The sequence below is a fragment of the Pseudomonas sp. MYb118 genome (genome assembly GCF_040947875.1).
In the GTDB taxonomy this organism is placed as follows: domain Bacteria; phylum Pseudomonadota; class Gammaproteobacteria; order Pseudomonadales; family Pseudomonadaceae; genus Aquipseudomonas.
The window spans coordinates 1081596-1137754 of the sequence record NZ_JBFRXN010000002.1 but is presented as its reverse complement, the minus strand read 5'-3'; the positions used below and the strand labels follow the sequence as shown (position 1 = coordinate 1137754).

Here is a 56159-nt window from a genome sequence, read left to right as displayed (position 1 = left end):
GTGCCCTGCCGCTGGCCGAAGCGCCGGCGTCCTATAAAGATGCACTGGAAGGCCTCGACGAACGCTGGGGCGACCCGGCCTACTGGCAAGCGGTGCGCCGCAACACCAGCAGCATCACCCCGTATTACCTGCTGGCCGCGGTCGATCACCGTATCGATGACCTCGGTGAGCTGGCGCCCGCCACGCCCGACCAGGCGATCTACCTCGACATCTTCGCCCGCACGTTCTGGATGGGGGTGATCATTACCGCATTCTGCCTGGTGCTGGCCTATCCATTGGCCTACCTGCTGGCGAACCTGCCGGCGCGGCAAAGCAACCTGTTGATGATTCTGGTGCTGCTGCCGTTCTGGACGTCGATCCTGGTGCGGGTGGCCGCCTGGATCGTGCTGCTGCAATCGGGTGGCCTGATCAACAGCGCCCTGATGGCCATGGGCATCATTGATAAACCGCTGGAGCTGGTGTTCAACCGCACCGGGGTCTACATCTCCATGGTGCACATCCTGCTGCCGTTCATGATCCTGCCGATCTACAGCGTGATGAAAGGCATCTCGCCGACTTACATGCGCGCCGCGATTTCCCTCGGCTGCCACCCGTTCGCCAGTTTCTGGCGGGTGTATTTCCCGCAGACCTATGCCGGTGTCGGCGCCGGGTGCCTGCTGGTGTTCATCCTCGCCATTGGCTACTACATCACCCCGGCCTTGCTGGGCAGCCCGAACGACCAGATGGTCAGCTACTTCGTCGCCTTCTACACCAACACCAGCATCAACTGGGGTATGGCGACCGCTCTCGGTGGGCTGCTGCTGCTGGCGACCGTCGTGCTTTATCTGATTTACAGCTGGCTGGTGGGCGCCAGTCGCCTGCGCCTGAGCTAAGGGGAGAATGAAATGCTGAGTCCTTATATGTCCCCCGTCGAGCGGGTGTGGTTCTACAGCTTGCGGATTCTCTGCGGCCTGATCCTGTTGTTCCTGGTGTTGCCGGTACTGGTGATCATCCCGTTGTCGTTCAACTCCGGCAGCTTCCTGGTGTACCCGCTGCAAGGTTTCTCGTTGCAGTGGTATCACGACTTCTTCGCCTCGGCGGAGTGGATGCGCGCCTTGAAGAACAGCATCATCGTCGCCCCGGCGGCTACGGTGCTGGCCATGGTGTTCGGCACCCTGGCAGCGATTGGCCTGACCCGTGGCGACTTCCCGGGCAAATCCCTGGTGATGGCGCTGGTGATTTCGCCGATGGTGGTGCCGGTGGTGATCATCGGCGTGGCCAGTTACCTGTTCTTCGCGCCACTGGGCCTGGGCAACAGCTTCTTCTCGTTGATCGTGGTCCACGCGGTGCTGGGTGTGCCGTTCGTGATCATTACCGTGTCGGCGACCCTGCAGGGTTTCAACCACAACCTGGTGCGCGCGGCGGCCAGCCTCGGCGCTTCGCCGCTGACGACGTTCCGTCGGGTGACCTTGCCGTTGATTGCACCAGGGGTGATTTCCGGGGCGCTGTTCGCCTTCGCCACCTCGTTCGACGAAGTGGTGGTGACGCTGTTCCTCGCCGGCCCCGAGCAAGCGACCCTGCCTCGGCAGATGTTCAGCGGCATCCGCGAAAACCTCAGCCCGACCATCGCCGCCGCGGCGACACTGCTGATCGCCTTCTCGGTGATCCTGCTGCTGACCCTGGAGTGGTTGCGCGGGCGTAGCGAAAAACTGCGTACTGCGCAGGTTTAACGCGGCCCCCTGTAGGAGCGAGCTTGCTCGCGATGGCGTCGTGTCAGTTCCCAATGTGTGGACTGACACACCGATATCGCGAGCAAGCTCGCTCCTACAGGATTCTTTGCCTCATTGAAGCCCCTGGCCATTCACAACCTGAATGGCAGACAACCCCAATTCCCCAGCTACTATTGTGCCCAGCTCCCCTATCTATAAGAGGCTGCGCACGATGAGTCTTTCCTCGTTCAAAATCGCTCACAAGCTGATCACTGGTGCCGCTGCCATCGAGCAGCTGTCCGCCGAACTCAGCCGACTGGACATCGACAACCCGCTGATCGTTACCGACGCGGCACTGGTCAAGTCCGGCACGGTCGAGCTGGCGCTGGCGCAGCTGGGGGATCGCGGCTACGAGATTTTCGACCGTGTGCTGCCCGACCCGGAAATCGCCATAGTCGAAGATTGCATGCGCGTCTACCGCGAAGGCGGGCATGACGGCTTGATCGGCCTGGGTGGCGGCAGTGCTATCGACATCGCCAAATGTGTCGCGGCCTACGCCGGTTATCACGGTGCGCTGGAAGACCTGTTCGGCGTCGATCAGGTGCCGCGCAAGGGCCCGCCGCTGATCGCCATTCCCACCACCGCCGGCACCGGCTCGGAGGTGACCAACGTGGCGATCCTCTCCGACAAGGCCGCCCAGCTCAAGAAGGGCATCGTCAGCGACTACCTGCTGCCGGATGTGGCGCTGGTCAGCCCGCAGATGACCCTGACCTGCCCACGCAGTGTCACCGCGGCCAGTGGGGTCGATGCACTGGTGCACGCCATCGAAGCCTACCTGTCGATCAACGCCTCGGCGATCACCGACGCCCTGGCCATCGGCGCCATCAAGCTGATCGCCAGGGCGTTGCCCAAGGCCTATGCCAACCCGGCCAACCTGCAGGCGCGCGAAGACATGGCCACCGCCAGCCTGATGGCCGGCATGGCTTTCGGTAACGCCGGGGTCGGCGCGGTGCATGCCTTGGCGTACCCGCTGGGCGGGCGCTTCAACATCGCCCATGGCGTCAGTAATGCCCTGTTACTGCCGTATGTCATGACCTGGAACAAGATGGCCTGCGTCGAGCGCATGCAGGATATTGCCGAGGCCATGGGGGTGAAAACCGCGCACCGGAGTGCCAATGAGGCGGCCGATAAAGCCGTCGAGGCCATGACCGAACTGTGCGCGGCGGTGGAAATTCCAGCCGGCTTGCGCAGTTTCGGGGTTCCGGAGGACGCCATACCCGCCATGGCCGTGGAAGCCGCGGGAATCGAGCGCTTGATGCGCAACAATCCGCGCAAGTTGAGCGCGATTGATATCGAGAAGATCTATCGTTCGGCCTACTGATCATCGCGCTCACGGTGCGCGCGCCAAAGCATGAGGTATACAATGCGCGCCATCGTGATTTAGCTCAGAAAAGGTGCGTCATGCAGCCCTTCGTAATTGCTCCGTCGATTCTCTCCGCCGACTTCGCCCGCCTGGGCGAGGAAGTGGACAACGTTCTGGCCGCTGGCGCCGACTTCGTGCACTTCGATGTCATGGACAACCACTACGTGCCCAACCTGACCATCGGCCCGATGGTCTGCGCCGCACTGCGCAAGTACGGCGTGACCGCGCCAATCGACGCGCACCTGATGGTCAGCCCGGTAGACCGTATCGTCGGTGACTTCATCGAAGCCGGCGCGACCTACATCACCTTCCACCCGGAAGCCACCCAGCACATCGACCGCTCCCTGCAACTGATCCGCGAGGGCGGCTGCAAATCGGGCCTGGTGTTCAACCCGGCGACCCCGCTGGACGTGCTCAAGTACGTGATGGACAAGGTCGACATGATCCTGCTGATGAGCGTCAACCCAGGCTTTGGCGGGCAGAAGTTCATCCCCGGCACCCTCGACAAGCTGCGCGAAGCCAGTGCCTTGATCGACGCCTCGGGCCGCGATATCCGCCTGGAAATCGACGGTGGCGTGAATGTGAACAACATCCGCGAAATCGCCGCCGCTGGCGCCGACACCTTTGTGGCTGGCTCGGCGATCTTCAACGCGCCGAACTACCAGGAAGTGATCGAGAAGATGCGCGCCGAACTGGCGCTGGCTCGCCCATGAGTGGTTTTGAGCAACTGTTTCCGGGGCGCCTGCCGCGTCTGGTGATGTTCGATCTGGATGGCACGCTGATCGACTCCGTCCCAGACCTTGCGGCGGCAGTGGATAACATGCTGCTCAAACTCGGGCGCCCACCTGCGGGCATCGACTCGGTGCGCCAGTGGGTCGGCAACGGCGCACCAGTGCTGGTGCGCCGGGCGTTGGCCAACCACATCGACGCCGAGGGTGTCGATGAGGCCGAAGCCGAGCACGCCCTGGAGTTGTTCAACGGCTTTTATGAGGACGGCCACGAGCTGACGGTGGTCTACCCCGGCGTACGTGACACCCTCAAGTGGCTGAACAAACAAGGCGTGGAAATGGCCCTGATCACCAACAAGCCGGAGCGTTTCGTCGCGCCGCTGCTGGATCAGATGAAAATCGGCCGTTATTTCAAGTGGATCATCGGCGGCGATACCCTGCCGCAGAAGAAGCCTGACCCGGCCGCGCTGTTTTTCGTGATGAAAATGGCCAACGTCCCGGCGTCGCAATCGCTGTTTGTCGGCGATTCGCGCAGCGATGTACTGGCCGCCAAGGCAGCCGGGGTCAAATGCGTGGCCTTGAGCTATGGCTACAACCATGGTCGTCCGATTGCCGAAGAGTCGCCGGCGCTGGTCATTGACGATCTGCGCATGCTAATTCCCGGTTGCCTGGATCCGGCCGCTGAGATAACGTTGGGCGACGCTGTTCAATCCCCTTCTGGAAACGCCATCGTGGTGGTCACTCGCAAACTCTGGATGAAAGTTATCAAGGCTCTGGCCCGTTGGCGTTGGCGCGCCTGACTTTTACCTGGCCGGTCTATCCGGCGCGTTTGCATACCTGACTGTTCGCACCTCAAGCCACGAGGCTACACCATGATCCGCGAAGAATTCCTGCGCTTGGCCGCTGCTGGCTACAACCGCATTCCGCTTGCCTGCGAAACCCTGGCCGACTTCGACACACCGCTGTCGATCTACCTGAAACTGGCCGACGAACCCAACTCCTACCTGCTCGAATCGGTGCAGGGCGGCGAAAAGTGGGGCCGTTACTCGATCATCGGCCTGCCGTGCCGCACCGTGCTGCGGGTGCATGACCATCACGTCAGCGTGACCCATGACGGCGTCGAGATCGAAAGCCACGACGTGGAAGACCCGCTGGCCTTCGTCGAAACCTTCAAGGCGCGCTACAACGTACCGACCATTGCCGGTCTGCCGCGTTTCAACGGTGGCCTGGTGGGCTACTTCGGCTACGACTGCGTGCGTTACGTGGAAAAACGCCTGGGCAAATGCCCGAACCCCGATCCGCTGGGCGTGCCGGACATCCTGCTGATGGTTTCCGATGCCGTGGTGGTGTTCGACAACCTCGCCGGCAAGATGCACGCGATCGTCCTGGCTGACCCAGCGCAGGAAGACGCCTTCGAACAGGGCCGCGTGCGCCTCGAAGCACTGCTGGAAAAACTGCGCCAGCCGATCACGCCGCGTCGCGGCCTGGACTTCAGCCAGCAGCAAGCGGCTGATCCGGTGTTCCGCTCCAGCTTTACCCAGCATGATTACGAAAAAGCCGTCGACACCATCAAGGAGTACATCCTGGCCGGTGACTGCATGCAGGTCGTGCCGTCCCAGCGCATGTCGATCGACTTCAAGGCTGCGCCCATCGACCTCTATCGCGCGCTGCGCTGCTTCAACCCGACGCCTTACATGTACTTCTTCAACTTCGGCGATTTCCACGTTGTCGGCAGTTCGCCGGAAGTGCTGGTGCGGGTCGAAGACAACCTGATCACCGTGCGCCCGATTGCCGGCACCCGCCCACGCGGGGCCAGCGAAGAAGCGGACCTGGCCCTGGAAAAGGACCTGCTGTCCGACGACAAGGAAATCGCCGAGCACCTGATGCTGATCGACCTGGGCCGCAATGACACCGGTCGCGTGTCGGAAATCGGCTCGGTGAAACTCACCGAAAAAATGGTCATCGAGCGTTACTCCAACGTGATGCACATCGTTTCCAACGTCACCGGCCAGTTGAAGGCCGGCCTGACGGCGATGGACGCACTGCGGGCGATCCTGCCGGCGGGCACCTTGTCCGGTGCGCCGAAGATTCGCGCGATGGAAATCATCGACGAGCTGGAGCCGGTCAAGCGCGGCGTCTACGGCGGTGCAGTGGGTTACTTCGCCTGGAACGGCAACATGGACACCGCGATTGCCATTCGCACCGCGGTGATCAAGAACGGCGAACTGCATGTGCAAGCCGGGGGCGGCATCGTGGCCGACTCGGTGCCGGCGCTTGAATGGGAAGAAACCCTGAACAAGCGCCGTGCGATGTTCCGTGCCGTCGCCCTGGCTGAACAAACGCCGCAAAGCTGACCGATGAACGCCGCCCCCGCTCTGCCTGGCAGGGCGCTGGACGCTGCGGCTGATTCATTCCAGGTCTGCTTTTATAGTCAGTGAATTCAAGAGGTTCTCAAGCCATGTTGCTGATGATCGACAACTACGACTCTTTTACTTACAACGTTGTGCAATACCTGGGCGAGCTGGGTGCCGAGGTCAAGGTGGTGCGCAACGATGAGCTCACCATCGCCGAAATCGAAGCCCTGAATCCCGAGCGGATCGTGGTTTCGCCTGGCCCTTGCACGCCGACCGAAGCCGGCGTATCTATCGACGTGATCAAGCATTTTGGCGGCAAACTGCCGATTCTTGGCGTCTGCCTGGGTCACCAGTCCATCGGCCAGGCGTTCGGCGGCGATGTGGTGCGCGCCCGTCAGGTGATGCATGGCAAAACCAGCCCGGTGTTCCATGAAGACAAGGGTGTGTTCGAAGGTCTGAATCATCCCCTGACAGTTACTCGCTACCACTCCTTGATCGTCAAGCGCGAAACTCTGGCCGACTGCCTGGAGCTGACCGCATGGACTCAGCTCGAAGACGGTTCGGTTGACGAGATCATGGGCCTGCGACACAAGACCCTGAATATTGAAGGCGTGCAGTTCCACCCCGAGTCTATCCTCACGGAGCAGGGCCACGAACTGTTTGCCAACTTCCTTAAACAAACCGGCGGCACGCGCTAAGGACTTTCCATGAACATCAAGACTGCCCTGAGCCGTATCGTCGATCACCTCGACCTCAGCACCGAAGAAATGCGCGATGTGATGCGCGAGATCATGACCGGACAATGCACGGACGCGCAGATCGGCGCGTTCATGATGGCCATGCGCATGAAGAGCGAAAGCATCGACGAAATCGTCGGCGCCGTGTCGGTCATGCGCGAGCTGGCGGACAAGGTCGAGCTCAACACCCTCGACGGCGTGGTCGATGTGGTGGGTACCGGCGGTGACGGTGCCAATATTTTCAACGTGTCGACGGCGTCGGCCTTTGTGGTTTCGGCCGCTGGCTGCACCGTGGCCAAGCACGGCAACCGCGCGGTTTCGGGCAAGAGCGGCAGTGCCGACCTGCTGGAAGCGGCGGGTATCTACCTGAACCTGACGCCGGTCCAGGTGGCGCGTTGCATTGATAACGTCGGCATCGGCTTCATGTTCGCCCAGACCCACCACAGCGCCATGAAGCACGCGGCGGGGCCGCGCAAGGAGCTGGGGCTGCGCACCCTGTTCAACATGCTCGGCCCGCTTACGAATCCGGCCGGTGTGAAGCATCAGGTGGTGGGCGTGTTCACCCAGGCCCTGTGCCGGCCGTTGGCCGAAGTGTTGCAACGCCTGGGCAGCAAGCATGTGCTGGTGGTGCACTCCAAGGACGGCCTGGACGAGTTCAGTCTGGCTGCGCCGACCTTCGTGGCCGAGCTGAAAAACGGTCAGATCACCGAGTATTGGGTGGAACCTGAAGACCTGGGCATGAAAAGCCAGAGCCTGCATGGCCTGGCAGTGGAAAGCCCGGCCGCTTCCCTTGAGTTGATTCGCGATGCCCTGGGCAAGCGCAAAACGGAAAATGGTCAGAAAGCTGCCGAAATGATCATGCTCAATGCGGGTGCCGCGTTGTACGCCGCCGATCACGCCAGCAGCCTCAAAGAGGGCGTTGCCCTGGCGCATGACGCGCTGCACACCGGTCTCGCTCGGGAAAAACTGGAGGAGTTGGGTGCGTTTACGGCGGTATTCAAAGTGGAGAATGAGGGATGAGTGTACCCACGGTTCTGGAAAAAATTCTGGCGCGCAAAGTCGAGGAAGTGGCCGAGCGCAGCGCCCGCGTCAGCCTCGCTGAGCTGGAGCGTCTGGCCAGGGCGGCCGACGCACCTCGCGGTTTTGCCCAGGCGCTGATCGTCCAGGCTAAATCCAAGCAGCCGGCGGTGATCGCCGAAATCAAGAAGGCCTCGCCCAGCAAAGGTGTGATTCGCGAGCACTTCGTGCCTGACGAAATCGCCCAGAGCTACGAGAAGGGCGGGGCGACCTGCCTGTCGGTACTGACCGACGTCGATTACTTCCAGGGCGCCGACGCCTACCTGCAGCAAGCCCGTGCGGCGTGCAAGCTGCCGGTGATCCGCAAGGACTTCATGATTGATCCGTACCAGATCGTCGAAGCCCGGGCACTGGGCGCCGACTGCGTGCTGCTGATCGTCTCCGCCCTGGATGACGTGAAAATGGCCGAGCTGGCGTCGGTAGCCAAGGATGTCGGTCTCGATGTGCTGGTGGAAGTCCACGATGGCGACGAGCTGGAGCGGGCCCTGAAAACCCTCGACACGCCGCTGGTGGGCGTCAACAACCGTAACCTGCACACCTTCGAGGTCAGCCTGGAAACCACGCTGGACCTGCTGCCTCGCATCCCGCGCGACCGCCTGGTGATCACTGAAAGCGGCATCCTCAACCGGGCCGACGTGGAACTGATGGAAATCAGCGACGTATATACATTCCTGGTGGGCGAAGCATTCATGCGCGCCGAGCAGCCGGGCAATGAATTACAGCGCCTGTTCTTCCCGGAGCGAGGTGTTCCGGTGAGTGGTTCTACACTCGACTGATCAGATCAAGATCGAGTCGACCCCATCGTCGGAACGCCGCCCGGGGCAAGCCCGCTCCTACAGTGGACCTGTGTACACCGGACTACTGTAGGAGCGGGCTCGCCCGCGATGAGGCCTTCAAATCCTTTAAAGAACTGAAGCCTGCCGGAGCCACCCATGTCGCGAGCCCTGTCCCTGACCATCGAAGCCGGTCTGCAAGCCGAACAGGACCTGCTCGCCTCGGTCTGCGCCGGCGATGCCGAGTTCGGTCTGCTGTTCTGGCAACCCAGCGACCGGGCCCTGGTCATGCCGCGACGCCTGAATCGCCTGCCCGATTTCGATCATGCCTGTGAAGTCAGTGCCGCGGCCGGCTGGCCCGTGCTGCTGCGCGAAACCGGTGGTGAGCCGGTTCCGCAATCGGCGTCCACCGTCAATATCGCCCTGGTCTACGCGCCACCGCGCAGCGAAGGGGACCTCAATCGTATCGAGTCCGGTTACCGGCGCCTGTGCGATCCGATCTGCGAATTACTGGATGAACTGGGCGGCACATCGTCACTCGGGGAAATCGACGGGGCGTTCTGCGATGGTCGCTTCAACGTCAACCTCGATGGACGCAAGATGGTCGGTACCGCCCAGCGCTGGCGCCAGAGTCAGGGCGGGCAGCGGCCGGTAGGGCTGGTCCATGGGGCCATGCTGCTGGACAACGAGCGTGAGTCGATGGTGGCAGCGGTCAATCGCTTCAACCAGGCGTGCGGTCTGGAGCAACGGGTCCGCGCCGACAGTCATATCGCCCTGCATGAAAAGTTCGCGGCACCAGACGCGCTGGCACGTCTCGATGAACTCTATCGGCAAATGCTGGCGCGGATGTTCGGCGCCTGAGCCTATCGCGTACCGAACACCACCATGGTCTTGCCTTTGACGTTCACCAGGTTGCGTTCTTCCAGGTCCTTGAGCACGCGACCGACCATTTCCCGCGAGCACCCGACAATCCGCCCGATTTCCTGACGCGTCACCTTGATCTGCATGCCATCGGGGTGGGTCATGGCGTCTGGCTGCTTGCACAGTTCCAGCAGGCAGCGGGCTACCCGCCCGGTGACGTCGAAGAAGGCCAGGTCACCGACCTTGCGGGTGGTGTTACGCAAACGTTGTGCGATTTGTCCGCTCAGGGCGTAAAGAATGTCTGGATCCTGATGGGATAACTCGCGGAATTTCGTGTAGCTGATTTCTGCGACTTCACATTCGACCTTGGCACGGACCCAGGCGCTGCGCTCCTGTTCCTGGCCCGCCTGCTCGAACAGGCCCAGCTCGCCAAAGAAGTCCCCGGCGTTCAGGTAGGCGATGATCATCTCTCGACCATCATCATCTTCGATCAGGATGGTGACCGAGCCCTTGATGATGAAGGACAGCGTCTCCGAGCGGTCGCCCGCACAAATGATGTTGCTCTTGGCCGCATAGCGCCGACGCTGACAATGCATCAGCAGCTTGTCGAGGTTCTTGATCTTGGGTGTTGGGGCAATAGCAACCATGGTTGAATCCCGAAAAGACTGCACGGTGTGTTTTGGTTTTTTTATGAGTCGCTGAGGTTGCTGCGAGCTGGCGATGCGCCAGCTATTTGGCGTCAGCTTACCAGACACTTCCTGCAATTTTCGAGCATTTACCTACAAAGCCGCAGGTTTCGTCCTAGGAAGGCGGGCGCTGTCAATCCAGAGCCCTGTGCTAAGCTGGCGACCCTTTTTTTTACAGTGGAGTCTTGGCGATGAAGGCACGCATTCAATGGGCTGGCGAAGCCATGTTCCTCGGCGAATCCGGCAGCGGTCATGTCGTGGTCATGGACGGTCCGCCGGATGCCGGTGGTCGTAACCTGGGTGTGCGGCCGATGGAAATGCTCCTGCTGGGTGTCGGCGGCTGCAGCAATTTCGACGTGGTCAGCATCCTCAAGAAATCCCGCCAGGCGGTTGAAAGCTGCGAAGCCTTCCTCGACGCCGAGCGTGCCACCGAGGACCCGAAGGTCTTCACCAAGATCCATATGCACTTTGTGGTCAAGGGCCGCGGGCTGAAGGAAGCCCAGGTCAAGCGCGCCATCGAGCTGTCCGCCGAAAAATATTGCTCGGCGTCGATCATGCTGGGTGCTGCCGGTGTTGCGATTACCCACGACTACGAGATCGTCGAGCTCGGCTGAGACGACATTCAACTATCATAAATGCAGTGCAGACTCTGGTGATCCATGGCTGACGTCTGCATAATGCGCCACTTTTTTCAGGGTGGTGGCCCGTCAGCCGACAGGCCGCTCACCCGATCAGACAACCAAAATCGCCATCGCGAAGAGGTGTTAACCGTCCTACGCAGGTGCGTCGTTCGCATCTGACGGGCATGCTTGATCACGCGGCCGGGCCGCAATACATAGAGAGTTTTTAACGGTGAAAAGCAAACTCAAGCTCCACGGGTTCAACAACCTGACAAAGACCTTGAGCTTCAACATCTATGACATCTGCTACGCGGAAACCCCGCAAGACCAGCAGGCCTACGTCGAGTACATCAACCAAGAGTACAACGCGAAGCGCCTGACGCAGATCCTCACGGAAGTTGTCGATATCATTGGTGCCAACATCCTGAACATCGCCAGTCAGGACTACGAACCACAGGGCGCCAGCGTCACGATCCTGATCTCCGAAGAGCCGGTCACCCCGACCGAGAGTCAGATCGAAGAGTCCCCGGGTCCATTGCCGGAAATCATCCTGGCCCACCTCGACAAGAGCCACATTACGGTGCACACCTATCCGGAAATCCATCCGGACGACGGTATTGCCACGTTCCGTGTGGACATCGACGTGTCGACCTGCGGGGTCATTTCACCGCTCAAGGCGCTCAACTTCCTCATTCACCAGTTCGACTCGGACATCGTGACCGTGGACTATCGCGTGCGCGGCTTCACCCGTGACGTCGAAGGCAAGAAGCACTTCATCGACCACGAGATCAACTCGATCCAGAACTACCTGTCCGAAGACACCCGCGACGCGTACCAGATGACCGACGTGAACGTGTACCAGGAAAACCTGTTCCACACCAAAATGCTGCTGAAGAACTTCGAACTGGACAACTACCTGTTCGGCGACGCGACCAGCAACCTGTCCTCCGAGCAGCGCGCCCAGGTGACCGAACGTGTGAAACACGAAATGCTCGAAATCTTCTACGCACGCAACATGCCGAGCTAAGAACTTCGAGCACAAAAAAGGCGACTCCCTCACGGCAGTCGCCTTTTTATTTCTTCGAGTGCTCACCCTGTAGGAGCGAGCTTGCTCGCGATGGTCGTTAACGATGACGATGGCTGTCTGATGCCCCGCGGTGTCCTGGAAACCATCGCGAGCGTGCTCGCTCCTACAGGGGAGCCCCAATCTGCTTTTGATTTTCTGTGGGGGGCGAGCTTGTCTTCGGGCGACACTACGACGAAAGCACCTCAAATCCGATAAGTACTCTTGGTCATCACCTTGGCCAACAAACTCATCCCGAACTTCACCGGCGCCGGAAAACGGAAACCGCCCGCTTCCAGAGCACTCTCGGCATGATGCTCTTCATCAATGCGCATCTGTTCGAGAATCGCCCGGGACTTCTCATCTTCCGCCGGCAGTTGCTCAAGGTGCTCGTTCAAGTGCTTGCACACCTGATGCTCAGTGGCGGCAACAAAGCCCAGGCTGACTTTGTCGCTGATCAGGCCGGCGACGGCGCCAATGCCGAACGACATGCCATAAAACAGCGGGTTGAGAATGCTGGTATGGCTGCCCAGCTGGTGAATGCGCTGTTCGCACCACACCAGATGGTCGATTTCCTCTTCGGCGGCATGTTCCATGGCGGCACGCACCTGCGGCAGCTTGGCCGTCAGGGCCTGACCCTGATAAAGCGCCTGGGCGCAGACTTCGCCGGTATGGTTGATGCGCATCAGGCCGGCCACATGCCGGGTGTCCTCGTCGCTCATTTGCACTTCCGGCTGCACGATGGCCGGCGACGGGCGGTACGGTTGGCCGCTGAAGGGCAGCAGGGTACGCATCGCGGCATCGGCTTGCAGCAGAAGACGGTCAATGGGCGAGTAGTGACGTTGGGTAGTCATGCTGACCTCCGGGAAGAATCTCGGCGGCCAGTTTAACCCAATCGGCCGGGGAAGGTTTGCGTTGGGTCATTGCACAGCGGTTTCGTCTGTCTCTGTAGGAGCCAGCTTGCTGGCGATGGTGGTTCAGACGACGCGGGGTTGTCTGATTTCCCATCGCCAGCAAGCTGGCTCCTACAGAGACGCGAAGGGCGATCAGCCCGGCGGCCAGTTCATCTGGCGTTGGCCGAGCACGTGCATATGAATGTGGTAGACGGTTTGTCCACCCTTTTCATTGCAGTTCATGACCACCCGGAAGCCTTCTTCGCAGCCCAGCTCCAGCGCCAGGCGCTGGGCGGTGAACAGAATATGCCCGGCCAGTGCCTTGTCGTCCTCGGTGAGGTCGTTGAGGGTGCGCACCGGTTTTTTCGGAATCACCAGAAAATGCACCGGCGCCTGTGGGGCGATGTCGTGGAAGGCCAGTACCTGGTCGTCCTCGTAGATGATCTTCGCCGGGATTTCCCGGTTGATGATCTTGGTGAACAGAGTATCCACAGCTGTTTCTCCGTTGTTTGAGCTGGCCTGAGTGTACCCATGGGGTATGTCCGAGCCCAGTCTTTTACCTTGGGACCTTTTACCTTGGAGCCATCAGCGCGGGCAATAGGCCTTGTTGACCATGCCGGTGATCGTGCGATTCAGCCAGCGTGTACCCAGCCGCGACAGGCGAGCGATCCAGCGATTGCGCCGTCCCGGAATGATGATGGCGCGATTCTTTTCCAGTGCGCGCACGGTGTAGAGCGCGACCTCTTCCGGGCTCATCAGCATGTTGCTGTCGGCCAGTTTGTCGGTGTCCAGTTGCGCCGTGCGGTAGAACGCCGTGCGGGTCGGACCGGGACAGAGCACCGAAACCTTGACCGCGCATTTCTTCAGCTCGACCCGCAAGCCTTCGGAAAAGTGCAATACGTAGGCCTTGCTGGCGTAGTAAGTGCTCATCCAGGGGCCGGGATTGAAGGCCGCGACCGAGGCGACGTTGAGAATCTGTCCGCCACCGTGCAGGGCCATGCTGTTGCCGATGGCATGGCAAAGGCGCGTAAGGGCGAGGATGTTCACTTCGATCAGGTCTTGCTCGGTCATCCAGTCCTGCGCCAGGAACGGCCCGCAGGTACCCATGCCGGCGCAATTGACCAACAGGTCGATTTGCCGGTCGCTTTCTTCCAGTTCCAGCAGAAAGCCGGACAGGCGCAAGGGCTCGCCCAGATCGCAGGCGCGAAACAGCACCTCCACGCCAAACCGCTGGGTCAGTTCAATCGCAATGCTTTCCAGCTGATCACGTTGTCGGGCCACCAGGATCAGGCTGCGGCCGCGGCGGGCCAGCGCTTCGGCCATCGCCAGGCCGATGCCGCTGGAAGCGCCGGTGATCAGAGCGTAACGGGTCATGCAGTTCTCCATCGCAACAGCTGCGCGCCGCGACGCAGGTGTCACGAACGGGGAGCGTTGTTCATTCTTTCGCAGAGTCTACAGGGGCTTGAGCTTCTTCGGCTTCATCGTCTGCGGAATCAGGTATTTGCTCGACTTCCTCGGTCGGCTCGACTTCCACTTCGTCGGTGATCACCGAGCTGCTGTCATAGCTGGTTTCGGCAGCACTTTCGTATTCCTGCTGCAACGCGGTGAACCCGCCGGCCAGCGCACCCAGAAACACGACGACAATGAACACGACCCACAATGACGACAGCACTTTTACCGCCGTGCTGTTGGGCGGCGGAGGAGGGCCGTAGCGGTTGGCGACGTTGGTGCCCGGCACGCACATGATCACGAACGGGAAGAAACTGCCGATGAAGGGCACGAGATTCAACAACCAGAGCCAACCGGACCAGCCAATGTCATGCAGGCGCTGGACGGCTATCTGAATGCTGACGACCCCGATGGCCAGGCACAGGAAGAATGCCAGCAGCCCCCCGATGATCAGGCCGGCGGATGAGTCAGTGCTGATCAGGCCGATGGCGACGACGGCCGCGACCGACCCGACGCCGAGCACTACGAGGGTCAGGACCATGGTCCAGGCCAGGTAGCGCAAGCGGCCAATTCGGCCGGTGACGCCAAAAGGCTTGAGTGTCGCGAACTGCGGGAGGTTTTCGCCGACGGTGGCCCGGGGTGGTGCATAAGGCGATTCAGGGTCGGCGTACACCGGCTCCCGGTTGACGGGGGCATGTTGTACGTCGGCCAGGCTGAGTTCGATCGCCGGTTCCGCCTCGATGCGCGCATCGACCCCGGCTTTCGTCAGCGCTTGCAGGTAGGTTTGCGCTTCTGCCTGTGACAGGCCTTGCTTGAGTGTCACTGTCTGACCGGTGAACAGCCGTTCCACAGCCGCCACGTCGCTTTTGTACAGCGCCGCCAGGTTGAGTTTTGCCGTGGTGATCTCGACACCAGGCCGTAGCGTGCCGTCGAAAACGATCTTGAAACGGGTGTCACTCATTGCGAGGCATCCTTGTCGCGGGGTTTGAAGGGGGTAAGTGGGGAGTGTAAGGCCAGCCGGGGATGGCTGGCCAAGTTTTCCGGTCAGCGCGGCCAGCGATTCGGCAGTTGCGCGGCCAGTTCCAGTGCCTTGCGGTACTCGGCGTCCAGCCGTGCGACCAGTTGCTCCACGCTGGGCAAGTCAGTGATGTCGCCGACGCCCTGGCCTGCGGACCAGACGGTTTTCCAGGCTTTGGCTTCATCGTTCAACGGCTTGAGCTTGGCGCCGAAGTTGACGTCACCCTTGTTCTGCAGCGCTGCCATGTCGAAACCAGCCGCCTCCAGGCTCTGGCGCATGAAGCTGGCCGGTACGCCCGACACCGCCGGCGTGTGAATGATGTCTGCTGCACGGGAGGTCAGCAGCATCTCTTTATAGGCATCGGGGGCATGACTTTCGGTGGTGCCGATGAAGCGTGTACCGAAGTAGGCCAGGTCCGCGCCCAGCAATTGGGCCGCGAGAATCTCGTGGCCGTGGTTCAGGCAGCCCGCGAGCAATAACGTCTTGTCGAAGAACTGACGGATTTCGGCTATCAGCGAAAACGGGCTCCAGGTCCCGGCGTGTCCGCCAGCACCTGCCGCCACGGCGATCAAGCCATCGACGCCGGCTTCGGCGGCTTTCTCCGCATGCCGGCGTGTCGTCACGTCATGGAACACCAGGCCACCATAGCTGTGCACCGCATCGACCAGCTCCTTGACCGCGCCAAGGCTGGTGATCACGATCGGCACCTTGTGCTCGATGCAAATCGCCAGGTCTGCTTGCAGGCGCGGGTTGCTGTTATGGACGATCAGGTTCACCGCATAAGGCGCGGGGTTGTCCAGTGTCGCCAGGCCTGCTTCGATTTCTTCCAGCCAGGCCTTGAAGCCGCTGCTCTCGCGTTGGTTCAGCGCCGGAAAGCTGCCCACCACGCCATTACGACAGCAGGCGAGCACCAGTTGTGGGTTGGAGATCAGAAACATCGGCGCCGCCACGACGGGCAGGCGCAAACGTTGTTCGAGCAAAGCGGGCAGCGACATTGGAAGTACCCCGGTAAGTGGTGCCGATTGAAGTTAGAACGGTCGAACGACGACCAGAATTACGATAGCCAGCAATAACAGAACCGGCACTTCATTGAACCAGCGATAAAAGACATGGCTGCGGGTGTTCTCGCCACGGGCGAAACGTTTCAACTGCGCGCCGCACATGTGGTGATAGCCGATGAGGAACACCACCAGGGTCAGCTTGGCGTGAATCCAGCCGCCCTGGCTGAAGATGCTCGGGTTCAGACTGATCAACGCAATGCCGAACGCCAGGGTGGCGATCATCGCCGGGCCCATGATGCCGCGGTACAGCTTGCGCTCCATCAGGCTGAAGCGTTCCTGGCTGACGGTGTCTTCACTTTGCGCGTGATAAACGAACAGACGAGGAAGATAGAACAGGCCGGCAAACCAGCAGACCATGCTGACGATATGAAGCGCTTTGAGCCACAGATAAAGCATTTTTAGTTATTCCCAGGTTCACGGTAGCCCGAATAGTAGAGGCTTGAGCGGCCGCACGTCACCTTGACGGTTGTCGCAGGGGCGCGCGGCCCCTATTATCGACGGCTTTCCAGTGGGTTCGTTGAGGGCAGGTTTATGGTCAAGGTCGGTATCGTCGGCGGCACGGGTTACACCGGTGTCGAACTGCTGCGTCTGTTGGCACAGCATCCGCAAGCTGAAGTGGTAGTCATCACTTCCCGATCCGAGGCCGGTCTGGCCGTGGCCGATATGTACCCGAACCTGCGCGGTCATTACGACGGCCTGGCGTTCAGCGTTCCTGACGTGAAAACCCTGGGTGCCTGCGACGTGGTGTTTTTCGCCACGCCCCATGGTGTTGCCCATGCGCTGGCTGGCGAGTTGCTGGCGGCCGGGACCAAGGTCATCGACCTTTCGGCGGACTTCCGTCTGCAGGACGCTGACGAATGGGCCAAGTGGTACAACCAGCCGCATGGCGCGCCGCAACTGCTGGAAGAGGCCGTCTACGGCTTGCCGGAAGTCAATCGCGAGCAGATCAAGCAGGCGCGCCTGATCGCCGTGCCGGGTTGCTACCCGACCGCGACCCAGTTGGGTTTCCTGCCGTTGCTCGAGGCGGGCCTGGCTGATACCACGCGCTTGATCGCCGACTGCAAGTCCGGTGTCAGTGGTGCCGGTCGTGGCGCTTCTGTGGGTTCGTTGTACTCCGAGACGTCGGAAAGCCTGAAAGCCTACGCGGTGAAAGGTCACCGTCACCTGCCGGAAATCCGCCAGGGTCTGCGTCGCGCAGCAGGCAAGGACGTCGGCCTGACCTTCGTTCCGCACCTGACCCCGATGATCCGCGGCATTCACTCCACACTGTACGCGACGGTGGTGGATCGCTCGGTGGATCTGCAGGCGTTGTTCGAGAAGCGTTATGCCAACGAGCCGTTCGTGGACGTGATGCCGGCCGGCAGCCATCCGGAAACCCGCAGCGTGCGCGGCGCCAACGTCTGCCGTATCGCCGTGCATCGTCCGCAGGACGGTGACCTGGTGGTGGTGTTGTCGGTGATCGACAACCTGGTCAAAGGTGCATCGGGCCAGGCAGTGCAGAACCTCAACATCCTGTTCGGCCTGGATGAGCGCCTGGGCCTGTCCCACGCCGGCATGTTGCCGTAACACTTTACCGCGTACAGCAAAAAGGCCCGTCGAACGGGCCTTTTTTCATGGGCGACCGGTAATCGGGTTTATTGATATACCGTAACAATAGTTGACCGATTTTCTCGGAGAAGCGGATAATGCGCGTCATCACGCATTATGGCGGCGTAACGCCGGGAGATAGTTAGCATGAGCGTCGAATCCTTCACCCCCACGGCTTTGCAATTCACCCACGGTGCCGCGCACAAGGTGAAGAGCCTGGTCGATGAAGAGGGGAATGATCGCTTGAAGCTGCGCGTATTCGTTACGGGCGGCGGTTGTTCGGGTTTTCAGTACGGCTTCACCTTCGATGAAGAAGTGGCCGATGATGACACCATCGTCGAGCGCGAAGGCGTGAGCCTGGTCGTCGATCCGATGAGCTTCCAGTACCTGGCAGGTGCAGAGGTGGATTACCAGGAAGGTCTGGAAGGTTCGCGTTTCGTGATCAAGAACCCGAATGCCACGACCACTTGCGGTTGCGGTTCTTCGTTCTCGATCTGATCGCGCTTCACAGCATTATCCAGCGCCGCAGGGCTTAACGGTCCTGCGGCGTTTTGCTGTCTGGGGTTCAGGCCGGGTAGATGGCGCCCAGCACCCGCAGGCCGCGGGCGCCGGTGACACTCGGGCGGTTGGCGGCGATGCCTTCCAGGCAGCAATGGGCCAGCCAGGCGAAGGCCATGGCCTCGACCCAGTCAGGATCAACGCCGTGCGTGGCGGTGCTGGCGACCGTCGCGCTCGGCAGCAGGCTGGCCAGGCGCTTCATCAGCGTGGCGTTGTGTGCGCCGCCGCCGCACACCAACAGTTCGCGGGTATCGGCTTGGGCGCTTTGCAGTGATTCAACGATGGTCAGGGCGGTCAGCTCCAGCAGCGTTGCCTGCACATCTTCGGCAGCGAATGCCGGCAAACGGGAAAGATGCTGGGTCAGCCACGGCAGGTTGAACACCTCACGACCGGTGCTTTTCGGGCCCTTGGTGACGAAGAATGCGTCACTGAGCAGCTCTTTCAACAGCACAGGTTGTACCGTGCCGCTGGCGGCCCACTGGCCGTCGCGGTCAAAGTTGTCGCCCCGTTGCTGGTGAATCCAGGCATCGAGCAGCACATTGCCGGGGCCACAATCGAAGCCGGCGACGGGCTTGCCGGGTTCGATCAGGCTGAGGTTGCTGAAGCCGCCGACGTTCAGTACGGCGCGGTTTCCCACCTGTTCTTCAAACAGCGCTTCGTGAAACGCAGGAACCAGGGGCGCGCCTTGGCCGCCAGCGGCGACGTCCCGGCTGCGGAAGTCGCTGACCACGGTGATACCGGTCAACTCCGTCAGCAGGGCAGGGTTGCCGATTTGCACGGTAAAACCCCGTGCCGGTTCGTGGCGAATGGTCTGGCCGTGGCTGCCAATCGCGCGAATGTCCTGGGCTTTGAGATTCTGTTGATCAAGCAGGGTGCGAATGCCCTGGGCGGCGAGTTTCACCCAGTTTTGCTGGGCTATGGCTGAGCGGGCGATTTCGTCAGGGCCGCTGGCGCACAGGCTTAACAGCTCGGTGCGCAGGGAATCAGGCATGGGGATGTAATGCGTGGCGATCAGTTCGATCGCCGGTGTCAGCTCGACCAGCGCAATGTCCAGGCCATCGAGGCTGGTCCCGGACATCACGCCTATATAGAGCGGCATGGCTTAGCGCTTCGAAGCCAGCATGGTGGCTTTCTCCTGATCCATGCGTGCCATCAGCGGTTGGCTTTGCGCAAGGAAGCGCGAGCGCTCGGCCTTGGAGATCGGATCGGCCATGGCCAGCTTCTGGCTCAGCGGGTCTACGTGAACGCCGTTGACCTGGAACTCGTAGTGCAAGTGCGGGCCGGTGGAGAGACCGGTGGTACCGATGTAGCCGATGACCTGGCCCTGCTTGACGGAGCTGCCGGTTTGCACGCCCTTGGCGAAACCTTGCATGTGGCCGTACAGGGTGCGGTAGGTGTTGCCGTGCTGGATGATCACGGTGTTGCCGTAACCGCCGCGGCGGCCAGCCAGCAATACTTTGCCATCACCTGCTGCCTTGATGGGCGTGCCGCGTGGGGCTGCGTAGTCGACACCCTTGTGGGCGCGGATCTTGTTGAGGATCGGATGCTTGCGGCCCATGGAGAATTTCGAGCTGATGCGGGCAAAGTCCACCGGCGTACGGATGAACGCCTTGCGCATGCTGTTGCCTTCAGCGGTGTAGTAGCTGCTGTTGCCTTGCTTGTTGGTGTAGCGAACGGCGGTGTAGGTCTTGCCGCGGTTGGTGAAGCGTGCGGAGAGGATCGGCCCGTTGCCGATGGATTTGCCGTTGACGACTTTCTGCTCGTAGATCACGTCGAACTCGTCGCCCTGGCGAATATCCTGGGCGAAGTCGATGTCGTAGCCGAACACGTTGGCCATGTCCATGGTCAGGCTGTGGGAGAGCCCGGCCCGTGCGGCGGATTGCGACAGCGAGCTGTTGATCACGCCATGGGCATAGGCCGAGCGCACGGTAGGCTTGGTGGTGATGCGATTGAAGGCGTAACCCTTGTCGTTGCGGGTCAGGGTGATGCTTTCAAGGTCGCTGAGTTTGGTGTGCAGGTTGACCAGCTGGCCTTCCGGATTGAGTTCGAACTCGAGTTTCTGGCCGCGTTGCAGTTGGCTGAATTGCTTCGCCTGTTTGTCGCTGGCCAGCACTTCGTGCACCGCGGTGGCAGGCAGGCCGACTTTTTCGAACAGAGTCGAAAGCGTGTCGCCCTTGGCGACGATCACTTCACGGTGGTTCGGGCTCTTGATTTCCTCGACCGCAGGCTCGGCCTGGGCGGTTTCCTGAGGCTCTTCGGTGCTGTTTTCGATCTGCGCGAAAGGAGAAGTTACCGGCTCATTTGTGGCTTGGGCGGCGTCAGATGCGTCTTGATCTTGTGTCAGTTGTTCAGCAGGGCTTTCCAGTTCAAGGCTCAGGGTTGTCTTTTTGGCTTCTACATCACTGGAAGGGAATACCAGAAGCGCCAGGCTCAGAAGGGCGGCGATACCACTTGCGGCTAGCAGGTGGGTCTTCGGGTAAAGCGGCGGCGCTTTAGACGATTCGTTGGTCATAGGTAATTTTGACTTTGAAAAAGATGAATTGGAAAAGATGAATGACATGATGAAGATGAAATAACTGTATAAAATATAACCAAATCATCTCTGAAGCAAGTCCGCGGACGCTCTGCCGGTGGATTGGCGTCATTACGCTGGCCAAATTTTGTATTTGACGCGTGATCTTGTATGGTTGGTTCCCTTTGAATTCGAGCCTTGCGGGTCTGTTATGAAGTCGGTTGAAGAGCAGCTAGCGCTGATCAAACGTGGTGCGGAAGAACTGTTGGTCGAGTCCGAGCTGATCGAAAAGCTCAAGCGTGGCCAGCCGCTACGTATTAAGGCAGGCTTCGACCCGACTGCACCGGATTTGCACTTGGGTCACACCGTGCTTATTAATAAGCTGCGCCAGTTCCAGGAGCTGGGGCACCAGGTGATCTTCCTTATTGGTGACTTCACCGGGATGATCGGTGATCCAAGCGGCAAGAGCGCTACGCGTCCTCCGCTGACCCGCGAGCAGGTTCTCGAGAATGCCGAGACCTACAAGACTCAGGTTTTCAAGATTCTCGATCCGGCCAAGACCGAGGTGGCGTTCAACTCCACCTGGATGGACCAGATGGGGCCGGCCGACTTCATTCGCCTGACTTCACAGTACACCGTCGCTCGCATGCTCGAGCGCGATGACTTCGACAAGCGCTATACCACTAATCAGCCAATCGCCATTCACGAGTTCCTCTATCCGCTGGTTCAGGGTTATGACTCGGTTGCCCTGCGCGCGGATGTCGAGCTCGGTGGCACCGATCAGAAGTTCAACCTGCTGATGGGTCGTGAGCTGCAGCGTGGTTATGGGCAGGAGCCGCAGTGCATTCTGACCATGCCGCTGCTGGAAGGTCTGGATGGCGTGAAGAAGATGTCCAAGTCCCTGGGTAACTATGTCGGTATCCAGGAAGCGCCGGGTGTGATGTACAGCAAGCTCGTCTCCATTCCGGATTCGCTGATGTGGCGTTACTTCGAGCTGCTCAGCTTCCGTTCCATGGACGAGATCAATGCCTTGCGTGCTGATGTCGAGGCGGGTGCGAATCCGCGTGACATCAAGATCAAGCTGGCTGAGGAAATCGTTGCGCGCTTCCATGGTGAAGAGGCTGCGGCCAATGCGCATCGCGGTGCCGGCAACCGTATGAAGGATGGCGAGCTGCCGGATGACCTGCCGGAAATCGAAGTGACCGCGACTGAAGATATGCCGATCGCTGCTGTGCTTAATAAAGCAGGTTTGGTGAAGAACTCGGCCGTGGCGCGCGACCTGCTGAATTCCGGCGGTGTGCGTGTCGATGGTGAGGTCGTTGATCGCACCTTTATATATGCGCTGGGTGCTACCCACGTTTGCCAGGCTGGCAAGAAGGCATTTGCGCGCATTTCGCTCAAATCTGAATAAAGCTGAAATTAGGGGTTGACGGCGAATTTTAGAAGTCTATAATTCGCCCCACTTCCGGCGCAGTCGAAACGGAAAACTCCTTGGCAAACAACGAGTTACGCGAATTTCGACAGTGTTCAGCTTCAAGTTATCGAAGCCTGGAAGGAGTCGGTCAGGCGGCAAGTTGTCGCTTGATTGGCGGTTCGGTCTTCTCGATCGAAAGCGGAGAAAAAGAGGTGTTGACAGCAGCGAGCAACGCTGTAGAATTCGCCTCCCGCTAACGAGAGATCGGAAGCGCAAGTGGTTGAAGTTGAAAAAGAAATTTTGAAAACTTCTGAAAATAACCGCTTGACAGACACGGGGGACGCTGTAGAATGCGCGCCTCGGTTGAGGCGAAAGATCTTAACCAACCGCTCTTTAACAACTGAATCAAGCAATTCGTGTGGGTGCTTGTGGAGTCAGACTGCTAGTCAACAGATTATCAGCATCACAAGTTACTCCGCGAGAAATCAAAGATGTAACCAACGATTGCTGAGCCAAGTTTAGGGTTTTCTCAAAACCCAAAGATGTTTGAACTGAAGAGTTTGATCATGGCTCAGATTGAACGCTGGCGGCAGGCCTAACACATGCAAGTCGAGCGGTAGAGAAAAGCTTGCTTTTCTTGAGAGCGGCGGACGGGTGAGTAATGCCTAGGAATCTGCCTGGTAGTGGGGGATAACGTCCGGAAACGGACGCTAATACCGCATACGTCCTACGGGAGAAAGCAGGGGACCTTCGGGCCTTGCGCTATCAGATGAGCCTAGGTCGGATTAGCTAGTTGGTGAGGTAATGGCTCACCAAGGCGACGATCCGTAACTGGTCTGAGAGGATGATCAGTCACACTGGAACTGAGACACGGTCCAGACTCCTACGGGAGGCAGCAGTGGGGAATATTGGACAATGGGCGAAAGCCTGATCCAGCCATGCCGCGTGTGTGAAGAAGGTCTTCGGATTGTAAAGCACTTTAAGTTGGGAGGAAGGGTTGTAGATTAATACTCTGCAATTTTGACGTTACCGACAGAATAAGCACCGGCTAACTCTGTGCCAGCAGCCGCGGTAATACAGAGGGTGCAAGCGTTAATCGGAATTACTGGGCGTAAAGCGCGCGTAGGTGGTTTGTTAAGTTGGATGTGAAAGCCCCGGGCTCAACCTGGGAACTGCATTCAAAACTGACAAGCTAGAGTATGGTAGAGGGTGGTGGAATTTCCTGTGTAGCGGTGAAATGCGTAGATATAGGAAGGAACACCAGTGGCGAAGGCGACCACCTGGACTGATACTGACACTGAGGTGCGAAAGCGTGGGGAGCAAACAGGATTAGATACCCTGGTAGTCCACGCCGTAAACGATGTCAACTAGCCGTTGGGGACCTTGAGTCTTTAGTGGCGCAGCTAACGCATTAAGTTGACCGCCTGGGGAGTACGGCCGCAAGGTTAAAACTCAAATGAATTGACGGGGGCCCGCACAAGCGGTGGAGCATGTGGTTTAATTCGAAGCAACGCGAAGAACCTTACCAGGCCTTGACATCCAATGAACTTTCCAGAGATGGATTGGTGCCTTCGGGAGCATTGAGACAGGTGCTGCATGGCTGTCGTCAGCTCGTGTCGTGAGATGTTGGGTTAAGTCCCGTAACGAGCGCAACCCTTGTCCTTAGTTACCAGCACGTTATGGTGGGCACTCTAAGGAGACTGCCGGTGACAAACCGGAGGAAGGTGGGGATGACGTCAAGTCATCATGGCCCTTACGGCCTGGGCTACACACGTGCTACAATGGTCGGTACAGAGGGTTGCCAAGCCGCGAGGTGGAGCTAATCCCACAAAACCGATCGTAGTCCGGATCGCAGTCTGCAACTCGACTGCGTGAAGTCGGAATCGCTAGTAATCGCGAATCAGAATGTCGCGGTGAATACGTTCCCGGGCCTTGTACACACCGCCCGTCACACCATGGGAGTGGGTTGCACCAGAAGTAGCTAGTCTAACCTTCGGGGGGACGGTTACCACGGTGTGATTCATGACTGGGGTGAAGTCGTAACAAGGTAGCCGTAGGGGAACCTGCGGCTGGATCACCTCCTTAATCGACGACAGCAGCTGCTCCATGAGCTCCCACACGAATTGCTTGATTCATTGAAGAAGACGAAAGAAGCAGCCCGAAATTGGGTCTGTAGCTCAGTTGGTTAGAGCGCACCCCTGATAAGGGTGAGGTCGGCAGTTCGAATCTGCCCAGACCCACCAATTTTGTGTGGGAAACGCCTGTAGAAATACGGGGCCATAGCTCAGCTGGGAGAGCGCCTGCCTTGCACGCAGGAGGTCAGCGGTTCGATCCCGCTTGGCTCCACCACTACTGCTTCTGAAGTGTAAAGCTTAGAAATGAGCATTCCATCGCCGCGATGATGAATGTTGATTTCTAGTCTTTGACTAGTTCGTTCTTTAAAAATTTGGGTATGTGATAGAAAGATAGACTGAACGTTACTTTCACTGGTAACGGATCAGGCTAAGGTAAAATTTGTGAGTGACTCTTAAGAGTTTTGCGAATTTTCGGCGAATGTCGTCTTCATAGTATAACCAGATTGCTTGGGGTTATATGGTCAAGTGAAGAAGCGCATACGGTGGATGCCTTGGCAGTCAGAGGCGATGAAAGACGTGGTAGCCTGCGAAAAGCTTCGGGGAGTCGGCAAACAGACTTTGATCCGGAGATCTCTGAATGGGGGAACCCAGCCAGCACAAGCTGGTTATCTTAAACTGAATACATAGGTTTAAGAGGCGAACCAGGGGAACTGAAACATCTAAGTACCCTGAGGAAAAGAAATCAACCGAGATTCCCTTAGTAGTGGCGAGCGAACGGGGACTAGCCCTTAAGTGGCTTTGAGATTAGCGGAACGCTCTGGAAAGTGCGGCCATAGTGGGTGATAGCCCTGTACGCGAAAGTCTCTTAGTCATGAAATCGAGTAGGACGGAGCACGAGAAACTTTGTCTGAATATGGGGGGACCATCCTCCAAGGCTAAATACTACTGACTGACCGATAGTGAACTAGTACCGTGAGGGAAAGGCGAAAAGAACCCCGGAGAGGGGAGTGAAATAGATCCTGAAACCGTATGCGTACAAGCAGTGGGAGCAGACTTTGTTCTGTGACTGCGTACCTTTTGTATAATGGGTCAGCGACTTATATTCAGTGGCGAGCTTAACCGAATAGGGGAGGCGTAGCGAAAGCGAGTCTTAATAGGGCGTTTAGTCGCTGGGTATAGACCCGAAACCGGGCGATCTATCCATGGGCAGGTTGAAGGTTAGGTAACACTGACTGGAGGACCGAACCGACTACCGTTGAAAAGTTAGCGGATGACCTGTGGATCGGAGTGAAAGGCTAATCAAGCTCGGAGATAGCTGGTTCTCCTCGAAAGCTATTTAGGTAGCGCCTCATGTATCACTGTAGGGGGTAGAGCACTGTTTCGGCTAGGGGGTCATCCCGACTTACCAAACCGATGCAAACTCCGAATACCTACAAGTGCCGAGCATGGGAGACACACGGCGGGTGCTAACGTCCGTCGTGAAAAGGGAAACAACCCAGACCGTCAGCTAAGGTCCCAAAGTTATGGTTAAGTGGGAAACGATGTGGGAAGGCTTAGACAGCTAGGAGGTTGGCTTAGAAGCAGCCACCCTTTAAAGAAAGCGTAATAGCTCACTAGTCGAGTCGGCCTGCGCGGAAGATGTAACGGGGCTCAAACCATACACCGAAGCTACGGGTATCATCTTCGGATGATGCGGTAGAGGAGCGTTCTGTAAGCCTGTGAAGGTGAGTTGAGAAGCTTGCTGGAGGTATCAGAAGTGCGAATGCTGACATGAGTAACGACAATGGGTGTGAAAAACACCCACGCCGAAAGACCAAGGTTTCCTGCGCAACGTTAATCGACGCAGGGTTAGTCGGTCCCTAAGGCGAGGCTGAAAAGCGTAGTCGATGGAAAACAGGTTAATATTCCTGTACTTCTGGTTATTGCGATGGAGGGACGGAGAAGGCTAGGCCAGCTTGGCGTTGGTTGTCCAAGTTTAAGGTGGTAGGCTGAAATCTTAGGTAAATCCGGGGTTTCAAGGCCGAGAGCTGATGACGAGTTACCTTTCAGGTGACGAAGTGGTTGATGCCATGCTTCCAAGAAAAGCTTCTAAGCTTCAGATAACCAGGAACCGTACCCCAAACCGACACAGGTGGTTGGGTAGAGAATACCAAGGCGCTTGAGAGAACTCGGGTGAAGGAACTAGGCAAAATGGCACCGTAACTTCGGGAGAAGGTGCGCCGATGAGGGTGAAGCACTTGCTGCGTAAGCCCACGTCGGTCGAAGATACCAGGCCGCTGCGACTGTTTATTAAAAACACAGCACTCTGCAAACACGAAAGTGGACGTATAGGGTGTGACGCCTGCCCGGTGCCGGAAGGTTAATTGATGGGGTTAGCTAACGCGAAGCTCTTGATCGAAGCCCCGGTAAACGGCGGCCGTAACTATAACGGTCCTAAGGTAGCGAAATTCCTTGTCGGGTAAGTTCCGACCTGCACGAATGGCGTAACGATGGCGGCGCTGTCTCCACCCGAGACTCAGTGAAATTGAAATCGCTGTGAAGATGCAGTGTATCCGCGGCTAGACGGAAAGACCCCGTGAACCTTTACTATAGCTTTGCACTGGACTTTGAATTTGCTTGTGTAGGATAGGTGGGAGGCTTTGAAGCGTGGACGCCAGTCTGCGTGGAGCCATCCTTGAAATACCACCCTGGCAACTTTGAGGTTCTAACTCAGGTCCGTTATCCGGATCGAGGACAGTGTATGGTGGGTAGTTTGACTGGGGCGGTCTCCTCCTAAAGAGTAACGGAGGAGTACGAAGGTGCGCTCAGACCGGTCGGAAATCGGTCGTAGAGTATAAAGGCAAAAGCGCGCTTGACTGCGAGACAGACACGTCGAGCAGGTACGAAAGTAGGTCTTAGTGATCCGGTGGTTCTGTATGGAAGGGCCATCGCTCAACGGATAAAAGGTACTCCGGGGATAACAGGCTGATACCGCCCAAGAGTTCATATCGACGGCGGTGTTTGGCACCTCGATGTCGGCTCATCACATCCTGGGGCTGAAGCCGGTCCCAAGGGTATGGCTGTTCGCCATTTAAAGTGGTACGCGAGCTGGGTTTAGAACGTCGTGAGACAGTTCGGTCCCTATCTGCCGTGGACGTTTGAGATTTGAGAGGGGCTGCTCCTAGTACGAGAGGACCGGAGTGGACGAACCTCTGGTGTTCCGGTTGTCACGCCAGTGGCATTGCCGGGTAGCTATGTTCGGAAAAGATAACCGCTGAAAGCATCTAAGCGGGAAACTTGCCTCAAGATGAGATCTCACTGGAACCTTGAGTTCCCTGAAGGGCCGTCGAAGACTACGACGTTGATAGGTTGGGTGTGTAAGCGCTGTGAGGCGTTGAGCTAACCAATACTAATTGCCCGTGAGGCTTGACCATATAACACCCAAGCAATTTGAGTCGAATGACCAGATTGCGGTGTTGTGAAGACGAAACAAACCGAAAGTTTGCAACTCACAAAACACCGTCACATACCCGATTCGCTGGAATGTCGAAAGACACGTCAGCTCAAGAATTTCTTGACGACCATAGAGCATTGGAACCACCTGATCCCATCCCGAACTCAGCAGTGAAACGATGCATCGCCGATGGTAGTGTGGGGTTTCCCCATGTGAGAGTAGGTCATCGTCAAGATTAAATTCCGAAACCCCAATTGCGAAAGCAGTTGGGGTTTTGTTTTTGCCCGCAGGAAAAACCGGCTGACACGGTTTCTATGCAACGGGCCGAGGCGTGGCTATCATGCGTGCCTCATTGTGAGGCGAGACTTGCATGCTGACGTTGTTAGAGCTTCTTAAGGATGGCCGCTTTCATTCGGGGCAGGCCCTGGGCGCCGCTTTGGGTGTCAGTCGTAGTGCCGTATGGAAACAACTACAGCTTTTGGAAGCTGAGTTGGGGCTGTCCATTCATAAGGTGCGAGGACGTGGCTATCAGTTGGCTGCACCGCTGACGCTGCTGGACGCTGGAGTCATTGCGCAGCAGGCGCCTTCCTGCAATTGGCCGATCCTGGTTTTTGATTCAATTGACTCGACGAATGCCGAGGCGCTGCGAGCGGTAGAGCGGGGGCAGGCTGCGCCGTTCCTGGTTCTGGCCGAGCGGCAGACGTCCGGTCGCGGGCGTCGTGGGCGTAAGTGGTCCAGTCCGTTCGCGGAGAACATCTATTACAGCCTGGTGTTGCGTATCGAGGGCGGTATGCGACAGCTGGAGGGGTTGAGTCTGGTTGTCGGTTTGGCGGTCATGCAGACCCTGCGTGCTCTGGGCGTTTCCAATGCCGGTTTGAAGTGGCCAAACGACGTTCTGGTCGGTCAGAAAAAAATCGCCGGGATCCTGCTCGAGTTGGTGGGGGATCCTGCTGACGTCTGTCACGTGGTATTGGGTGTTGGAATTAACGTGAACATGCAGGTGACTGATGAGGTCGATCAGCAATGGACTTCCGTGCGGTTGGAGTCCGGGCGTGCATTTGATCGCAATCACCTGGTCGCGCAGCTGGGGCAAATGCTTCAAGACTATTTGAGTCGGCATCAGACTGGCGGATTTCCTGCTATCCAGGCCGAGTGGGAGCAGAATCATCTATGGCAGGGGCGGGCGGTGTCATTGATCGCCGGCGTCAACCGCATAGATGGTGAGGTGCTCGGTATTGATGGTCAGGGGGCTCTGCGCTTGAGGGTGGACGGTGTGGAAAAAGTATTCAGTGGTGGTGAGCTCAGTTTGAGGTTGCGTGATGATTCTTGAGCTGGACTGCGGGAACAGCTTCATCAAGTGGCGAGTGCTCGCGGCGGACGCGCGCCGGACGATCGGTGAAGGTGTCGTCGATTCGACTCTTGCCTTGCTGGAAAGCCTGAATGCGCTTGCTGGCCTCAATCTCAGATTCTGCCGGTTGGTCAGTGTGAGGACGGAAGAGGAAACCGCTGCGCTGGTTTCCCTGCTGGCAGGGGCGTACAGCGTGGAGGTGGCCTGTGCTGCGCCTGCTCGTGAAATGTCCGGGGTGCGCAACGGCTACGAGGAATTCGAACGCCTGGGGCTCGATCGCTGGCTGGCGATGATCGGTGGATATCATTTGGCCTCCGGAGCGTGCCTGGTGCTCGATTTCGGCACTGCAGTCACCGCGGACTTTGTGGCGGGTGATGGTGAGCATCTGGGCGGGTTCATTTGTCCGGGCATGCCATTGATGCGTAATCAGTTGCGCACCCATACCCGCAAAATTCGTTATGGCGACCTGGCTGCCGAGCGTGCGCTGGAAAGCCTGGTGCCGGGACGGTCGACTGTAGAGGCGGTGGAGCGGGGTTGCTCCTTGATGCTGCGGGGTTTTGTCCTGACTCAGCTGGAGCTCGCACGCAGCTACTGGGGGGACGATTTCTCCGTGTTCCTGACCGGTGGGGATGCGGGTCTGGTTTCGGCGATTGTGCCTGAAGCCAGGGTGGTTCCCGATCTGGTGTTCGTGGGTTTGGCTATGGCATGTCCTTTATCCTGAGGTTCATATGCGTTGGTTGTTCCTGCTGCTGCTCGTTCTCAACGTCTTCTATTACATCTGGCATCAACAAGAAGCGCCCCTGCGTGCGAAGGATGTCACGCCACTGAGTCTGTACCGGGGAAGCCAGCAGGATATTCGGTTGTTGAGTGAGGCGACCGATGCGTCCCGTGACAAGGCCAGGCCCGCTCAGGTGGATGCCGGTTGCTTGTACCTGGGCGGTTTTGCGCGCCAGGAAGCGCTCCAGGCGGTCGAAAGGCGCCTGAATGGCATGGAGATCAAGTATCAGCCGCTGCCCAAGGAAGCGTCGGATACCACGGGCTACTGGGTTCAGGTGGCTCCTGAAAGCCGGCGCTGGCTCGATGATGTGCAGCTGCAAAACCTTTCCAGAGAATTCAATGACTTAAAACATAAAATAATGCCTTGCGAGGGGGTTGCGCCCGCTGAATAGTTTGCATAGAATGGCGCCCGCTTCGCAGCGAAGACCTTTTGAAGGTTGGAGCTTGAAGTGACGTCAACGCAGCTAAGCTCAGGTTTTTAATGAGAAAAATGCTTGACAGAAGGCTGGCATGATGTAGAATGCCGGCTCGCTTAGGAGGGGTTCCCGAGCGGCCAAAGGGATCAGACTGTAAATCTGACGTCTACGACTTCGAAGGTTCGAATCCTTCCCCCTCCACCATTTTTAGCGAGAGCTGCAAGCTCCGCGGGTATAGTTTAGTGGTAGAACCTCAGCCTTCCAAGCTGATGATGCGGGTTCGATTCCCGCTACCCGCTCCAAACTTGCAGGTTTTGCAAAGTGTTACGCTCTTGTAGCTCAGTTGGTAGAGCACACCCTTGGTAAGGGTGAGGTCAGCGGTTCAAATCCGCTCAAGAGCTCCATATGACAAGGCAGATATGAAAATATCTGCCTTTGTTTTAACAGCTTGCTTGATGTGTTTGGCTCTGTTCCTGGTGATGGCTTTCCTGTCAGGATCGAGGTAGAGCAAAGCAAGTCTCGCGCCAGGCGACACTCCAGGTGTCGGTGCGAAGGCTGAAGTCGTCGAGTAAGGTGTTGTAATGTCTTTTTCAGGTCTGCATAATGGTCGGCCTGATTTTGTTTTAGGTCAGTAGCTCAATTGGCAGAGCGACGGTCTCCAAAACCGTAGGTTGGGGGTTCGATTCCCTCCTGACCTGCCAGATTCATTCGGTGTATCTGGCTTTCTTTTCACAGGATCTTCATAGATGACTCCTAAAGCTGAAGCTCAAGACTCTCGCTTCGATCTGCTCAAGTGGCTAGTGGTAGTCGCTTTGGTGGTCGTTGGCGTCGTTGGTAATCAGTATTACTCTGCTTCGCCGATCCTGTACCGCGTACTTGCGTTGCTTGTCATTGCTGCTGTAGCTGCCTTTGTAGGCCTGCAGACCGCCAAGGGCAAGTCTTTCTTTGTACTGGTCAAGGAAGCTCGCACCGAAATTCGTAAAGTCGTATGGCCAACCCGCCAGGAAACCACGCAGACCACGCTGATCGTTGTGGCTGTGGTGCTGGTTATGGCGCTGCTGTTGTGGGGTCTTGATTCCCTGCTCGGTTGGCTTGTCTCCTTGATCGTCGGCTAAGGGTGTCCCGTGGCTAAGCGTTGGTACGTTGTGCATGCTTACTCCGGTTACGAGAAGCATGTCATGCGCTCGCTGATTGAGCGCGTAAAGCTGGCAGGCATGGAAGATGGCTTCGGCGAAATTCTGGTCCCCACTGAAGAAGTGGTTGAGATGCGCAATGGCCAGAAGCGCAAAAGCGAGCGTAAATTCTTCCCTGGTTATGTGCTGGTTCAGATGGATATGAACGAGGGTACTTGGCACTTGGTCAAGGATACTCCTCGGGTCATGGGTTTCATCGGCGGTACCGCTGATAAGCCTGCACCGATTACCGATAAAGAGGCAGAAGCAATTCTGCGTCGCGTCGCTGACGGTAGCGACAAGCCGAAGCCGAAGACGTTGTTCGAGCCAGGCGAAACCGTTCGCGTCACCGATGGTCCATTCGCCGATTTCAATGGCGTCGTGGAAGAAGTTAACTACGAAAAGAGCCGGATCCAAGTGGCAGTGCTCATTTTCGGTCGCTCTACTCCGGTAGAGCTGGAGTTCAGCCAGGTCGAAAAGGTCTAGCTGAGCAAGCATCCCAACCCCGCAGCCTTAGGCTGTGGGGTTTTGTCGTCACTGGGATAAACGCGCAAGTAACCGGGGAGCCTTTCGAGGCGTTTGAACCCGTAATTGGAGTGCCTCATGGCCAAGAAGATTACCGCTTACATCAAGCTGCAAGTGAAGGCCGCTCAGGCTAACCCAAGCCCACCTGTTGGTCCTGCTCTGGGTCAGCACGGCGTGAACATCATGGAATTCTGCAAGGCTTTCAACGCCCGTACTCAGGGTCTTGAGCCAGGTCTGCCGACTCCAGTGATCATCACTGTCTACAGCGACCGTAGCTTCACTTTCGAAACCAAATCCACCCCTGCTTCGGTTCTGCTGAAGAAGGCGGCCGGTCTGACCAGCGGTTCCGCTCGTCCGAACACCGTTAAGGTTGGCACTGTGACTCGTGCTCAGCTGGAAGAAATCGCGAAAACCAAAAACGCGGATCTGACTGCAGCTGATATGGATGCAGCCGTGCGTACTATCGCCGGTTCTGCTCGTAGCATGGGCCTTAACGTGGAGGGTGTGTAATGGCTAAGCTGACCAAGCGTCAAAAGGCTATCGCCGGCAAGATCGAAGCAGGCAAGGCCTACAACTTTGTAGACGCCGCTGCACTGCTGGCCGAGCTGTCGACTGTCAAGTTCAGCGAGTCGTTCGACGTAGCTGTAAACCTGGGCGTTGACCCACGTAAATCCGACCAGGTCGTTCGTAGCGCTACCGTGCTGCCACACGGCACTGGCAAGACCGTTCGCGTTGCCGTGTTCACCCAGGGTCCAGCTGCCGAGGCCGCTCTGGCTGCCGGCGCTGACCGTGTAGGTATGGACGAACTGGCTGCCGAAATGAAAGGCGGCGACCTGAACTACGACGTAGTGATCGCATCCCCGGATGCCATGCGCGTTGTAGGTCAACTGGGTCAGATCCTCGGTCCACGTGGCCTGATGCCTAACCCTAAAGTCGGCACCGTAACTCCAGACGTAGCTACCGCGGTCAAGAACGCCAAGGCTGGTCAGGTTCGTTATCGCACCGACAAAAACGGCATCATCCACACTTCCGTTGGCAAGATCGGCTTCGACGCCGTCAAGCTGAAGGAAAACGTTGAAGCCCTGATCGCTGACCTGAAGCGTATCAAGCCAGCTTCCTCGAAAGGCATTTACGTCAAGCGCGTTACCCTGAGCACCACCATGGGCCCAGGTCTGGTCATCGACCAGAGCTCGCTCGACGCGTAAGACACAGATTGGCGCAAGCGATTGCGCCAATTGAAAAATTGGGGTCCCTGCCTGGCGGGGGCTATCCAAGACCGTAGGCGACGCAAGTCTTAAACCACAAGCCTACGCAGATGGTGCTCCCGGTTCCTTACCGAATCAGACACCAAAACGACATCCGGTTTCGACTGGATGAAACGGTAACAAGCAGGAGTTAAACCCGTGGCAATTAAACTCGAAGACAAGAAGGCCATCGTCGCTGAAGTCAACGAGGCTGCCAAAGTCGCTCTGTCCGCTGTCGTGGCTGATGCCCGTGGCGTAACAGTAGGCGCAATGACCGGACTCCGTAAAGAGGCTCGTGAAGCTGGCGTTTACGTACGTGTTGTACGTAACACCCTGCTCAAGCGCGCTGTTGCTGACACTGAATTCAGTGTTCTCAACGACGTGTTCACCGGCCCTACCCTGATCGCATTCTCGAAAGATCACCCAGGCGCTGCTGCCCGGATCTTCAAGGAATTCGCCAAGGGTCAGGACAAGTTCGAGATCAAGGCAGCTGCGTTTGATGGCAAGTTCCTTGCCGCTAACCAGATCGACGTGTTGGCTACCCTGCCGACCCGCGACGAAGCTATTGCGAAACTGATGAGCGTGATCCAAGGCGCTACCAGCAAGCTGGCTCGTACCCTGGCAGCCGTTCGCGACCAGAAAGAAGCTGCTGCAGCCTAAGGCGCAGTCGGATCTTTCAAAATCATATGTTTAATTTGATGGCTGCGTAGGCTGTCACCCCAATACAGGATTCAAGTCATGTCTCTGACTAACGAACAAATCATCGAAGCAATCGGCCAGAAAACCGTTCTGGAAGTTGTTGAGCTGATCAAAGCAATGGAAGAAACCTTCGGCGTGACCGCTGCTGTTGCTGCTGCTGGTCCAGCTGCTGCTGCCGCTGTTGTTGAAGAGCAAACCGAGTTCAACGTTGTTCTGGTTGAAGCCGGCGAGAAGAAAGTAAACGTGATCAAGGCAGTTCGTGAGCTGACTGGTCTGGGCCTGAAAGAAGCCAAAGAGAAAGTCGACGGCGCTCCTCAGGTTGTAGCTGAAGGCGTTTCGAAAGAAGCTGCTGAAGACGCTAAGAAGAAGCTGGAAGAAGCAGGCGCTAAAGTCGAGCTGAAGTAAGCATCGACTTTGCTCCTCCAGCCCGAGCGTTAAGCGAAAGGCTGATGGCTGGTGGCTCTTGCCACCGGCCTTTTTCCGTTATTGGCAGCCGACTGGGTCGGCGCCGATAACGAGCTGTAACCACCCGATGTGGTGGCGCAAACCATGGGGTTTGCACGATTTTCTGGCTGCTCCCGTCGGGAGAGGCCAAACAAGCAGGTGACCAAGCTGGGGAACGCTGATGGCTTACTCATATACTGAGAAAAAACGTATCCGCAAGGACTTTAGCAAGTTGCCGGACGTCATGGATGTGCCGTACCTCCTGGCCATCCAGCTGGATTCGTATCGTGAATTCTTGCAAGCGGGAGCGACTAAAGATCAGTTCCGCGACGTGGGCCTGCATGCGGCCTTCAAATCCGTTTTCCCGATCATCAGCTACTCCGGCAACGCTGCCCTGGAGTACGTGGGTTATCGCCTGGGCGAACCGGCATTTGATGTCAAAGAATGCGTGTTGCGCGGTGTCACTTACGCCGTACCTTTGCGGGTAAAAGTGCGCCTGATCATTTTCGACAAAGAATCGTCGAACAAAGCGATCAAGGACATCAAAGAGCAAGAAGTCTACATGGGTGAAATTCCCCTGATGACTGAAAACGGTACCTTCGTTATCAACGGTACCGAGCGTGTAATCGTTTCCCAGCTGCACCGTTCGCCGGGCGTGTTCTTCGACCACGACCGCGGCAAGACGCACAGCTCCGGTAAGCTGCTGTACTCCGCGCGCATCATTCCTTACCGCGGTTCGTGGCTGGACTTCGAGTTCGACCCGAAAGACTGCGTATTCGTGCGTATCGACCGTCGTCGCAAGCTGCCTGCATCGGTACTGCTGCGCGCGCTCGGCTATACCACTGAAGAAGTGCTGGACGCGTTCTACACCACCAACGTATTCCACGTGAAAGGCGAGAGCCTGAGCCTGGAGCTGGTGCCTCAGCGCCTGCGCGGTGAAGTCGCAGTCCTGGACATCCAGGATGACAAAGGCAAAGTTATTGTCGAGCAAGGTCGCCGTATCACCGCTCGCCACATCAACCAGCTGGAAAAAGCCGGGATCAAAGAGCTGGAAGTGCCTCTGGACTACGTCCTGGGTCGCACTACCGCCAAGGTCATCGTGCACCCGGCTACCGGCGAAATCCTGGCTGAATGCAACACCGAGCTGACAACTGAAGTACTGGCAAAAATTGCCAAGGCTCAGGTTGTTCGCATCGAGACGCTGTACACCAACGATATCGACTGCGGTCCGTTCATCTCCGACACTCTGAAGATCGACTCCACCAGCAACCAATTGGAAGCGCTGGTCGAAATCTATCGCATGATGCGTCCAGGCGAGCCGCCAACCAAGGATGCAGCCGAGACGCTGTTCAACAACCTGTTCTTCAGCCCTGAACGCTATGACCTGTCTGCGGTCGGCCGGATGAAGTTCAACCGTCGTATCGGTCGTACCGAGATCGAAGGTTCGGGCGTCCTGTCGAAAGAAGACATCGTCGCGGTCCTGAAGACTCTGGTCGATATCCGTAACGGTAAAGGCATCGTCGACGACATCGACCACCTGGGTAACCGTCGTGTTCGCTGCGTAGGCGAAATGGCCGAGAACCAGTTCCGCGTTGGCCTGGTGCGTGTTGAGCGCGCGGTCAAAGAGCGTCTGTCGATGGCTGAAAGCGAAGGCCTGATGCCGCAAGACCTGATCAACGCCAAGCCAGTGGCTGCGGCGGTGAAAGAGTTCTTCGGTTCCAGCCAGCTGTCGCAGTTCATGGACCAGAACAACCCGCTGTCCGAGATCACCCACAAACGCCGTGTTTCCGCACTCGGCCCAGGTGGTTTGACCCGTGAGCGCGCAGGCTTCGAAGTCCGTGACGTACACCCGACTCACTACGGTCGTGTATGCCCGATCGAAACGCCGGAAGGTCCGAACATCGGTCTGATCAACTCCCTGGCCGCCTATGCGCGCACCAACCAGTACGGCTTCCTGGAAAGCCCGTACCGTGTGGTGAAAGACGCTCTGGTCACTGACGAGATCGTGTTCCTGTCCGCCATCGAAGAAGCCGATCACGTGATCGCACAGGCTTCGGCAACGATGAGCGACAAGAAAGTCCTGATCGACGAGCTGGTAGCTGTTCGTCACCTGAACGAGTTCACCGTCAAGGCGCCGGAAGACGTCACCCTGATGGACGTATCGCCCAAGCAGGTAGTTTCCGTTGCGGCGTCGCTGATCCCGTTCCTCGAGCACGACGACGCCAACCGTGCGTTGATGGGTTCGAACATGCAGCGTCAAGCTGTACCAACCCTGCGTGCTGACAAGCCGCTGGTCGGTACCGGCATGGAGCGTAACGTAGCCCGTGACTCCGGCGTTTGCGTCGTGGCTCGTCGTGGCGGCGTGATCGACTCCGTCGACGCCAGCCGTATCGTGGTTCGTGTTGCAGATGATGAAGTCGAAACCGGCGAAGCGGGTGTCGACATCTACAACCTGACCAAGTACACCCGCTCCAACCAGAACACCTGCATCAACCAGCGTCCGCTGGTGCGTAAGGGTGATCGGGTGCAGCGTAGCGACATCATGGCCGACGGTCCGTCCACCGACATGGGTGAACTGGCTCTGGGTCAGAACATGCGCATCGCGTTCATGGCATGGAACGGCTTCAACTTCGAAGACTCCATCTGCCTGTCCGAGCGTGTGGTTCAGGAAGACCGCTTCACCACGATCCACATCCAGGAACTGACCTGTGTGGCGCGTGACACCAAGCTTGGCCCAGAGGAAATCACTGCGGACATCCCGAACGTGGGTGAAGCTGCACTGAACAAGCTGGACGAAGCCGGTATCGTTTACGTCGGTGCTGAAGTTGGCCCGGGCGACATCCTGGTAGGCAAGGTCACTCCGAAAGGCGAGACCCAGCTGACTCCGGAAGAAAAACTGCTGCGTGCGATCTTCGGTGAGAAGGCCAGCGACGTTAAAGACACTTCCCTGCGCGTACCAACCGGTACCAAAGGTACTGTCATCGACGTTCAGGTCTTCACCCGTGATGGCGTTGAACGCGACAGCCGTGCCCTGTCCATCGAGAAGAGCCAGCTCGACGAGATCCGCAAGGATCTGAACGAAGAGTTCCGCATCGTCGAAGGCGCTACTTTCGAACGTCTGCGTTCCGCACTGGTCGGCCACAAGGTCGAAGGCGGCGCCGGTCTGAAGAAAGGCCAGGACATCACCGACGAAGTTCTCGACGGTCTTGAGCATGGCCAGTGGTTCAAGCTGCGCATGGCTGAAGATGCTCTGAACGAGCAGCTCGAGAAGGCTCAGGCCTACATCGTTGATCGCCGTCGCCTGCTGGATGACAAGTTCGAAGACAAGAAGCGCAAACTGCAGCAGGGCGATGACCTGGCTCCAGGCGTGCTGAAAATCGTCAAGGTTTACCTGGCAATCCGTCGTCGCATCCAGCCGGGCGACAAGATGGCCGGTCGTCACGGTAACAAAGGTGTGGTCTCCGTGATCATGCCGGTTGAAGACATGCCGCACGATGCCAATGGCACCCCGGTCGACGTCGTCCTCAACCCGTTGGGCGTACCTTCGCGTATGAACGTCGGTCAGATCCTTGAAACCCACCTGGGCCTCGCGGCCAAGGGCCTGGGCGAGAAGATCAACCGCATGGTTGAAGAACAGCGCAAGGTTGCCGAGCTGCGTACCTTCCTGGACGAGATCTACAACCAGATCGGTGGCCGTAACGAAGCACTGGACACGTTCTCCGACCAGGAAATCCTGGATCTGGCGCAAAACCTGCGTAACGGCGTTCCAATGGCTACTCCGGTGTTCGACGGTGCCAAGGAAGTTGAAATCAAGGCCATGCTGAAACTGGCGGATCTGCCAGAAAGCGGCCAGATGCAACTGACTGACGGCCGTACCGGCAACAAGTTCGAGCGCCCGGTTACTGTTGGCTACATGTACATGCTGAAGCTGAACCACTTGGTAGACGACAAGATGCACGCTCGTTCTACCGGTTCGTACAGCCTGGTTACCCAGCAGCCGCTGGGTGGTAAGGCGCAGTTCGGTGGTCAGCGTTTCGGGGAGATGGAGGTCTGGGCACTGGAAGCATACGGTGCCGCTTACACTCTGCAAGAAATGCTCACAGTGAAGTCGGACGATGTGAACGGTCGGACCAAGATGTACAAGAACATCGTGGACGGCGATCACCGTATGGAGCCGGGCATGCCCGAGTCCTTCAACGTGTTGATCAAGGAAATTCGTTCCCTCGGCATCGATATCGATCTGGAAACCGAATAACACGTGACGCGAATCGAGAGCGGGGCAGGATTGCCCGCTCTCTGCTCCGCCAGGAGGAAAGGCCTTGAAAGACCTACTGAATTTGCTGAAAAACCAGGGTCAAGTCGAAGAGTTCGACGCCATCCGTATCGGGTTGGCATCGCCTGAGATGATCCGTTCGTGGTCGTTCGGTGAAGTTAAAAAGCCGGAAACCATCAACTACCGTACGTTCAAGCCTGAGCGTGACGGCCTGTTCTGCGCCAAGATCTTTGGCCCGGTAAAGGATTACGAGTGCCTGTGCGGTAAGTACAAGCGCTTGAAGCACCGTGGTGTGATCTGCGAGAAGTGCGGCGTTGAAGTCGCGCTGGCCAAGGTTCGTCGTGAGCGCATGGCGCACATCGAACTGGCTTCGCCAGTTGCCCACATCTGGTTCCTGAAATCGCTGCCGTCGCGTATCGGCTTGCTGATGGACATGACCCTGCGTGATATCGAACGCGTTCTCTACTTCGAGAGCTATGTCGTTATCGATCCAGGCATGACCACCCTTGAAAAAGGTCAGCTGCTCAACGACGAGCAATACTTCGAAGCGCTGGAAGAATTCGGTGACGATTTCGATGCCCGCATGGGTGCCGAAGCTGTCCGCGAACTGCTGCACGCTATCGACCTGGAGCACGAGATTGGCCGTCTGCGTGAAGAAATTCCGCAAACCAACTCCGAAACCAAGATCAAGAAGCTGTCCAAGCGTCTGAAGTTGATGGAAGCCTTCCAGGGCTCCGGCAACCTGCCAGAGTGGATGGTGCTGACCGTTCTGCCGGTTCTGCCGCCAGATCTGCGTCCACTGGTCCCGCTGGATGGCGGTCGCTTCGCGACTTCCGACCTCAACGATCTGTATCGTCGAGTGATCAACCGTAACAACCGTTTGAAGCGCCTGCTGGATCTGTCCGCTCCGGACATCATCGTGCGCAACGAAAAGCGTATGTTGCAGGAAGCTGTCGATGCACTGCTCGACAACGGTCGTCGTGGCCGCGCTATCACCGGTTCGAACAAGCGTCCTCTGAAATCCCTGGCTGACATGATCAAGGGTAAGCAAGGTCGTTTCCGTCAGAACCTGCTCGGTAAGCGTGTTGACTACTCCGGTCGTTCGGTAATTACCGTAGGCCCGACCCTGCGTCTGCATCAGTGCGGTCTGCCGAAGAAAATGGCTCTCGAGCTGTTCAAGCCGTTCATTTTCGGCAAGCTGGAAATGCGTGGTCTCGCTACCACCATCAAGGCTGCCAAGAAGATGGTCGAGCGCGAGCTGCCGGAAGTGTGGGACGTTCTCGCCGAAGTAATTCGCGAACACCCGGTTCTTCTCAACCGTGCACCGACCCTTCACCGTCTGGGTATCCAGGCGTTTGAACCGGTACTGATCGAAGGTAAGGCTATCCAGCTGCACCCTCTGGTCTGTGCTGCGTACAACGCCGACTTCGACGGCGACCAAATGGCCGTGCACGTACCGCTGACGCTGGAAGCCCAACTGGAAGCGCGTGCGTTGATGATGTCGACCAACAACATCCTGTCGCCAGCCAACGGTGAGCCGATCATCGTTCCGTCGCAGGACGTTGTATTGGGTCTGTACTACATGACTCGTGAAGCGATCAACGCCAAGGGCGAAGGTCGTGTGTTCGCGGATCTGCAGGAAGTTGACCGTGTGTTCCGTGCCGGCGAAGCCGCACTGCACGCGAAAGTCAAAGTGCGGATCAACGAAACCGTCAACGATCGTGACGGTGGCAGCGTGACCAGCACCCGTATCGTCGACACCACTGTCGGCCGTGCGCTGCTGTTCCAGGTTGTGCCAAAAGGTCTGTCCTTCGACGTCGTCAACCTGCCGATGAAGAAAAAGGCGATCTCCAAGCTGATCAACCAGTGCTACCGCGTGGTAGGTCTGAAAGAGACCGTGATCTTCGCTGACCAGTTGATGTACACCGGTTTTGCCTATTCGACCATCTCCGGCGTTTCCATCGGCGTTAACGACTTCGTTATCCCGGATGAAAAAGCCCGCATCATCGGTACCGCTACCGACGAAGTGAAAGAGATCGAAAGCCAGTACGCTTCCGGCCTGGTAACCCAGGGCGAGAAGTACAACAAGGTGATCGACCTCTGGTCCAAGGCGAACGACGAAGTATCCAAGGCGATGATGGCCAACCTCTCGAAAGAGAAGGTCATCGACCGTCATGGCGACGAAGTCGACCAGGAATCCTTCAACTCGATGTACATGATGGCCGACTCGGGCGCACGGGGTTCTGCTGCGCAGATCCGTCAGCTCGCCGGTATGCGTGGCCTGATGGCCAAGCCGGACGGCTCCATCATCGAAACGCCGATCACTGCGAACTTCCGTGAAGGTTTGAGCGTACTTCAGTACTTCATCTCCACTCACGGTGCTCGTAAAGGTCTGGCGGATACCGCGTTGAAAACTGCGAACTCCGGTTACCTGACTCGTCGTCTGGTAGACGTGGCGCAGGATCTGGTCGTGACCGAGATCGACTGCGGCACCGAACAAGGCCTGCTGATGACTCCGCACATTGAAGGCGGTGACGTTGTAGAGCCATTGGGTGAGCGCGTATTGGGTCGTGTCATTGCCCGTGACGTATTCAAGCCAGGTACCGAGGACGTCATCGTTCCTGCCGGCACCCTGGTAGACGAGAAGTGGGTCGAGTTCATCGAGCTGAACAGCATCGACGAAGTGATCGTGCGTTCGCCGATCAGCTGCGAAACCCGCTACGGCATTTGCGCCAAGTGCTACGGCCGTGACCTGGCTCGTGGTCACCAAGTGAACATCGGTGAGTCGGTCGGCGTTATCGCTGCACAGTCCATCGGTGAGCCGGGTACCCAGCTGACGATGCGTACGTTCCACATCGGTGGTGCGGCAAGCCGGACCTCCGCAGCCGACAGCGTTCAGGTGAAAAATGGCGGTACCGTCCGTCTGCACAACCTGAAGCACGTTGAGCGTGTCGACGGTCACCTGGTTGCTGTGTCCCGTTCCGGTGAGCTGGCCATTGCTGATGACTTCGGTCGTGAGCGTGAGCGTTACAAGCTGCCGTACGGTGCCGTGATTTCGGTTAAAGAAGGTGACAAGGTCGACGCTGGCGCTATCGTGGCCAAGTGGGATCCGCACACTCACCCGATCGTTACCGAAATGAAAGGTACCGTGACCTACGTGGGCATGGAAGAAGGCATCACGATCAAGCGTCAGACCGACGAATTGACCGGTATGACCAACATTGAAGTACTCGATCCGAAAGATCGTCCAGCAGCCGGCAAGGACATCCGTCCAGCTGTGAAGATGGTCGACGACAACGGCAAGGATTTGTTGCTGCCAGGCACTGACGTTATCGCTCAGTACTTCCTGCCAGCCAACGCCCTGGTCGGTGTAGCGGACGGTGCGAAGGTTGCGATCGGTGATGTTCTCGCTCGTATCCCGCAGGAAACTTCGAAAACCCGTGACATCACCGGTGGTCTGCCGCGTGTTGCCGACCTGTTCGAAGCCCGTCGTCCGAAAGAAGCCTCGATTCTGGCTGAAGTCAGCGGCACCATCGCGTTCGGTAAAGAGACTAAGGGCAAGCGCCGTCTGGTCATCACTCCGAACGACGGTACCGATCCGTACGAAGAGCTGATTCCGAAGTGGCGTCACCTGAACGTCTTCGAAGGTGAGCAGGTAAACCGCGGCGAAGTTATCTCCGACGGTCCGAGCGATCCACACGACATCCTGCGTCTGCTGGGTGTGAGTGCGCTGGCCAAGTACATCGTCAACGAGATCCAGGACGTTTACCGTCTGCAAGGCGTGAAGATCAACGACAAGCACATCGAGACCATCCTGCGTCAGATGCTGCGTAAAGTTGAGATCTCCGAGTCCGGCGATTCCAGCTTCATCAAGGGCGACCAGATGGAACTGACTCACGTACTGGTAGAGAACGAGAAGCTGGCTTCGGAAGACAAGTTTGTTTCCAAGTTCACTCGCGTTCTGCTGGGTATCACCAAGGCGTCGTTGTCCACCGAATCGTTCATCTCGGCGGCTTCCTTCCAGGAAACCACCCGCGTACTGACCGAAGCGGCGGTAACTGGCAAGCGTGACTACCTGCGCGGCCTGAAAGAAAACGTGGTCGTGGGTCGTCTGATCCCGGCTGGTACCGGCCTGGCCTACCACAGCGAGCGCAAGCGTCGCCGTGATGCAGACAAGCCGTTGCGCGTAAGCGCCAGTGAAGTGGAAGCTGCACTGACCGAAGCGCTGAACTCGAGCGGTAACTGAGTTCTGCGATAAATGAGCGTAGGGCCCTGGTCTTCCCGTTCATCGAATCGAGACAGATTGTCGAGGTTGGATGAGCGGGGAGGTCGGGGCCTTGCCTTGACTGGGGGCGAGATCCTCTTTAGACTCTTGTACCCCTAAATTTGGCGGGAGTTCGTTCCTGCCATTTTGCTTTTCTTGCAAGACAATAGCGTCGCAAGACAACAGTGGAGCTAGTAGATGGCAACTATCAACCAGCTGGTACGTCAGCCGCGTAAGCGTATCGTCGAGAAATCCGACGTACCTGCGCTGCAGAACTGCCCGCAACGTCGTGGCGTGTGCACCCGTGTGTACACCACTACGCCGAAAAAACCTAACTCGGCACTGCGTAAAGTATGCCGTGTGCGTCTGACCAACGGTTTCGAGGTTTCCTCGTACATCGGTGGTGAAGGCCACAACCTGCAAGAGCACAGCGTGGTTCTGATCCGCGGCGGTCGTGTAAAAGACTTGCCAGGTGTTCGTTACCACACCGTTCGCGGTTCGTTGGATACTTCCGGTGTTAAAGGTCGTAACCAGGGTCGTTCGAAGTACGGTACCAAGCGTCCGAAGTAATCGGTTGCTTTGCAGTTTTCTAATTTATTGAGTCGATAAGAGTAAGGTCGGGCACGCATCTTTCGAGATCTGTTCCGAACTAACCTGAAGACCGTTTGAGGGCTTATCAATGCCAAGACGTCGCGTAGCAGCAAAGCGTGAGATTCTGGACGATCCGAAATACGGAAGCCAAATCCTCGCCAAATTCATGAACCACGTTATGGAAAGCGGCAAGAAAGCCGTTGCCGAGCGTATCGTTTATGGTGCCCTGGAAACCGTTGCGGCTCGTAAGGCTGGCACCGATCCCCTGGAACTCTTCGAAAAAGCACTCGACGCCATCGCTCCGCTGGTCGAAGTGAAGTCGCGCCGCGTTGGTGGTGCTACTTACCAGGTTCCGGTCGAGGTTCGTCCTTCCCGTCGTAACGCTCTGGCAATGCGCTGGTTGGTAGACTTCGCCCGCAAGCGCGGCGAGAAGTCCATGGCTCTGCGTTTGGCTGGCGAACTGCTGGATGCTGCTGAAGGTAAAGGTGCTGCAGTTAAGAAGCGTGAAGACGTGCACCGTATGGCAGAAGCCAACAAAGCTTTCTCGCACTACCGCTTCTAATTTTAGCTTTACTAATTTTGCGAGGGCTTTATGGCTCGTACTACTCCGATTAGCCGCTACCGTAACATTGGTATCGTCGCTCACGTGGATGCTGGTAAAACCACCACCACCGAGCGCGTCCTTTTTTACACGGGCAAAAGCCACAAAATGGGCGAGGTGCATGATGGCGCCGCGACCACAGACTGGATGGTGCAGGAGCAGGAGCGTGGTATTACCATTACTTCTGCTGCTATTACCGCCTTCTGGAAAGGTTCCGAGAAGCAGTACCCGCACGAGCATCGTTTCAACGTCATCAATACCCCGGGCCACGTAGACTTCACCATTGAAGTAGAACGTTCCCTGCGCGTACTCGACGGCGCTGTCGTTGTGTTCTGTGGTACTTCGGGTGTTGAGCCACAGTCGGAAACCGTATGGCGTCAAGCCAACAAATACGGCGTTCCGCGTCTTGTTTACGTAAACAAGATGGACCGTGCTGGCGCCAACTTCCTGCGCGTGATCGGTCAGATCAAGCAGCGTCTGGGTCACACTCCGGTGCCAATCCAGTTGGCAATCGGTTCCGAAGACAACTTCCAGGGTCAGATCGATCTGATCAACATGCAAGCTGTCTACTGGAATGACTCCGACAAAGGTATGGTGCCTGTTCGCAAGGACATCCCTGCCGAGCTGCTGGAGCAAGCCGAAGAGTGGCGCAACAACATGGTTGAGGCTGCTGCCGAAGCCAGCGAAGAGCTGATGAACAAGTACCTGGAAGGCGAAGAGCTGTCGATCGAAGAGATCAAGGCTGCTCTGCGTCAGCGTACTATCGCCGGCGAAATCGTTCTGGCCGTTTGCGGTTCTTCCTTCAAGAACAAGGGCGTTCCCCTGGTTCTCGACGCCGTTATCGACTTCCTGCCTGCTCCAACCGACATTCCTGCTATCAAGGGTTCCAACCCTGATAACGAGGAAGAGGAAATGGAGCGTCATGCAAGCGACGACGAGCCGTTCGCGGCGTTGGCGTTCAAGATCGCTACCGACCCATTCGTGGGTACTCTGACCTTCGTCCGCGTTTACTCGGGCGTGTTGAACTCCGGCGACGGCGTGATCAACTCGGTCAAAGGCAAGAAAGAGCGCGTGGGTCGTATGGTGCAAATGCACGCAAACGCCCGTGAAGAGATCAAGGAAGTACGCGCTGGTGACATCGCGGCCCTGATCGGCATGAAGGACGTCACCACTGGTGAAACCCTCTGCAACGCTGAAAAGCCAATCATCCTGGTTCGCATGGACTTCCCGGAGCCGGTTATTTCGGTTGCCGTAGAGCCTAAGACCAAGGACGACCAGGAAAAAATGGGCATCGCTCTGGGCAAACTCGCTCAGGAAGACCCGTCTTTCCGCGTCAAGACCGATGAAGAGACTGGTCAAACGATCATCTCGGGTATGGGTGAGTTGCACCTGGACATCCTGGTTGACCGGATGCGCCGTGAGTTCAACGTTGAAGCCAACATCGGTAAGCCTCAAGTTTCGTACCGTGAGCGCATCACGAAGAACTGCGAAATCGAAGGCAAGTTCGTTCGTCAGTCCGGTGGTCGTGGCCAGTTCGGTCACTGCTGGATCCGTTTTGCTCCTGCTGACGAAGGTCAGGAGGGTCTGCAATTCGTAAACGAAGTGGTAGGTGGTGTGGTTCCTAAGGAATACATCCCGGCTATCCAGAAGGGTATCGAAGAGCAGATGAAGAACGGCGTAGTTGCCGGTTATCCGCTGATCGGCCTGAAGGCTACCGTATTCGATGGTTCCTACCACGACGTCGACTCCAACGAGATGGCGTTCAAGGTGGCTGCTTCCATGGCGACCAAGCAACTGGCCCAGAAGGGCGGTGGTGAGTTGCTCGAGCCGATCATGGCGGTAGAGGTTGTTACGCCTGAAGACTATATGGGTGATGTGATGGGCGACCTTAACCGTCGCCGTGGCATGATTCAGGGTATGGAAGACACGGTCTCCGGCAAGGTAATCCGCGCTGAAGTTCCGCTGGGTGAGATGTTCGGTTATGCGACCGACGTTCGCTCCATGTCCCAGGGTCGCGCAAGCTACTCTATGGAATTCAAAAAGTACGATACCGCTCCGTCGCATATCGTCGAAACTGTAACCAAAAAACAAGGCTGATTCAGTCCTTTAGGCAAGGAGTTAATTGTCGTGGCTAAAGAAAAATTTGATCGTTCCCTACCGCACGTCAACGTTGGCACCATCGGTCACGTTGACCACGGTAAAACCACTCTGACCGCAGCTCTGACTCGCGTCTGCTCCGAAGTTTTCGGTTCGGCCGTAGTTGAATTCGACAAGATCGACAGCGCGCCAGAAGAAAAAGCTCGTGGTATCACCATCAACACCGCGCACGTCGAGTACAACTCGAACATTCGTCACTACGCTCACGTTGACTGCCCAGGTCACGCTGACTACGTGAAGAACATGATCACCGGTGCTGCCCAGATGGACGGCGCGATCCTGGTTTGCTCGGCCGCTGATGGTCCGATGCCACAAACCCGTGAGCACATCCTGCTGTCCCGTCAGGTAGGCGTTCCGTACATCGTGGTTTTCCTGAACAAGGCTGACCTGGTAGACGACGCTGAGCTGCTGGAACTGGTTGAGATGGAAGTGCGCGATCTGCTGAGCACTTACGACTTCCCAGGTGATGACACTCCAATCATCATCGGCTCCGCTCGTATGGCGCTGGAAGGCAAAGACGACAACGAAATGGGCACTACCGCTGTCAAGAAGCTGGTAGAAACTCTGGACAGCTACATCCCAGAGCCAGAGCGTGCTATCGACAAGCCATTCCTGATGCCAATCGAAGACGTATTCTCGATCTCCGGTCGTGGTACTGTTGTGACTGGTCGTATCGAGCGCGGTATCGTTCGCGTTCAAGATGCACTGGAAATCGTTGGTCTGCGTGACACCACCACCACCACCTGCACCGGTGTTGAAATGTTCCGCAAACTGCTCGACGAAGGTCGTGCTGGCGAGAACTGCGGCGTTCTGCTGCGTGGTACCAAGCGTGACGACGTTGAGCGTGGCCAGGTTCTGGTTAAGCCAGGTTCGGTTAAGCCGCACACCAAGTTCACCGCAGAAGTTTACGTTCTGAGCAAGGAAGAAGGCGGTCGTCACACTCCGTTCTTCAAAGGCTACCGTCCACAGTTCTACTTCCGTACTACTGACGTGACCGGTAACTGCGAGCTGCCAGAAGGCGTTGAAATGGTAATGCCAGGCGATAACATTCAAATGACTGTTACCCTGATCAAAACCATCGCAATGGAAGACGGTCTGCGTTTCGCAATCCGCGAAGGCGGCCGTACCGTTGGTGCTGGCGTTGTAGCTAAAATCATCGAGTAATCTCTTTTCGAGATAGCTTGATGCTTTGAAAAAGCCCCCGCTCAGCGGGGGCTTTTTTATTGGGTTGACACCTATCTGGGGCGTCTATAGAATTGCGCCTCCTTTTAACGGGCGTATTGCGCCCGGTGGGAATAGCAGCCGGAGTCTGAAATCCAATGCAAAATCAGCAAATCCGTATCAGGTTGAAGGCTTTCGACCATCGCCTGATCGACCAATCCACCCAGGAAATCGTGGAAACCGCGAAACGTACTGGTGCTCAAGTGCGTGGTCCTATTCCACTGCCTACCCGTAAAGAGCGGTTCACCGTTCTGGTCTCCCCGCACGTCAACAAAGACGCGCGTGACCAGTACGAGATCCGTACTCATAAGCGCGTACTGGACATCGTCCAGCCAACGGATAAAACCGTTGATGCTCTTATGAAGCTCGATCTTGCGGCCGGTGTGGAAGTGCAGATCAGCCTCGGCTAAGACTCGGTCTTGGTCGTGTAACGCTCTGAAATGGGCGGCCATAGCGGGTGAAAGCCCCGTACACTCATGAGGTTTACAACATGACTATTGGTGTAGTCGGTCGTAAATGCGGTATGACCCGTATTTTCACCGAAGAAGGTGTCTCCATTCCGGTCACGGTCATTGAGATCGAGCCGAATCGCGTCACCCAGTTCAAAACTGAAGAAACCGATGGCTATCGTGCAGTGCAAGTCACTGTCGGCGAGCGTCGTGCTTCGCGTGTAACAGCAGCTCAGGCTGGTCACTTCGCCAAGGCGAACGTAGCCGCTGGTCGTACCGTAATGGAATTCCGCCTTGAAGAAGGCGAGTACCAGGCCGGCGATCTGATCAAAGCTGAACTCTTCGCCGCTGGTCAACTGGTTGATGTAACCGGTCAGTCCAAAGGTAAAGGCTTCCAGGGTACGATCAAGCGTTGGAACTTCCGCGGGCAAGATAACACCCACGGTAACTCCGTATCCCACCGCGTTCCAGGCTCTATCGGCCAGTGCCAGACTCCTGGTCGTGTATTCAAGGGCAAAAAAATGTCCGGTCATATGGGCGCTGAGCGCGTGACCGTGCAGTCCCTCGAAGTAGTGCGCGTGGACGCTGAACGCAATCTGTTGTTGGTCAAGGGCGCTGTTCCTGGCGCTACTGGCGGCAACGTGGTTGTACGTCCAGCAGCCAAGGCTCGCGGTTAAGGGGAAGCTGACATGCAATTAAATGTAAATGACGCTCAAGCGATCGAAGTTTCCGAACTGACATTTGGCGGCGAATTCAACGAGACGCTGGTTCACCAAGCAGTCGTGGCCTACATGGCTGGCGGCCGTCAGGGTAGCAAGCAGCAGAAGACCCGTTCCGACGTTTCCGGTGGCGGCAAGCGCCCATGGCGTCAGAAAGGTACTGGCCGTGCTCGTGCCGGTACTATCCGTAGCCCAATCTGGCGTGGCGGCGGTACCACTTTCGCAGCTCGTCCACAGGATCACTCCCAGAAGCTGAACAAGAAGATGTACCGCGCAGCAATGCGTTCCATCCTTGCTGAGCTGGTGCGTACTGATCGTCTGGTCGTGGTTCAGGATTTCGCTGTTGAAACTCCGAAAACCAAAGATCTGCTGGGCAAGCTGAACAACATGAGCCTGAACGACGTACTGATCGTTTCGGACGCTGTTGATCAGAACCTGTACCTGGCTGCTCGCAACCTGCCACACGTCGACGTACGTGATGTGCAAGGTTCCGATCCAGTTAGTCTGATCGCATACGACAAGGTGTTGATCACCGTGTCGGCCGTGAAGAAATTCGAGGAGCTGCTGGGATGAACCAGGAACGCGTATTTAAAGTTCTGCTTGGCCCGCACGTTTCCGAGAAGGCTACGGTTCTGGCAGACAAGAAAGGCCAGTTCGTTTTCAAGGTTGCTACCGACGCAACCAAGCTGGAAATCAAGAAGGCCGTCGAAAGCCTGTTCAGCGTGAAAGTAGAGCGTGTAACTACCCTGAATGTTCTGGGTAAGAGCAAGCGCACTGCTCGCGGTCTGGGCAAGCGTAATGACTGGAAGAAGGCAGTTATCTCCCTTCAGCCAGGCCAAGATCTCGATTTCAGCAGCAGTGCTGAGTAAGGAAGGGGTGCATCATGGCAATCGTTAAATGCAAACCGACTTCCCCTGGCCGCCGTTTTGTGGTCAAGGTGGTCAACCAGGAGCTGCATAAAGGCGCTCCTCACGCACCGCTGCTCGAGAAGAAATCGAAGTCTGGTGGTCGTAACAACAATGGCCGCATTACCACTCGTCACGTTGGTGGTGGTCATAAGCAGCATTACCGTCTGGTCGACTTCCGTCGCAACGACAAAGATGGCATCGCTGCCACTGTCGAGCGTATCGAATACGATCCAAACCGTACTGCTCACATCGCTCTGCTGCTGTACGCAGATGGCGAGCGTCGCTACATCATCGCCCCTAAAGGCGTGAGCGCTGGCGACCAGCTGATCGCAGGTGCTCTGGCACCGATCAAGCCGGGCAACGCTCTGCAACTGCGTAACATTCCAGTTGGTAGCACCGTACACGGCATCGAATTGAAGCCAGGCAAGGGCGCTCAAATCGCTCGTTCCGCTGGTGCTTCGGCTCAGCTGATCGCTCGCGAAGGTGTCTACGTGACCCTGCGTCTGCGTTCTGGTGAGATGCGTAAAGTGCTGGCTGAATGCCGCGCGACCCTGGGCGAAGTCTCGAACTCCGAGCACAGCCTGCGTTCGCTGGGTAAAGCTGGTGCCAAACGCTGGCGTGGCGTTCGCCCAACCGTTCGTGGTGTTGCCATGAACCCGGTTGACCACCCACATGGTGGTGGTGAAGGTCGTACCTCCGGTGGTCGTCATCCGGTATCGCCATGGGGCTTCCCGACTAAGGGCGCGAAGACTCGTGGTAATAAGCGTACCGACAAAATGATCGTCCGTCGTCGCAAGTAAATAGAGGGATACGACAGTGCCACGTTCTCTGAAAAAAGGTCCTTTTATCGATCTTCACCTACTGAAGAAGATCGAAGTGGCGGCGGAAAAGAATGATCGCAAACCGGTGAAAACCTGGTCGCGTCGTTCGATGATCCTGCCACAAATGGTCGGTCTGACCATCGCAGTACACAACGGTCGTCAGCACGTCCCAGTTCTCGTGAACGAAGACATGGTCGGCCACAAACTGGGCGAGTTCGCCGGTACCCGTAACTATCGCGGGCACGTGGCTGACAAGAAAGCCAAGCGTTAAGGGGTTAGGAAATGGAAGTAGCCGCTAAGTTGTCGGGCGCTCGAATCTCCGCCCAGAAAGCCCGCTTGGTCGCCGACCAGATCCGCGGGAAGAAGGTGGGCGAAGCGCTCAACCTGTTGGCTTTCAGCAGTAAGAAAGCCGCCGAGATCATGAAGAAAGTGCTGGAGTCGGCCGTAGCCAACGCCGAGCATAACGAAGGCGCAGACGTTGATGACCTGAAGGTCAGCACCGTTTTCGTCAACGAAGGGCGTTCGCTGAAGCGCATCATGCCACGTGCCAAAGGCCGTGCTGATCGCATCGTCAAGCGGTCTTGCCATATCACTGTCAAGGTTGCTGACAAGTAACGGAGTCGAAGAGATGGGTCAGAAAGTACATCCCATTGGCATTCGCCTGGGAATCGTCAAGGAGCACACCTCCGTCTGGTACGCAGACGGTCGGACTTATGCGGACTATTTGCTCGCAGATCTGAATGTGCGTGAGTACCTCCAAGACAAACTAAAAAGCGCGTCCGTAAGCCGTATCGATATCCATCGTCCGGCTCAAACTGCACGCATCACCATCCACACCGCTCGTCCAGGTATCGTTATCGGGAAGAAAGGTGAAGATGTTGAGAAACTGCGTCAGGACCTGACCAAGCAAATGGGTGTGCCTGTGCACATCAATATCGAAGAGATCCGCAAGCCGGAACTCGACGGTATGCTGGTTGCGCAGAGCGTAGCTCAGCAGCTGGAGCGTCGCGTAATGTTCCGTCGCGCTATGAAGCGCGCCGTACAGAACGCCATGCGCATTGGTGCCAAAGGCATCAAAATCCAAGTGAGCGGTCGTCTCGGCGGTGCTGAAATCGCACGTACTGAATGGTATCGCGAAGGTCGTGTGCCACTGCACACCCTGCGTGCCGACATCGACTATGCCAACTACGAAGCTCACACCACTTACGGTGTGATCGGTGTAAAGGTTTGGATCTTCAAAGGCGAAGTAATTGGTGGTCGCCAAGAAGAGCTGAAGCCACAAGCACCAGCGCCTCGTAAAAAAGCTGCTAAGTAAGGGGTACGCCAAATGTTGCAACCTAAGCGTACGAAGTTCCGCAAGCAGATGACCGGCCACAACCGTGGTCTGGCACTGCGCGGTAGCAAAGTCAGCTTCGGCGAGTTCGCGCTGAAGTCTGTTGCTCGTGGTCGTCTCACCGCTCGTCAGATCGAGTCAGCGCGTCGTGCTCTGACCCGTCACGTAAAACGTGGCGGCAAGATCTGGATCCGTGTATTCCCGGACAAGCCTATTTCCAAGAAGCCACTCGAAGTTCGGATGGGTAAAGGTAAGGGTAACGTCGAATACTGGGTTGCCCAGATTCAGCCAGGCAAAGTCCTGTATGAAATCGAGGGTGTTTCTGAAGAGCTGGCGCGTGAGGCTTTCGCCCTGGCTGCTGCAAAGCTGCCGCTCGCCACCTCCTTTGTTAAACGGACGGTGATGTGATGAAAGCGAATGAACTTCGTGAAAAATCCGCACAGCAGCTGAACGAGCAACTGCTCGGCTTGCTGCGCGACCAGTTCAATCTGCGCATGCAGAAAGCAACTGGCCAGTTGGGGCAGTCGCATCTGCTCTCGCAAGTTAAGCGTGACATCGCTCGCGTGAAGACTGTGCTCAACCAGCAGGCAGGTAAGTGATCATGGCTGAAGCCGAAAAGACTGTCCGTACGCTGACTGGCCGTGTTGTCAGCGACAAGATGGACAAAACCATCACCGTTCTGATCGAGCGTCGCGTTAAGCACCCGATCTACGGTAAATACGTTAAGCGTTCGACTAAGCTGCACGCGCACGACGAAACCAATCAGTGCCACATCGGCGACAAAGTCACTATTCGTGAAACTCGTCCTTTGGCCAAGACCAAGTCTTGGGCGCTGGTTGATGTTCTCGAACGCGCTGTGGAAGTCTAAGGACTAGGGGTCGGAGAAATTATATGATTCAGACTCAATCCATGCTCGATGTGGCCGATAACAGCGGCGCTCGCCGTGTTATGTGCATCAAGGTGCTGGGTGGCTCCCATCGTCGTTACGCTGGTATCGGTGACATCATCAAGGTAACCGTTAAGGAAGCAATTCCTCGCGGTAAAGTGAAAAAAGGCCAGGTAATGACTGCTGTTGTAGTCCGTACCCGTCACGGCGTACGTCGTGCTGATGGCTCCATTATCCGCTTTGATGGCAACGCTGCTGTTCTGTTGAACAACAAGCAAGAGCCGATCGGCACCCGTATCTTTGGGCCAGTGACCCGTGAACTTCGTACTGAGAAGTTCATGAAGATCGTCTCGCTCGCCCCAGAAGTGCTGTAAGGAGATCCGACATGCAAAAGATTCGTCGTGACGACGAGATCATCGTGATCGCCGGCAAAGACAAAGGTAAGCGCGGTAAGGTGCTGAAGGTTCTGGCTGACAACCGTCTGGTTGTTGGCGGTCTGAACCTGGTCAAGCGTCATACCAAGCCTAACCCGATGTCGGGCGTACAGGGCGGTATCGTCGAGAAAGAAGCGCCACTGCACGCTTCCAACGTCGCCATCTTCAACGGCGAAACCAACAAGGCTGACCGCGTTGGTTTCAAAGTAGAAGACGGTAAGAAAATTCGTGTCTTCAAGTCGACCCAAAAAGCGGTTGATGCTTGAACACTGCTAGGTAGAAGACCATGGCACGACTAAAAGAGATTTACCGGAAGGAAATCGCACCGAAACTTAAGGAAGAACTTAAGCTTTCGAACGTGATGGAAGTTCCGCGCGTTACCAAGATCACCCTGAACATGGGTCTGGGCGAAGCGATCGGCGACAAAAAAGTCATCGAGCACGCTGTTGCTGACCTGGAAAAGATCACCGGCCAGAAAGTCGTTGTGACCTACGCTCGTAAATCCATCGCTGGCTTCAAAGTCCGCGAAGGATGGCCGATCGGCGTCAAAGTGACCCTGCGCCGTGAGCGTATGTACGAGTTCCTGGATCGTCTGCTGTCGATCTCCCTGCCTCGGGTTCGCGACTTCCGCGGCCTGAATGCCAAGTCCTTCGATGGTCGTGGCAACTACAGCATGGGCGTGAAAGAGCAGATCATTTTCCCGGAAATCGACTACGACAAGATTGATGCTCTCCGCGGTCTGGACATTACCCTGACCACCACTGCCAAGAACGATGACGAAGGCCGCGCTCTGCTGCGTGCTTTCAAATTCCCGTTCCGCAACTGATTGGAGTAGGAAAATGGCCAAGAAGAGCATGAAAAACCGTGAGCTGAAGCGTCAGCTCACCGTTGCCAAGTACGCCACCAAGCGTGCAGCGCTGAAAGCTATCATCGTCGATCTGAACGCAAGTCCAGAAGCGCGTTGGGAAGCTACCGTAGCTCTGCAGAAGCAACCACGTGACGCAAGCGCCTCGCGCATGCGTAACCGTTGCCGCCTGACTGGTCGTCCGCACGGCGTTTACCGCAAGTTCGGCCTGGGCCGTAACAAACTGCGTGAAGCGGCAATGCGTGGTGACGTTCCAGGTCTGGTCAAAGCCAGCTGGTAAGCACTGTCAAAGTCCAGGTGTTCGGGGTCTCAGGATCCTGACCACCGGTGACCTTGAACTTGAATCAAGCCCCTTTTGGGGCTTGATTCATTTGTGGGGTGTGTCTAGAATACCCGGCTCGCCTGAGCCCGTGCTTTTTTTGCGCGCTGGTATTCGGCGACACGTAGTAGCCGCAAGGCTAATTTTTTGTGTATTAGGAGCATCTAGCCCATGAGTATGCAGGACCCGTTAGCGGACATGCTAACTCGAATCCGTAATGCCCAGATGGCTGAAAAGTCCGTCGTAAGCATGCCGTCTTCTACTTTGAAGGTAGCTGTTGCCAAAGTCCTGAAGGACGAAGGTTACATTGCGGGTTATCAGATCAGCAGCGAAATCAAACCTCTGCTGTCCATCGAGCTGAAGTACTTCGAAGGCCGTCCGGTCATCGAGGAAGTGAAGCGCGTCAGCCGCCCAGGCCTGCGTCAGTACAAGTCCGTCGATGATCTGCCAAAAGTTCGTGGCGGTCTCGGTGTGTCTATCGTCTCCACCAACAAGGGTGTGATGACTGATCGTGCTGCGCGCGCTGCCGGTGTCGGCGGCGAAGTTCTTTGCACTGTGTTCTAAGGGGGGATAAGCATGTCTCGCGTCGCTAAGAACCCCGTTAAGCTGCCAGCCGGTGTCGAAGTCAAATTCGCAGGCCAACAGCTTTCGGTGAAGGGTGCCAAGGGCACTCTCGAACTGAACGTCCATTCGTCCGTTGAGGTCGTTGAAGAAGCTGGTGAGCTGCGTTTCGCTGCTCGCAACGGCGATCAACAAACTCGCGCAATGGCCGGTACCACTCGTGCGTTGGTAAACAACATGGTCCAGGGCGTAAGCCAAGGCTTCGAGCGCAAGCTCCAGCTGGTCGGTGTTGGTTACAAAGCGCAAGCAAAGGGCACAGTGCTGAACCTGGCTCTTGGCTTCTCGCACCCAGTGGATTATGAACTGCCGGAAGGCATCACCGCTGAGACTCCTAGCCAGACCGATATCCTGATCAAGGGCATCGACAAGCAGCTGGTAGGTCAAGTGGCCGCCGAGATCCGCGACTTCCGTCCACCAGAGCCGTACAAAGGCAAAGGTGTGCGCTACGCGGACGAAGTCGTCCGTCGTAAAGAAGCCAAGAAGAAGTAGGGCATAGCAAATGACCGACAAAAAAGTTACTCGACTGCGTCGCGCTCGCAAAGCACGCCTGAAAATGCACGAACTCGAAGTCGTGCGTCTCTGCGTGTTCCGTTCGTCGCAGCACATCTACGCCCAGGTCATTTCGGCCGACGGCAACAAAGTCCTGGCAAGTGCCTCGACTTTGGATAAAGAACTGCGTGATGGTGCCACCGGCAACATCGACGCGGCCACTAAGGTTGGCCAGCTGGTCGCTACGCGTGCAAAAGCCGCTGGCGTCTCGCAGGTGGCTTTCGACCGCTCTGGCTTCAAGTACCACGGCCGCGTCAAGGCGCTGGCTGATGCTGCTCGTGAAGCTGGGCTGGAGTTCTAAGTTATGTCAAATAACGACCAAAAGCGCGACGAAGGCTACATCGAGAAGCTGGTTCAAGTTAACCGCGTAGCAAAAACCGTTAAAGGCGGCCGTATCTTCACTTTCACCGCGTTGACCGTGGTTGGTGATGGTAAGGGGCGCGTTGGCTTCGGCCGTGGCAAGTCGCGTGAAGTGCCTGCTGCGATCCAGAAGGCAATGGAAGCTGCTCGCCG

Annotated in this window: 58 protein-coding genes, 6 tRNA genes and 3 rRNA genes (2 of these 67 cut by a window edge); 58 read left to right on the top strand and 9 right to left on the bottom strand. The window is 57.3% G+C overall.

Going from position 1 to position 56159, the window contains the following annotated elements; genetic code table 11:
* From ABVN20_RS11110 to ABVN20_RS11065, 10 genes are all read left to right on the top strand, one after another.
* Nucleotides 1-872: the 3' portion of an ABC transporter permease gene (locus ABVN20_RS11110; protein ID WP_368555637.1), read on the top strand. The gene continues 376 nt to the left of window position 1, outside the view; the window shows 872 of its 1248 coding nt (coding positions 377-1248); its start codon lies beyond the left edge, outside the window; it ends in the stop codon at nt 870-872.
* A 12-nt stretch (nt 873-884) separates the two neighbouring features.
* On the top strand, nt 885-1709 hold the full coding sequence (locus ABVN20_RS11105; RefSeq protein WP_368555635.1) for an ABC transporter permease: 825 nt from the start codon (nt 885-887) through the stop codon (nt 1707-1709).
* Between the two features lie 211 nt (nt 1710-1920).
* Nucleotides 1921-3069, top strand: a complete 1149-nt coding sequence (locus ABVN20_RS11100) for an iron-containing alcohol dehydrogenase (protein WP_368555634.1) — start codon at nt 1921-1923, stop codon at nt 3067-3069.
* Nucleotides 3070-3149: 80 nt separating this feature from the next.
* Nucleotides 3150-3824 carry a ribulose-phosphate 3-epimerase gene (gene rpe, locus ABVN20_RS11095; protein WP_368555633.1) on the top strand — a complete coding sequence of 225 codons (675 nt, stop codon included), beginning with the start codon at nt 3150-3152 and terminating at the stop codon, nt 3822-3824.
* Nucleotides 3821-4639 carry a phosphoglycolate phosphatase gene (locus tag ABVN20_RS11090; protein WP_368555632.1) on the top strand — a complete coding sequence of 273 codons (819 nt, stop codon included), beginning with the start codon at nt 3821-3823 and terminating at the stop codon, nt 4637-4639. The genes rpe and ABVN20_RS11090 overlap by 4 nt, the downstream gene beginning before the upstream one ends.
* 72 nt (nt 4640-4711) lie before the next feature.
* The gene (gene trpE / locus ABVN20_RS11085) at nt 4712-6193 is read left to right on the top strand and encodes an anthranilate synthase component I (protein ID WP_368555631.1); all 1482 of its coding nucleotides are present in this window, start codon (nt 4712-4714) and stop codon (nt 6191-6193) included.
* Nucleotides 6194-6297: 104 nt separating this feature from the next.
* Nucleotides 6298-6891 (top strand): aminodeoxychorismate/anthranilate synthase component II, encoded by a 594-nt coding sequence (locus ABVN20_RS11080; RefSeq protein WP_368555630.1) that lies wholly within the window; start codon nt 6298-6300, stop codon nt 6889-6891.
* Between the two features lie 9 nt (nt 6892-6900).
* Complete coding sequence (trpD, locus tag ABVN20_RS11075; RefSeq protein WP_368555629.1) at nt 6901-7950, top strand: anthranilate phosphoribosyltransferase; 1050 nt, start codon at nt 6901-6903, stop codon at nt 7948-7950.
* Nucleotides 7947-8783, top strand: a complete 837-nt coding sequence (gene trpC / locus ABVN20_RS11070) for an indole-3-glycerol phosphate synthase TrpC (RefSeq protein ID WP_368555628.1) — start codon at nt 7947-7949, stop codon at nt 8781-8783. Before trpD ends, trpC begins: the two co-directional genes overlap by 4 nt.
* A gap of 156 nt (nt 8784-8939) precedes the next feature.
* Nucleotides 8940-9641, top strand: a complete 702-nt coding sequence (locus tag ABVN20_RS11065; protein WP_368555627.1) for a biotin/lipoate A/B protein ligase family protein — start codon at nt 8940-8942, stop codon at nt 9639-9641.
* Nucleotides 9642-9643: 2 nt separating this feature from the next.
* On the opposite strand, the gene crp is transcribed toward ABVN20_RS11065, so the two are convergent.
* Nucleotides 9644-10288 (bottom strand): cAMP-activated global transcriptional regulator CRP, encoded by a 645-nt coding sequence (gene crp / locus ABVN20_RS11060; RefSeq protein WP_368555626.1) that lies wholly within the window; start codon nt 10286-10288, stop codon nt 9644-9646.
* Between the two features lie 230 nt (nt 10289-10518).
* On the opposite strand from crp, the gene ABVN20_RS11055 reads away from it, so the two are divergent.
* Both ABVN20_RS11055 and speD read left to right on the top strand, forming a co-directional pair.
* On the top strand, nt 10519-10941 hold the full coding sequence (locus tag ABVN20_RS11055; protein ID WP_016772921.1) for an OsmC family protein: 423 nt from the start codon (nt 10519-10521) through the stop codon (nt 10939-10941).
* 238 nt (nt 10942-11179) lie between these two features.
* A complete protein-coding gene (gene speD / locus ABVN20_RS11050; RefSeq protein ID WP_368555625.1) occupies nt 11180-11974 on the top strand; it encodes an adenosylmethionine decarboxylase in 795 nt (264 codons plus the stop codon).
* A 242-nt stretch (nt 11975-12216) separates the two neighbouring features.
* Here speD and coq7 read toward each other — a convergent pair whose 3' ends face one another.
* The 6 genes from coq7 to hemJ form a co-directional block, all read right to left on the bottom strand.
* On the bottom strand, nt 12217-12864 hold the full coding sequence (gene coq7, locus ABVN20_RS11045) for a 2-polyprenyl-3-methyl-6-methoxy-1,4-benzoquinone monooxygenase (RefSeq protein ID WP_368555624.1): 648 nt from the start codon (nt 12862-12864) through the stop codon (nt 12217-12219).
* A 192-nt stretch (nt 12865-13056) separates the two neighbouring features.
* Nucleotides 13057-13395 (bottom strand): histidine triad nucleotide-binding protein, encoded by a 339-nt coding sequence (locus tag ABVN20_RS11040; RefSeq protein ID WP_003228789.1) that lies wholly within the window; start codon nt 13393-13395, stop codon nt 13057-13059.
* 93 nt (nt 13396-13488) lie between these two features.
* Entirely contained in the window at nt 13489-14277 is a 789-nt protein-coding gene (locus tag ABVN20_RS11035; protein WP_368555623.1) for an SDR family NAD(P)-dependent oxidoreductase, read from the bottom strand.
* Between the two features lie 61 nt (nt 14278-14338).
* Entirely contained in the window at nt 14339-15313 is a 975-nt protein-coding gene (locus ABVN20_RS11030) for a DUF805 domain-containing protein (RefSeq protein ID WP_368555622.1), read from the bottom strand.
* 83 nt (nt 15314-15396) lie between these two features.
* Nucleotides 15397-16365 carry an NAD(P)H-dependent flavin oxidoreductase gene (locus ABVN20_RS11025; protein ID WP_368555621.1) on the bottom strand — a complete coding sequence of 323 codons (969 nt, stop codon included), beginning with the start codon at nt 16363-16365 and terminating at the stop codon, nt 15397-15399.
* Between the two features lie 33 nt (nt 16366-16398).
* Entirely contained in the window at nt 16399-16827 is a 429-nt protein-coding gene (gene hemJ, locus ABVN20_RS11020) for a protoporphyrinogen oxidase HemJ (protein WP_368555620.1), read from the bottom strand.
* Nucleotides 16828-16962: 135 nt separating this feature from the next.
* Between hemJ and argC the strand changes: the two genes are divergently transcribed.
* Together argC and erpA are read left to right on the top strand one after the other, a co-directional pair.
* Nucleotides 16963-17997, top strand: a complete 1035-nt coding sequence (argC, locus tag ABVN20_RS11015; RefSeq protein WP_368555619.1) for an N-acetyl-gamma-glutamyl-phosphate reductase — start codon at nt 16963-16965, stop codon at nt 17995-17997.
* A gap of 168 nt (nt 17998-18165) precedes the next feature.
* On the top strand, nt 18166-18516 hold the full coding sequence (gene erpA, locus ABVN20_RS11010; RefSeq protein WP_007906865.1) for an iron-sulfur cluster insertion protein ErpA: 351 nt from the start codon (nt 18166-18168) through the stop codon (nt 18514-18516).
* Nucleotides 18517-18583: 67 nt separating this feature from the next.
* On the opposite strand, the gene ABVN20_RS11005 is transcribed toward erpA, so the two are convergent.
* Entirely contained in the window at nt 18584-19675 is a 1092-nt protein-coding gene (locus ABVN20_RS11005) for an anhydro-N-acetylmuramic acid kinase (RefSeq protein WP_368555618.1), read from the bottom strand.
* Between the two features lie 3 nt (nt 19676-19678).
* On the bottom strand, nt 19679-21088 hold the full coding sequence (locus ABVN20_RS11000) for a peptidoglycan DD-metalloendopeptidase family protein (RefSeq protein WP_368555617.1): 1410 nt from the start codon (nt 21086-21088) through the stop codon (nt 19679-19681).
* Between the two features lie 211 nt (nt 21089-21299).
* On the opposite strand from ABVN20_RS11000, the gene tyrS reads away from it, so the two are divergent.
* The 44 genes from tyrS to rpsE all read left to right on the top strand — a co-directional run.
* Nucleotides 21300-22499 carry a tyrosine--tRNA ligase gene (gene tyrS / locus ABVN20_RS10995; RefSeq protein ID WP_368555616.1) on the top strand — a complete coding sequence of 400 codons (1200 nt, stop codon included), beginning with the start codon at nt 21300-21302 and terminating at the stop codon, nt 22497-22499.
* Between the two features lie 551 nt (nt 22500-23050).
* Nucleotides 23051-24587 (top strand): 16S ribosomal RNA (locus tag ABVN20_RS10990).
* An 81-nt stretch (nt 24588-24668) separates the two neighbouring features.
* Nucleotides 24669-24745 (top strand) — tRNA-Ile (locus ABVN20_RS10985).
* Between the two features lie 30 nt (nt 24746-24775).
* A tRNA-Ala gene (locus tag ABVN20_RS10980) sits at nt 24776-24851 on the top strand.
* A 245-nt stretch (nt 24852-25096) separates the two neighbouring features.
* A 23S ribosomal RNA gene (locus ABVN20_RS10975) occupies nt 25097-27990 on the top strand.
* Between the two features lie 139 nt (nt 27991-28129).
* A 5S ribosomal RNA gene (gene rrf, locus ABVN20_RS10970) occupies nt 28130-28245 on the top strand.
* The 16S, 23S and 5S rRNA genes sit together here with 2 tRNA genes alongside, the layout of an rRNA operon.
* 135 nt (nt 28246-28380) lie before the next feature.
* Nucleotides 28381-29340 carry a bifunctional biotin--[acetyl-CoA-carboxylase] ligase/biotin operon repressor BirA gene (gene birA / locus ABVN20_RS10965; protein WP_368555615.1) on the top strand — a complete coding sequence of 320 codons (960 nt, stop codon included), beginning with the start codon at nt 28381-28383 and terminating at the stop codon, nt 29338-29340.
* Nucleotides 29330-30079, top strand: a complete 750-nt coding sequence (locus ABVN20_RS10960) for a pantothenate kinase (RefSeq protein ID WP_368555614.1) — start codon at nt 29330-29332, stop codon at nt 30077-30079. Before birA ends, ABVN20_RS10960 begins: the two co-directional genes overlap by 11 nt.
* A gap of 7 nt (nt 30080-30086) precedes the next feature.
* Nucleotides 30087-30527, top strand: coding sequence for a hypothetical protein (locus tag ABVN20_RS10955; RefSeq protein WP_368555613.1), 441 nt, complete (start codon nt 30087-30089; stop codon nt 30525-30527).
* Nucleotides 30528-30670: 143 nt separating this feature from the next.
* Nucleotides 30671-30755, top strand: a tRNA-Tyr gene (locus ABVN20_RS10950).
* A 24-nt stretch (nt 30756-30779) separates the two neighbouring features.
* Nucleotides 30780-30853: transfer RNA gene (locus ABVN20_RS10945), tRNA-Gly, on the top strand.
* Between the two features lie 26 nt (nt 30854-30879).
* Nucleotides 30880-30955, top strand: a tRNA-Thr gene (locus tag ABVN20_RS10940).
* A gap of 221 nt (nt 30956-31176) precedes the next feature.
* A tRNA-Trp gene (locus ABVN20_RS10935) sits at nt 31177-31252 on the top strand.
* A gap of 45 nt (nt 31253-31297) precedes the next feature.
* Nucleotides 31298-31666 (top strand): preprotein translocase subunit SecE, encoded by a 369-nt coding sequence (gene secE / locus ABVN20_RS10930; protein ID WP_368555612.1) that lies wholly within the window; start codon nt 31298-31300, stop codon nt 31664-31666.
* A 9-nt stretch (nt 31667-31675) separates the two neighbouring features.
* Complete coding sequence (gene nusG, locus ABVN20_RS10925) at nt 31676-32209, top strand: transcription termination/antitermination protein NusG (protein ID WP_368555611.1); 534 nt, start codon at nt 31676-31678, stop codon at nt 32207-32209.
* A gap of 117 nt (nt 32210-32326) precedes the next feature.
* Nucleotides 32327-32758 (top strand): 50S ribosomal protein L11, encoded by a 432-nt coding sequence (gene rplK, locus ABVN20_RS10920; RefSeq protein WP_003176435.1) that lies wholly within the window; start codon nt 32327-32329, stop codon nt 32756-32758.
* The gene (gene rplA / locus ABVN20_RS10915) at nt 32758-33453 is read left to right on the top strand and encodes a 50S ribosomal protein L1 (protein ID WP_192309365.1); all 696 of its coding nucleotides are present in this window, start codon (nt 32758-32760) and stop codon (nt 33451-33453) included. Before rplK ends, rplA begins: the two co-directional genes overlap by 1 nt.
* Nucleotides 33454-33651: 198 nt before the next feature.
* Entirely contained in the window at nt 33652-34152 is a 501-nt protein-coding gene (gene rplJ / locus ABVN20_RS10910; protein ID WP_368555610.1) for a 50S ribosomal protein L10, read from the top strand.
* 78 nt (nt 34153-34230) lie between these two features.
* Nucleotides 34231-34596, top strand: coding sequence for a 50S ribosomal protein L7/L12 (rplL, locus tag ABVN20_RS10905; RefSeq protein ID WP_007957596.1), 366 nt, complete (start codon nt 34231-34233; stop codon nt 34594-34596).
* Between the two features lie 220 nt (nt 34597-34816).
* Nucleotides 34817-38890: a DNA-directed RNA polymerase subunit beta gene (gene rpoB / locus ABVN20_RS10900; RefSeq protein WP_368555609.1), complete on the top strand. Its 4074-nt coding sequence runs from the start codon at nt 34817-34819 to the stop codon at nt 38888-38890.
* Between the two features lie 64 nt (nt 38891-38954).
* Nucleotides 38955-43154 (top strand): DNA-directed RNA polymerase subunit beta', encoded by a 4200-nt coding sequence (gene rpoC, locus ABVN20_RS10895; protein WP_368555608.1) that lies wholly within the window; start codon nt 38955-38957, stop codon nt 43152-43154.
* Nucleotides 43155-43370: 216 nt separating this feature from the next.
* Nucleotides 43371-43742 carry a 30S ribosomal protein S12 gene (rpsL, locus tag ABVN20_RS10890; RefSeq protein WP_003186084.1) on the top strand — a complete coding sequence of 124 codons (372 nt, stop codon included), beginning with the start codon at nt 43371-43373 and terminating at the stop codon, nt 43740-43742.
* Nucleotides 43743-43851: 109 nt separating this feature from the next.
* Nucleotides 43852-44325: a 30S ribosomal protein S7 gene (gene rpsG, locus ABVN20_RS10885; RefSeq protein WP_016772941.1), complete on the top strand. Its 474-nt coding sequence runs from the start codon at nt 43852-43854 to the stop codon at nt 44323-44325.
* A 30-nt stretch (nt 44326-44355) separates the two neighbouring features.
* Nucleotides 44356-46461: an elongation factor G gene (gene fusA / locus ABVN20_RS10880; RefSeq protein ID WP_368555607.1), complete on the top strand. Its 2106-nt coding sequence runs from the start codon at nt 44356-44358 to the stop codon at nt 46459-46461.
* 30 nt (nt 46462-46491) lie between these two features.
* Nucleotides 46492-47685, top strand: a complete 1194-nt coding sequence (gene tuf, locus ABVN20_RS10875; RefSeq protein ID WP_010220303.1) for an elongation factor Tu — start codon at nt 46492-46494, stop codon at nt 47683-47685.
* Between the two features lie 155 nt (nt 47686-47840).
* A complete protein-coding gene (rpsJ, locus tag ABVN20_RS10870) occupies nt 47841-48152 on the top strand; it encodes a 30S ribosomal protein S10 (RefSeq protein WP_003186070.1) in 312 nt (103 codons plus the stop codon).
* An 80-nt stretch (nt 48153-48232) separates the two neighbouring features.
* On the top strand, nt 48233-48868 hold the full coding sequence (gene rplC / locus ABVN20_RS10865) for a 50S ribosomal protein L3 (protein WP_085728002.1): 636 nt from the start codon (nt 48233-48235) through the stop codon (nt 48866-48868).
* A 12-nt stretch (nt 48869-48880) separates the two neighbouring features.
* On the top strand, nt 48881-49483 hold the full coding sequence (gene rplD, locus ABVN20_RS10860; protein WP_368555606.1) for a 50S ribosomal protein L4: 603 nt from the start codon (nt 48881-48883) through the stop codon (nt 49481-49483).
* The gene (gene rplW / locus ABVN20_RS10855; protein WP_002555488.1) at nt 49480-49779 is read left to right on the top strand and encodes a 50S ribosomal protein L23; all 300 of its coding nucleotides are present in this window, start codon (nt 49480-49482) and stop codon (nt 49777-49779) included. Before rplD ends, rplW begins: the two co-directional genes overlap by 4 nt.
* A 14-nt stretch (nt 49780-49793) precedes the next feature.
* Nucleotides 49794-50618, top strand: coding sequence for a 50S ribosomal protein L2 (gene rplB / locus ABVN20_RS10850; protein WP_007924198.1), 825 nt, complete (start codon nt 49794-49796; stop codon nt 50616-50618).
* 16 nt (nt 50619-50634) lie between these two features.
* Nucleotides 50635-50910, top strand: coding sequence for a 30S ribosomal protein S19 (gene rpsS, locus ABVN20_RS10845; protein WP_085585806.1), 276 nt, complete (start codon nt 50635-50637; stop codon nt 50908-50910).
* 11 nt (nt 50911-50921) lie between these two features.
* Nucleotides 50922-51254, top strand: a complete 333-nt coding sequence (gene rplV / locus ABVN20_RS10840) for a 50S ribosomal protein L22 (RefSeq protein WP_003103908.1) — start codon at nt 50922-50924, stop codon at nt 51252-51254.
* 13 nt (nt 51255-51267) lie between these two features.
* Complete coding sequence (gene rpsC / locus ABVN20_RS10835) at nt 51268-51954, top strand: 30S ribosomal protein S3 (protein ID WP_007970424.1); 687 nt, start codon at nt 51268-51270, stop codon at nt 51952-51954.
* A 12-nt stretch (nt 51955-51966) separates the two neighbouring features.
* Nucleotides 51967-52380 carry a 50S ribosomal protein L16 gene (gene rplP, locus ABVN20_RS10830; protein ID WP_003228729.1) on the top strand — a complete coding sequence of 138 codons (414 nt, stop codon included), beginning with the start codon at nt 51967-51969 and terminating at the stop codon, nt 52378-52380.
* Nucleotides 52380-52571: a 50S ribosomal protein L29 gene (rpmC, locus tag ABVN20_RS10825; protein WP_002555481.1), complete on the top strand. Its 192-nt coding sequence runs from the start codon at nt 52380-52382 to the stop codon at nt 52569-52571. The genes rplP and rpmC overlap by 1 nt, the downstream gene beginning before the upstream one ends.
* 2 nt (nt 52572-52573) lie before the next feature.
* Nucleotides 52574-52840 carry a 30S ribosomal protein S17 gene (rpsQ, locus tag ABVN20_RS10820; protein WP_003176419.1) on the top strand — a complete coding sequence of 89 codons (267 nt, stop codon included), beginning with the start codon at nt 52574-52576 and terminating at the stop codon, nt 52838-52840.
* A 23-nt stretch (nt 52841-52863) separates the two neighbouring features.
* The gene (rplN, locus tag ABVN20_RS10815; RefSeq protein WP_002555479.1) at nt 52864-53232 is read left to right on the top strand and encodes a 50S ribosomal protein L14; all 369 of its coding nucleotides are present in this window, start codon (nt 52864-52866) and stop codon (nt 53230-53232) included.
* A gap of 11 nt (nt 53233-53243) precedes the next feature.
* Nucleotides 53244-53558 carry a 50S ribosomal protein L24 gene (gene rplX / locus ABVN20_RS10810; protein WP_003186046.1) on the top strand — a complete coding sequence of 105 codons (315 nt, stop codon included), beginning with the start codon at nt 53244-53246 and terminating at the stop codon, nt 53556-53558.
* 20 nt (nt 53559-53578) lie between these two features.
* Complete coding sequence (rplE, locus tag ABVN20_RS10805) at nt 53579-54118, top strand: 50S ribosomal protein L5 (protein ID WP_003210069.1); 540 nt, start codon at nt 53579-53581, stop codon at nt 54116-54118.
* A gap of 13 nt (nt 54119-54131) precedes the next feature.
* A complete protein-coding gene (gene rpsN / locus ABVN20_RS10800; protein ID WP_003228726.1) occupies nt 54132-54437 on the top strand; it encodes a 30S ribosomal protein S14 in 306 nt (101 codons plus the stop codon).
* A 210-nt stretch (nt 54438-54647) separates the two neighbouring features.
* Nucleotides 54648-55040, top strand: a complete 393-nt coding sequence (rpsH, locus tag ABVN20_RS10795) for a 30S ribosomal protein S8 (RefSeq protein WP_003186040.1) — start codon at nt 54648-54650, stop codon at nt 55038-55040.
* Nucleotides 55041-55052: 12 nt separating this feature from the next.
* Complete coding sequence (rplF, locus tag ABVN20_RS10790; protein WP_166363237.1) at nt 55053-55586, top strand: 50S ribosomal protein L6; 534 nt, start codon at nt 55053-55055, stop codon at nt 55584-55586.
* A 10-nt stretch (nt 55587-55596) separates the two neighbouring features.
* Nucleotides 55597-55947, top strand: coding sequence for a 50S ribosomal protein L18 (gene rplR / locus ABVN20_RS10785; RefSeq protein WP_003186037.1), 351 nt, complete (start codon nt 55597-55599; stop codon nt 55945-55947).
* A gap of 3 nt (nt 55948-55950) precedes the next feature.
* A protein-coding gene (gene rpsE / locus ABVN20_RS10780) for a 30S ribosomal protein S5 (protein ID WP_003186035.1) crosses the window boundary here: on the top strand, nt 55951-56159 show its start. Its footprint extends 292 nt past the window's final position; only the first 209 of its 501 coding nucleotides appear in the window; the start codon lies at nt 55951-55953; the stop codon falls past the right edge of the window.

Bases quoted from the DNA above. Each gene is read 5' to 3' on its own strand.
- ABVN20_RS11105 (WP_368555635.1), top strand. From the start codon at position 885: ATGCTGAGTCCTTATATGTCCCCCGTCGAGCGGGTGTGGTTCTACAGC.
- ABVN20_RS11100 (WP_368555634.1), top strand. From the start codon at position 1,921: ATGAGTCTTTCCTCGTTCAAAATCGCTCACAAGCTGATCACTGGTGCC.
- rpe (WP_368555633.1), top strand. From the start codon at position 3,150: ATGCAGCCCTTCGTAATTGCTCCGTCGATTCTCTCCGCCGACTTCGCC.
- ABVN20_RS11090 (WP_368555632.1), top strand. From the start codon at position 3,821: ATGAGTGGTTTTGAGCAACTGTTTCCGGGGCGCCTGCCGCGTCTGGTG.
- trpE (WP_368555631.1), top strand. From the start codon at position 4,712: ATGATCCGCGAAGAATTCCTGCGCTTGGCCGCTGCTGGCTACAACCGC.
- ABVN20_RS11080 (WP_368555630.1), top strand. From the start codon at position 6,298: ATGTTGCTGATGATCGACAACTACGACTCTTTTACTTACAACGTTGTG.
- trpD (WP_368555629.1), top strand. From the start codon at position 6,901: ATGAACATCAAGACTGCCCTGAGCCGTATCGTCGATCACCTCGACCTC.
- trpC (WP_368555628.1), top strand. From the start codon at position 7,947: ATGAGTGTACCCACGGTTCTGGAAAAAATTCTGGCGCGCAAAGTCGAG.
- ABVN20_RS11065 (WP_368555627.1), top strand. From the start codon at position 8,940: ATGTCGCGAGCCCTGTCCCTGACCATCGAAGCCGGTCTGCAAGCCGAA.
- crp (WP_368555626.1), bottom strand. From the start codon at position 10,288: ATGGTTGCTATTGCCCCAACACCCAAGATCAAGAACCTCGACAAGCTG.
- ABVN20_RS11055 (WP_016772921.1), top strand. From the start codon at position 10,519: ATGAAGGCACGCATTCAATGGGCTGGCGAAGCCATGTTCCTCGGCGAA.
- coq7 (WP_368555624.1), bottom strand. From the start codon at position 12,864: ATGACTACCCAACGTCACTACTCGCCCATTGACCGTCTTCTGCTGCAA.
- ABVN20_RS11035 (WP_368555623.1), bottom strand. From the start codon at position 14,277: ATGACCCGTTACGCTCTGATCACCGGCGCTTCCAGCGGCATCGGCCTG.
- ABVN20_RS11030 (WP_368555622.1), bottom strand. From the start codon at position 15,313: ATGAGTGACACCCGTTTCAAGATCGTTTTCGACGGCACGCTACGGCCT.
- ABVN20_RS11025 (WP_368555621.1), bottom strand. From the start codon at position 16,365: ATGTCGCTGCCCGCTTTGCTCGAACAACGTTTGCGCCTGCCCGTCGTG.
- hemJ (WP_368555620.1), bottom strand. From the start codon at position 16,827: ATGCTTTATCTGTGGCTCAAAGCGCTTCATATCGTCAGCATGGTCTGC.
- argC (WP_368555619.1), top strand. From the start codon at position 16,963: ATGGTCAAGGTCGGTATCGTCGGCGGCACGGGTTACACCGGTGTCGAA.
- erpA (WP_007906865.1), top strand. From the start codon at position 18,166: ATGAGCGTCGAATCCTTCACCCCCACGGCTTTGCAATTCACCCACGGT.
- ABVN20_RS11005 (WP_368555618.1), bottom strand. From the start codon at position 19,675: ATGCCGCTCTATATAGGCGTGATGTCCGGGACCAGCCTCGATGGCCTG.
- ABVN20_RS11000 (WP_368555617.1), bottom strand. From the start codon at position 21,088: ATGACCAACGAATCGTCTAAAGCGCCGCCGCTTTACCCGAAGACCCAC.
- tyrS (WP_368555616.1), top strand. From the start codon at position 21,300: ATGAAGTCGGTTGAAGAGCAGCTAGCGCTGATCAAACGTGGTGCGGAA.
- birA (WP_368555615.1), top strand. From the start codon at position 28,381: ATGCTGACGTTGTTAGAGCTTCTTAAGGATGGCCGCTTTCATTCGGGG.
- ABVN20_RS10960 (WP_368555614.1), top strand. From the start codon at position 29,330: ATGATTCTTGAGCTGGACTGCGGGAACAGCTTCATCAAGTGGCGAGTG.
- ABVN20_RS10955 (WP_368555613.1), top strand. From the start codon at position 30,087: ATGCGTTGGTTGTTCCTGCTGCTGCTCGTTCTCAACGTCTTCTATTAC.
- secE (WP_368555612.1), top strand. From the start codon at position 31,298: ATGACTCCTAAAGCTGAAGCTCAAGACTCTCGCTTCGATCTGCTCAAG.
- rplK (WP_003176435.1), top strand. From the start codon at position 32,327: ATGGCCAAGAAGATTACCGCTTACATCAAGCTGCAAGTGAAGGCCGCT.
- rplA (WP_192309365.1), top strand. From the start codon at position 32,758: ATGGCTAAGCTGACCAAGCGTCAAAAGGCTATCGCCGGCAAGATCGAA.
- rplL (WP_007957596.1), top strand. From the start codon at position 34,231: ATGTCTCTGACTAACGAACAAATCATCGAAGCAATCGGCCAGAAAACC.
- rpoB (WP_368555609.1), top strand. From the start codon at position 34,817: ATGGCTTACTCATATACTGAGAAAAAACGTATCCGCAAGGACTTTAGC.
- rpsL (WP_003186084.1), top strand. From the start codon at position 43,371: ATGGCAACTATCAACCAGCTGGTACGTCAGCCGCGTAAGCGTATCGTC.
- rpsG (WP_016772941.1), top strand. From the start codon at position 43,852: ATGCCAAGACGTCGCGTAGCAGCAAAGCGTGAGATTCTGGACGATCCG.
- fusA (WP_368555607.1), top strand. From the start codon at position 44,356: ATGGCTCGTACTACTCCGATTAGCCGCTACCGTAACATTGGTATCGTC.
- rpsJ (WP_003186070.1), top strand. From the start codon at position 47,841: ATGCAAAATCAGCAAATCCGTATCAGGTTGAAGGCTTTCGACCATCGC.
- rplC (WP_085728002.1), top strand. From the start codon at position 48,233: ATGACTATTGGTGTAGTCGGTCGTAAATGCGGTATGACCCGTATTTTC.
- rplD (WP_368555606.1), top strand. From the start codon at position 48,881: ATGCAATTAAATGTAAATGACGCTCAAGCGATCGAAGTTTCCGAACTG.
- rplW (WP_002555488.1), top strand. From the start codon at position 49,480: ATGAACCAGGAACGCGTATTTAAAGTTCTGCTTGGCCCGCACGTTTCC.
- rplB (WP_007924198.1), top strand. From the start codon at position 49,794: ATGGCAATCGTTAAATGCAAACCGACTTCCCCTGGCCGCCGTTTTGTG.
- rplV (WP_003103908.1), top strand. From the start codon at position 50,922: ATGGAAGTAGCCGCTAAGTTGTCGGGCGCTCGAATCTCCGCCCAGAAA.
- rpsC (WP_007970424.1), top strand. From the start codon at position 51,268: ATGGGTCAGAAAGTACATCCCATTGGCATTCGCCTGGGAATCGTCAAG.
- rplP (WP_003228729.1), top strand. From the start codon at position 51,967: ATGTTGCAACCTAAGCGTACGAAGTTCCGCAAGCAGATGACCGGCCAC.
- rpmC (WP_002555481.1), top strand. From the start codon at position 52,380: ATGAAAGCGAATGAACTTCGTGAAAAATCCGCACAGCAGCTGAACGAG.
- rpsQ (WP_003176419.1), top strand. From the start codon at position 52,574: ATGGCTGAAGCCGAAAAGACTGTCCGTACGCTGACTGGCCGTGTTGTC.
- rplN (WP_002555479.1), top strand. From the start codon at position 52,864: ATGATTCAGACTCAATCCATGCTCGATGTGGCCGATAACAGCGGCGCT.
- rplX (WP_003186046.1), top strand. From the start codon at position 53,244: ATGCAAAAGATTCGTCGTGACGACGAGATCATCGTGATCGCCGGCAAA.
- rplE (WP_003210069.1), top strand. From the start codon at position 53,579: ATGGCACGACTAAAAGAGATTTACCGGAAGGAAATCGCACCGAAACTT.
- rpsN (WP_003228726.1), top strand. From the start codon at position 54,132: ATGGCCAAGAAGAGCATGAAAAACCGTGAGCTGAAGCGTCAGCTCACC.
- rpsH (WP_003186040.1), top strand. From the start codon at position 54,648: ATGAGTATGCAGGACCCGTTAGCGGACATGCTAACTCGAATCCGTAAT.
- rplF (WP_166363237.1), top strand. From the start codon at position 55,053: ATGTCTCGCGTCGCTAAGAACCCCGTTAAGCTGCCAGCCGGTGTCGAA.
- rplR (WP_003186037.1), top strand. From the start codon at position 55,597: ATGACCGACAAAAAAGTTACTCGACTGCGTCGCGCTCGCAAAGCACGC.